The sequence below is a fragment of the Sorangium sp. So ce124 genome (assembly GCF_051525235.1).
Lineage (GTDB): Bacteria > Myxococcota_A > Polyangia > Polyangiales > Polyangiaceae > Sorangium > Sorangium atrum.
In genome coordinates this window covers 10,202,501-10,260,171 of the sequence record NZ_CP150312.1, presented here as the reverse complement: position 1 = coordinate 10,260,171, position 57,671 = coordinate 10,202,501, and the positions used below count along the sequence as shown (strand labels likewise).

At 71.7% G+C, this 57,671-nt stretch carries 40 protein-coding genes, 2 tRNA genes and 2 rRNA genes (2 of these 44 running past the window's edge); 19 read left to right on the top strand and 25 right to left on the bottom strand.

Annotated elements, in window-relative coordinates; all coding sequences use genetic code 11:
* A protein-coding gene (locus tag WMF19_RS38555; protein ID WP_437894931.1) for a protein kinase domain-containing protein crosses the window boundary here: on the bottom strand, nt 1-1,129 show its 5' portion. Its footprint begins 923 nt before the window's first position; the window shows 1,129 of its 2,052 coding nt (coding positions 1-1,129); the start codon lies at nt 1,127-1,129; the stop codon falls past the left edge of the window.
* Nucleotides 1,130-1,473: 344 nt separating this feature from the next.
* Between WMF19_RS38555 and WMF19_RS38550 the strand changes: the two genes are divergently transcribed.
* The 3 genes from WMF19_RS38550 to WMF19_RS38540 all read left to right on the top strand — a co-directional run bounded on the left by WMF19_RS38550 (nt 1,474) and on the right by WMF19_RS38540 (nt 4,755).
* Nucleotides 1,474-2,301, top strand: a complete 828-nt coding sequence (locus WMF19_RS38550) for a hypothetical protein (protein ID WP_437894930.1) — start codon at nt 1,474-1,476, stop codon at nt 2,299-2,301.
* 390 nt (nt 2,302-2,691) lie between these two features.
* Entirely contained in the window at nt 2,692-3,657 is a 966-nt protein-coding gene (locus WMF19_RS38545) for a glycosyltransferase family 2 protein (protein ID WP_437894929.1), read from the top strand.
* 114 nt (nt 3,658-3,771) lie between these two features.
* Nucleotides 3,772-4,755, top strand: coding sequence for a lysylphosphatidylglycerol synthase transmembrane domain-containing protein (locus WMF19_RS38540; RefSeq protein ID WP_437894928.1), 984 nt, complete (start codon nt 3,772-3,774; stop codon nt 4,753-4,755).
* Between the two features lie 97 nt (nt 4,756-4,852).
* Here WMF19_RS38540 and WMF19_RS38535 read toward each other — a convergent pair whose 3' ends face one another.
* Nucleotides 4,853-5,491 (bottom strand): hypothetical protein, encoded by a 639-nt coding sequence (locus WMF19_RS38535; RefSeq protein ID WP_437325193.1) that lies wholly within the window; start codon nt 5,489-5,491, stop codon nt 4,853-4,855.
* Nucleotides 5,492-5,628: 137 nt separating this feature from the next.
* On the opposite strand from WMF19_RS38535, the gene WMF19_RS38530 reads away from it, so the two are divergent.
* The 4 genes from WMF19_RS38530 (at nt 5,629) to WMF19_RS38515 (ending at nt 10,651) form a co-directional block, all read left to right on the top strand.
* Complete coding sequence (locus WMF19_RS38530) at nt 5,629-7,818, top strand: DUF2079 domain-containing protein (RefSeq protein WP_437894927.1); 2,190 nt, start codon at nt 5,629-5,631, stop codon at nt 7,816-7,818.
* A complete protein-coding gene (locus WMF19_RS38525; protein WP_437325195.1) occupies nt 7,793-8,239 on the top strand; it encodes a universal stress protein in 447 nt (148 codons plus the stop codon). Before WMF19_RS38530 ends, WMF19_RS38525 begins: the two co-directional genes overlap by 26 nt.
* A 141-nt stretch (nt 8,240-8,380) precedes the next feature.
* Nucleotides 8,381-9,595: an ammonium transporter gene (locus WMF19_RS38520; protein ID WP_272102715.1), complete on the top strand. Its 1,215-nt coding sequence runs from the start codon at nt 8,381-8,383 to the stop codon at nt 9,593-9,595.
* A gap of 306 nt (nt 9,596-9,901) precedes the next feature.
* A complete protein-coding gene (locus WMF19_RS38515) occupies nt 9,902-10,651 on the top strand; it encodes a YebC/PmpR family DNA-binding transcriptional regulator (RefSeq protein ID WP_044966745.1) in 750 nt (249 codons plus the stop codon).
* Nucleotides 10,652-10,672: 21 nt separating this feature from the next.
* Here the strand turns inward: WMF19_RS38515 and WMF19_RS38510 are convergent, their stop codons facing one another.
* Entirely contained in the window at nt 10,673-11,476 is an 804-nt protein-coding gene (locus WMF19_RS38510) for a CPBP family intramembrane glutamic endopeptidase (protein WP_437325197.1), read from the bottom strand.
* On the bottom strand, nt 11,473-12,840 hold the full coding sequence (coaBC, locus tag WMF19_RS38505) for a bifunctional phosphopantothenoylcysteine decarboxylase/phosphopantothenate--cysteine ligase CoaBC (RefSeq protein ID WP_437894926.1): 1,368 nt from the start codon (nt 12,838-12,840) through the stop codon (nt 11,473-11,475). The genes WMF19_RS38510 and coaBC overlap by 4 nt, the downstream gene beginning before the upstream one ends.
* Nucleotides 12,841-13,119: 279 nt before the next feature.
* Between coaBC and WMF19_RS38500 the strand changes: the two genes are divergently transcribed.
* Nucleotides 13,120-14,148, top strand: coding sequence for a tryptophan--tRNA ligase (locus tag WMF19_RS38500; RefSeq protein WP_437894925.1), 1,029 nt, complete (start codon nt 13,120-13,122; stop codon nt 14,146-14,148).
* 130 nt (nt 14,149-14,278) lie between these two features.
* Here the strand turns inward: WMF19_RS38500 and WMF19_RS38495 are convergent, their stop codons facing one another.
* The 4 genes from WMF19_RS38495 to WMF19_RS38480 form a co-directional block, all read right to left on the bottom strand.
* Nucleotides 14,279-16,048 carry a VanW family protein gene (locus tag WMF19_RS38495; RefSeq protein WP_437894924.1) on the bottom strand — a complete coding sequence of 590 codons (1,770 nt, stop codon included), beginning with the start codon at nt 16,046-16,048 and terminating at the stop codon, nt 14,279-14,281.
* Between the two features lie 77 nt (nt 16,049-16,125).
* Nucleotides 16,126-17,460, bottom strand: a complete 1,335-nt coding sequence (locus WMF19_RS38490) for a serine/threonine-protein kinase (RefSeq protein ID WP_437894923.1) — start codon at nt 17,458-17,460, stop codon at nt 16,126-16,128.
* Nucleotides 17,461-17,742: 282 nt separating this feature from the next.
* Complete coding sequence (uvrC, locus tag WMF19_RS38485; RefSeq protein WP_437894922.1) at nt 17,743-19,971, bottom strand: excinuclease ABC subunit UvrC; 2,229 nt, start codon at nt 19,969-19,971, stop codon at nt 17,743-17,745.
* A gap of 118 nt (nt 19,972-20,089) precedes the next feature.
* Nucleotides 20,090-20,281, bottom strand: coding sequence for a hypothetical protein (locus WMF19_RS38480; RefSeq protein ID WP_437325203.1), 192 nt, complete (start codon nt 20,279-20,281; stop codon nt 20,090-20,092).
* Between the two features lie 2,081 nt (nt 20,282-22,362).
* On the opposite strand from WMF19_RS38480, the gene WMF19_RS38475 reads away from it, so the two are divergent.
* Nucleotides 22,363-22,815, top strand: coding sequence for a DNA-binding protein (locus WMF19_RS38475; RefSeq protein WP_437325205.1), 453 nt, complete (start codon nt 22,363-22,365; stop codon nt 22,813-22,815).
* 1,235 nt (nt 22,816-24,050) lie between these two features.
* Here WMF19_RS38475 and WMF19_RS38470 read toward each other — a convergent pair.
* Nucleotides 24,051-25,307: a DUF2062 domain-containing protein gene (locus WMF19_RS38470; RefSeq protein ID WP_437894920.1), complete on the bottom strand. Its 1,257-nt coding sequence runs from the start codon at nt 25,305-25,307 to the stop codon at nt 24,051-24,053.
* A gap of 3 nt (nt 25,308-25,310) precedes the next feature.
* Nucleotides 25,311-26,183, bottom strand: a complete 873-nt coding sequence (locus WMF19_RS38465; RefSeq protein ID WP_437325207.1) for a tetratricopeptide repeat protein — start codon at nt 26,181-26,183, stop codon at nt 25,311-25,313.
* Between the two features lie 117 nt (nt 26,184-26,300).
* Here WMF19_RS38465 and WMF19_RS38460 point away from each other — a divergent pair, with 117 nt between their 5' ends.
* Nucleotides 26,301-28,424, top strand: coding sequence for a peptidoglycan DD-metalloendopeptidase family protein (locus tag WMF19_RS38460; protein ID WP_437894919.1), 2,124 nt, complete (start codon nt 26,301-26,303; stop codon nt 28,422-28,424).
* Nucleotides 28,425-28,649: 225 nt separating this feature from the next.
* Here WMF19_RS38460 and rpsI read toward each other — a convergent pair whose 3' ends face one another.
* The 11 genes from rpsI to WMF19_RS38405 form a co-directional block, all read right to left on the bottom strand.
* On the bottom strand, nt 28,650-29,042 hold the full coding sequence (gene rpsI, locus WMF19_RS38455; RefSeq protein ID WP_272102704.1) for a 30S ribosomal protein S9: 393 nt from the start codon (nt 29,040-29,042) through the stop codon (nt 28,650-28,652).
* Between the two features lie 8 nt (nt 29,043-29,050).
* A complete protein-coding gene (rplM, locus tag WMF19_RS38450; RefSeq protein WP_012240013.1) occupies nt 29,051-29,500 on the bottom strand; it encodes a 50S ribosomal protein L13 in 450 nt (149 codons plus the stop codon).
* A 557-nt stretch (nt 29,501-30,057) separates the two neighbouring features.
* Nucleotides 30,058-30,142: transfer RNA gene (locus WMF19_RS38445), tRNA-Ser, on the bottom strand.
* Between the two features lie 105 nt (nt 30,143-30,247).
* Nucleotides 30,248-30,334, bottom strand: a tRNA-Ser gene (locus WMF19_RS38440).
* A gap of 193 nt (nt 30,335-30,527) precedes the next feature.
* On the bottom strand, nt 30,528-32,288 hold the full coding sequence (locus tag WMF19_RS38435; protein WP_437894918.1) for an ATP-binding protein: 1,761 nt from the start codon (nt 32,286-32,288) through the stop codon (nt 30,528-30,530).
* A gap of 163 nt (nt 32,289-32,451) precedes the next feature.
* Entirely contained in the window at nt 32,452-34,287 is a 1,836-nt protein-coding gene (glmS, locus tag WMF19_RS38430) for a glutamine--fructose-6-phosphate transaminase (isomerizing) (RefSeq protein WP_437894917.1), read from the bottom strand.
* A 58-nt stretch (nt 34,288-34,345) separates the two neighbouring features.
* Nucleotides 34,346-35,656, bottom strand: coding sequence for an MFS transporter (locus tag WMF19_RS38425; protein ID WP_437894916.1), 1,311 nt, complete (start codon nt 35,654-35,656; stop codon nt 34,346-34,348).
* Nucleotides 35,657-36,025: 369 nt separating this feature from the next.
* Nucleotides 36,026-36,451 carry an RNA recognition motif domain-containing protein gene (locus WMF19_RS38420; RefSeq protein WP_437894915.1) on the bottom strand — a complete coding sequence of 142 codons (426 nt, stop codon included), beginning with the start codon at nt 36,449-36,451 and terminating at the stop codon, nt 36,026-36,028.
* Nucleotides 36,452-36,788: 337 nt separating this feature from the next.
* The gene (locus tag WMF19_RS38415; protein ID WP_437894914.1) at nt 36,789-38,150 is read right to left on the bottom strand and encodes a hypothetical protein; all 1,362 of its coding nucleotides are present in this window, start codon (nt 38,148-38,150) and stop codon (nt 36,789-36,791) included.
* Nucleotides 38,147-39,556 (bottom strand): hypothetical protein, encoded by a 1,410-nt coding sequence (locus tag WMF19_RS38410; RefSeq protein ID WP_437894913.1) that lies wholly within the window; start codon nt 39,554-39,556, stop codon nt 38,147-38,149. The genes WMF19_RS38415 and WMF19_RS38410 overlap by 4 nt, the downstream gene beginning before the upstream one ends.
* 1 nt (nt 39,557) lies before the next feature.
* Nucleotides 39,558-42,020: an MMPL family transporter gene (locus WMF19_RS38405; protein ID WP_437894912.1), complete on the bottom strand. Its 2,463-nt coding sequence runs from the start codon at nt 42,018-42,020 to the stop codon at nt 39,558-39,560.
* Between the two features lie 131 nt (nt 42,021-42,151).
* On the opposite strand from WMF19_RS38405, the gene WMF19_RS38400 reads away from it, so the two are divergent.
* Complete coding sequence (locus WMF19_RS38400; protein WP_437894911.1) at nt 42,152-42,763, top strand: peptide deformylase; 612 nt, start codon at nt 42,152-42,154, stop codon at nt 42,761-42,763.
* A gap of 51 nt (nt 42,764-42,814) precedes the next feature.
* Here the strand turns inward: WMF19_RS38400 and WMF19_RS38395 are convergent, their stop codons facing one another.
* Together WMF19_RS38395 and WMF19_RS38390 are read right to left on the bottom strand one after the other, a co-directional pair.
* Nucleotides 42,815-44,269 (bottom strand): UDP-N-acetylmuramoyl-tripeptide--D-alanyl-D-alanine ligase, encoded by a 1,455-nt coding sequence (locus tag WMF19_RS38395; RefSeq protein ID WP_437894910.1) that lies wholly within the window; start codon nt 44,267-44,269, stop codon nt 42,815-42,817.
* Between the two features lie 83 nt (nt 44,270-44,352).
* Entirely contained in the window at nt 44,353-44,874 is a 522-nt protein-coding gene (locus tag WMF19_RS38390; protein ID WP_437894909.1) for a hypothetical protein, read from the bottom strand.
* Nucleotides 44,875-44,947: 73 nt separating this feature from the next.
* Here WMF19_RS38390 and WMF19_RS38385 point away from each other — a divergent pair, with 73 nt between their 5' ends.
* From WMF19_RS38385 to WMF19_RS38350, 8 genes are all read left to right on the top strand, one after another.
* Nucleotides 44,948-45,469 (top strand): hypothetical protein, encoded by a 522-nt coding sequence (locus tag WMF19_RS38385; protein WP_437894908.1) that lies wholly within the window; start codon nt 44,948-44,950, stop codon nt 45,467-45,469.
* Nucleotides 45,470-46,241: 772 nt separating this feature from the next.
* Nucleotides 46,242-48,806, top strand: coding sequence for a leucine--tRNA ligase (leuS, locus tag WMF19_RS38380; RefSeq protein WP_437894907.1), 2,565 nt, complete (start codon nt 46,242-46,244; stop codon nt 48,804-48,806).
* A 312-nt stretch (nt 48,807-49,118) separates the two neighbouring features.
* Nucleotides 49,119-50,240: a trypsin-like serine protease gene (locus WMF19_RS38375; protein ID WP_437894906.1), complete on the top strand. Its 1,122-nt coding sequence runs from the start codon at nt 49,119-49,121 to the stop codon at nt 50,238-50,240.
* 61 nt (nt 50,241-50,301) lie between these two features.
* Nucleotides 50,302-50,916: a penicillin-binding protein activator LpoB gene (locus WMF19_RS38370; RefSeq protein WP_437894905.1), complete on the top strand. Its 615-nt coding sequence runs from the start codon at nt 50,302-50,304 to the stop codon at nt 50,914-50,916.
* Nucleotides 50,916-52,292 (top strand): hypothetical protein, encoded by a 1,377-nt coding sequence (locus tag WMF19_RS38365; RefSeq protein WP_437894903.1) that lies wholly within the window; start codon nt 50,916-50,918, stop codon nt 52,290-52,292. The genes WMF19_RS38370 and WMF19_RS38365 overlap by 1 nt, the downstream gene beginning before the upstream one ends.
* A 59-nt stretch (nt 52,293-52,351) precedes the next feature.
* Nucleotides 52,352-52,879 (top strand): peptidylprolyl isomerase, encoded by a 528-nt coding sequence (locus tag WMF19_RS38360; protein ID WP_437325223.1) that lies wholly within the window; start codon nt 52,352-52,354, stop codon nt 52,877-52,879.
* Nucleotides 52,880-52,958: 79 nt separating this feature from the next.
* The gene (locus tag WMF19_RS38355; protein WP_437894902.1) at nt 52,959-55,622 is read left to right on the top strand and encodes an MGH1-like glycoside hydrolase domain-containing protein; all 2,664 of its coding nucleotides are present in this window, start codon (nt 52,959-52,961) and stop codon (nt 55,620-55,622) included.
* Nucleotides 55,623-55,685: 63 nt separating this feature from the next.
* Nucleotides 55,686-56,513, top strand: a complete 828-nt coding sequence (locus tag WMF19_RS38350; protein ID WP_437894901.1) for a hypothetical protein — start codon at nt 55,686-55,688, stop codon at nt 56,511-56,513.
* Nucleotides 56,514-57,133: 620 nt separating this feature from the next.
* On the opposite strand, the gene rrf is transcribed toward WMF19_RS38350, so the two are convergent.
* Nucleotides 57,134-57,250, bottom strand: a 5S ribosomal RNA gene (gene rrf / locus WMF19_RS38345).
* 140 nt (nt 57,251-57,390) lie between these two features.
* A 23S ribosomal RNA gene (locus tag WMF19_RS38340) occupies nt 57,391-57,671 on the bottom strand (it continues 2,726 nt past the right edge of the window).

The window sequence follows — 57,671 nt, the reverse complement described above, 5'->3', positions numbered from 1 at the left end:
CCGTCACCGGCGCCCGGTAGACCGCGCGCCGCCCCGGCCGGCCCGGGATCGGCGGCTCGCCGGGCGGCGTCGCCAGCGAGATCCGGCCCTCCGCCTCGTCCTGCTCGAGGCGCCTGCGCAGCGCGATCATGCCCTGCGCCATCTCGGCCATCGACAGGTACCGCGCCGCCGGCTGCTTCGCCGTCGCGCGCCGGATCACCTCGTCCACGTACGCCGGCAGCCCCGCCACGTCCGACAGCGGCTCGGGATCCGCGAAGAACTGCCAGTTCACGAGCATCGTCCGGTCGTGGAAGGCGTCGCGGAACGGGTGGCGGCCGGCCATCATCTCCCAGAGCACGAGCCCCAGCGAGTACACGTCGAAGCGCGCGTCCGCCTCGTTCCCGGCGAGGTTCTCGGGCGCCATGTACGCGGCCGTCCCGAGGCGCACGTTGCGCTGGGTCGTCCGCATCTCGTAGGGGATGACCTTCGCTATCGAGAAATCGACGACCTTCACCATCCCGTCCGCGGTGAAGACGATGTTGTCCGGCTTCACGTCGCGGTGGATGATCTGGTTCTCGTGCGCCGCGTCGAGCCCCCACGCGGCCTCGAGCGCGACGTGCAGCGCGAACAGCGGCGACAGCCTCCCCTGGCGCTCCAGGATGGTGCTCAGCGTCGGCCCGTCGAGGAACTCCATGAGCATCCACGCCGTGCCGTCCGCCTCGCAGCCGATGTCGAAGACCTCGACCACGTTGGCGTGCTGGATCCCGAACGTCCCGTGGGCCTCGGCCAGGCTCCGCTCCGCCTTCCTGGCGTCCCTCCGGTCGCGCAGGTGCATCATCTTGAGGGCGCACCGCGCTCCGGTGATCCGGTGGCGGACCTCGTACACCTCGCCGGAGTACCCGGCGCCCACGAAGCGCACGATCTCCATCTGGTGGAAGACCTGCCCCGGCTGGAACACCTGCCGCTCGATCGGCTCCTGTGCGTCGCTCACGGCGCTCTCCCGCTCCTTCCCGGCGCCCACGCTATCCGCGGGCTGCTGCGGCGGGAACGCCTCGGTGACGGCCAGCGCGGCGGTGGGCAGGTCCGCCGTGACGGCGAGCGCCGCCGTGACGAAGGCCGGCCGTCTCGTGGGTTCCGTGAGAGGGAGCATCGCGTTGTCCATGGGCGGGTGCCTCTCGGGCGAGCGCCCCTCCTCTGGAGAGGCGCTGCCGTCGCCTACCCATGTCGGGACGGCGCCGCCGGAGTGCTCACCCGATCGACGTCTCCCCCTTCGAAAACGACGCGACCGCCGGCCACCAGGCGCCCACGGCCCGGCGGCCCTCACATGCCCACTGGCCACTGGCCTCTGGCCTCTGGCCTCTGGCCTCCGGCCACTGGCCTCTGGCCGCGCCGAGCACGGTTCCGACTCGGCCCCTCGTGAAAAGCGGTTGCGAGCGAGATCGCCCCTCTCGCTAGAATGCACGGTTTCCTGGGGGAGGATCGGAGAAGAGAACGATGGCAGCCTATGGATACAGCTTCGTCACGGACAAGGCGTTCAGCGCGTTCGCGCGGGATCTCGAGCAGGGAGCGTGGAAGGGCGTCTCGATAGACAAGTACGATGTCCCGAACCGCGTCCCGGCGGCGTCGCTCTTCGAGGCGCCGAGGCCGGTGGTCTGGAAGCTGCGCGCGCGCTGGAGCATCGCGGCGCTCGACGAGGCGCTCGGGGTCGCGTCGGCCGCGGCGCTCGCCGAGCTCGACACCGAGTGGGACACTGCCCAGCGGGCGCTGCACCTGTTCCTGGCGTCGGCGGCCGAGAGCAAGGATCCGGCGCAGCGCGACGCGGCGGTGCGGCTCCGCGGCGCCCTGCTCGCGGGGGCCGGCACCGAGCAGACCCAGTACGCGTACGACGCCGAGGTCGACTACGGCTGGCACCAGGTCGCCGTCGCGGGCAAGGCGCCGCTCGCCGCCGACGTGAAGAAGGTCGGCGCCGGCGCGTACCTGAAGCGCGCCGAGGAGGCGACGGAGGCGCTCGCCAGAGGCCTCGGCCGCACCTCCGGCCAGAAGCGCGCGGTCGCGCGCTCGAAGCGCATCCGCGAGGCGGTGGTCGGCTGCACGCAGGCGTTCAACGCCATCCACGGCGAGCTCGGCTGGCTCATCGAGCACACGCCGAGCGGCAAGCAGCGCGACCTGCTCCAGGCGCTCCACGCGCCGTTCCTCGCCCTGCTCGAGCGCAGCCCGCAGCGCGCGCCGGCCGCTGCCGCGCCGGAGGAGGACGCCGCCGAGAAAGACGTCGCCGAGGAAGACGCCGCGGTGCCCGAGACGCCGGAGAGCGCGCCCGAATGAGCACCTGCCGCTGGAGGAGCGCGGGGGACCGCCGGCTCTCCGCAGCCCTCCCCTGAACCTCTGCCGGGTCTCCGCAGCCCTTCCCTGAACCTCTGCCGGGTCTCCGCAGCCCTTCCCTGAACCTCTGCCGGTCCTCCGCTGCCCTTGCCCCTCCCCCGGTCGGCTCTCCGCTGCGCGTCCCCCTCCTCCTCCCGGTAACCGGCAGCACGTCCTGCCCTTGTCGCCGTCGCGCTCGCAGCGCCTTCCTCGGACGGAACCGCGCCTTCTCGTGACGTTCTGCTATCCTCCGCCGCCGTGATTGTGGACCAGCCCCCCACACCTGCCCCTCACGAGGCTCCGGAGGACCGCGCCACGTTCGGGCTCTCCGCCTTCGATCCTCGCCCGAGCCTCATGGCGCCTTCCATCGCGCCGGCCGCCTCGGCGGCGCCGCACGTCTCGGTGGTCGTGCCGGGGCTGAACGAGGCGGAGAGCCTGACGGAGCTCGCGCAGCGGGTGGATCAGGCGTTGAAAGGGCGCTTCTCCTACGAGATCATCTTCGTGGACGACGGCAGCACGGACGACAGCTGGGGCGTCATCTCCAGGATCCGCGCGGAGAACCCGCTCGTGAAGGGGATCCGGCTGCGGAAGAACTTCGGCAAGGCGACGGCGCTCACGGCCGGGTTCCGCAAGGCGAGGGGCACAGTGGTCGTCACGATGGATGCCGATCTCCAGGATGACCCGGCCGATCTGCCGAGCTTCATCGCCAAGGTCGAGGAGGGCCTCGACGTCGTGGTGGGCTGGAAGGTCAACCGGCTCGACCCCGCCAATCGCCTCGTCCTGTCCCGGATCTTCAACGGGACCGTCCGCGCGGTCACGGGCGTGAAGCTCCACGACATGAACTGTGGCTTCAAGGCCTACCGTCGCGAGGTGCTGCGCACCATCCCGATCTACGGAGATCTCTTCCGGTACATCCCGGCGCTCGCCGCCTGGCAAGGCTTCCGCGTCACGGAGATCCCGGTGCGCCACCACGCCCGCAAGTACGGCGCCTCGCGCTACGGACTGGAGCGCATCCTGCGCGGCTTCTTCGACCTGCTCAGCGTCATGTTCCTGACGCGTTACTCGAAGAAACCGATGCACCTCTTCGGCCTCATCGGCCTGGTCTTCGCGGCGACCGGGGTGACCATCAACGCGTATTTGACGTTCCTCTGGCTGCTCGGTCACAAGATCGGCGACCGGCCGCTGCTCCTCCTCGGCGTGCTGATGATCCTCCTCGGCATCCAGTTCTTCTCGATGGGTTTCATCGGCGAGTTCCTCACCTTCCAGATGCAGCAGCGCCACCTGGCAGACGATCCGCCCGTCCGCGAGGAGCTCGAGTGATCTCCGAGCCTGATCTCGATCGGCCCCTGGTCCCTGCTTCCGGGGGCATCTCCTCTCTCCAGGCCCTCTGCTCCGCGGCGCTGCGCTGAGCGCGCGGCCGGGGTCTTCGCCGTCATGCACCGCACCGCCCTGCGCGCCCTCATCCGCCTGATTGGCCCGCTCTTGCTCGTGCTCGTGGTCGTGCGCATGGACGACCGGGACGCGGTGCTCGGCGCGGTCGTGTCGGCCTCGGCTGGACCGCTCGCGCTCGCGGCGGCGCTGAACCTCGTCAACATCCACCTCAAGGTGGTCCGCTGGGAAGCGCTGCTGCGTGCCCGGGGCATCGTTTATCCGCTTCGGCGTGCGTGGAGCGCCTACGCGACGTCGCTCTACGTCGGCATGCTGACCCCTGGGCGGGTCGGCGATCTGCTCAGGATCCGCTACCTGCGTCACGACCTCGGCGTGCCGTACGCGGAGGGGCTGGCCACCATCGTGATGGACAGGCTGTGTGATCTGTACGTGCTCGCCGCGTTCGTCGCGGTCGGCGTCGCCCATTACAGCGCTGTGATCGTCGGCCGCCTGGCCTGGGTGACGTGGGGTGGAATCGCGCTCACGGTCCTGGCGCCCCTCGTGCTGCTCATCCCCGGGCTGGCCGAGCGCCTCCTCCTCGCCTTGTCGCGCAAGCTCCCGAAGGATCCCTCGGAGAACGCGGAGCCCGGTGCTGCGAGCCGCTTCCTCGTCGCGCTGCGCGCTCATGTCGGGCGCGGGCTCCTCTTCACGCTGCCGGTCACCGTGGCGACGTTCGTCGTCAACTTCGTGCAGGGCTACCTGATCGCGCGTGCGCTCGGCATTTCGCTCTCGCTCTTCGACGTCACCTGCTTGCTCTCCATCGCCAGCCTGCTCGGCCTCTTACCGATCTCGGTCGCTGGCGCAGGTGTCCGTGAGTTCTTCTTCTCCCTCATATTCCCTGCCCTCGGCTTCACCGCCGAGCATGGCGTCAGCTTCGGCCTCCTGGTCTTCGCCGCCATGTACCTCATCCTCATCGCCATCGGCTTCGTGAGCTGGCAGCTGGCCCCCCCACCCACCTCCCCAGCCTCCTCCACCCCCCGATTCGGCTAGTCCCCCGAGCTCGTTCCTCACCACCACAGGCCCGTGAGGAGGGAGGGAGGAGGGAGGAGGGAGGAGGGCGATCGAGCGACGAGCTCCTTCGAAGCGCTCAGAGCGAGATCGGAGTCGTGAGCTGAAGAGCGTCCCCCTCGAAGGCCGGCACCCGCGCGGCCGCGGCTCGGAACGCGTCGACGATGCACGCGCCGATCTCGGTGCCGGCGAAGGGCGCGCCGTCCAGCTCGACGTGGGCTCCGCCGCTCGGCGCGAAGGTCACGGTCACGCTCCCCTCCCCGCTCGGCCCGTCCGGCTGCCAGCAGCGCTTCGCCCGGACACGGCCGTGCTCGAGCGCCGCGCCCGCGGCCTTGCCGACCCGGACGCGCGCCCCGTCGACCGGGCTGGACCAGGTGTCGTACCCGTCGTGGGAGCGCGGCAACACCTCGGCAGAAGCAGGGTACGCCCCGCCGCGCTGCAGGCAGTGGGAGGGGCGCACCATCGCGTAGCCCGTCGCGGTGGCGAAGCTGCACACCGCGAGCGCCACCAGCAGGGCCCGCTGCCCGCCGCCCCGGCCGAGCGGCCCGTCGAGCGGCCCGTCATCGCTGGATCCGTCGCGCAACCGCTCCACCTCCGCGCGGATCTCCGCGATCTCCGCGTCCCGGGCGGCGAGCGCCGCGTCCCGCTCCTTCAGCTTGGCTTCGAGGGTTTCGATGCGCGCGCGAGCCGCATCGAGATGATCTCGGTAGTGCGACATGCGGCCATTCTACCGCGGGCCGCGCGCGGCGCCCTGCCCTTCCTGCGTCCTCGCGCCGTTCTGCGTCCTTCCGCGAGGTTCCCGCCGTTCCTTGACAGCGGGGGGTGGAGTCAAGTAGCCGAGGACCCGCCTCACCCATGCTAGACAACCACCGCACCAGGCTGAACAGCGCGCTCGCCAAGGTCGACGGCGCCCTCGAGCGGCTCGCGCATGCCGCCTTGACCCTGGCGCCGTGGCCGATCCTCTACGGCATGAGCATCGCCGTGACGGCCTGGGTCTTCACCCACCCGAGCCGGCTCGCGCAGCTCGACACGAACAAGCTGACCGAGGTCGAGCGCCGCTGGATGGCAGGCGGCGTCGCCGCCGCCATCGTGGGGGTCGGGCTCGCCTACTTCCTCGTGATGCTGGCGCGGCGGGCCCGCACCCGGTCGTGGGACTTCATGAGCACCGTGGGCCGCATCAACCGCGCCCTGGTCCCCCTGCTCGCGTTTCCGTTCATCGCCGCGCTCAAGCTCCCCAACATCGAGAAGGACAGCCCGAAGACCGCGATCTTCTTCGCCGTCCTCGCCGCCGTGGCCACGGGCGCGGGCGCCTACGCCTGGGGCCGCGGCGAGCGGCTCTCGCCCAGGTTCGATGACGCGTCCGAGCTCGACGGCGCGCGCTCGCGATGGCCGAGCGCTCGCGATGGCCGCGCGCTCGCGCAGGCCGCGCGGTGGCTCACGCCGGTCGCCCTGCTCGCGATGTGGGCGGGCTACGCCCTCTTCTTCTCCCGGCTCGCGATCACCAACCACCACGCGCTGCACACCCGGACGCCCGATCTCGGGTACTACGACAACATCTTCTACCAGTCGGTCCACGGACGGCCGCTCGGCTGCTCCTGGCTCAGGGCCGGCTACCACGGGTCCGCGCACTTCGACCCGCTCCTCGTCCTGCTCTCGCCGCTCTACCTCATCTATCCGAGGGCGGAGTTCCTCCTCATCTTCCAGTCCGTGTGGCTCGGCGCCGGCGTCGTTCCCGTCTACCTGCTCGCGCGCGACAAGCTCGCTCACCGCGGCAAGGCGCTCCTCCTCGCCGCGGTGTGGGCCATCTACCCGGCCCTGCACGGCGCGAACATGTACGAGTTCCACTCGCTCGCGCTGATCTCGCCGCTCGTCGTCTGGCTGCTCTACGCCTACGAGACCGGCAGGAACAGGCTGTACTGGTTCACGTTCGCCGTGCTGCTGCTCTGCCGGGAGGACGTCCCCCTGCTGATGTGCTTCGTCGGGCTCTACGCGATCCTCGACCGGCGCCCGGGCAAGACGCGCCTCGGCTGGGTGACCATCGCGATGAGCCTCGTCTACTTCGTCATCGTGAAGCTGTTCTTCATGACGTCGCCGGGCATCATCATGTCCGGCAAGGACGCTTATTCGTACGCTTACTACTACGAGGAGCTCATACCGAACCGGAGCGGGCTCAGCGGCCTGCTCGTCTCCCTCCTCACGAACCCCATCTTCGCGCTCAAGCTCCTGACGGAGGAGCCGAAGATCATCTTCCTGCTCCAGCTCTTCGTCCCCCTCTGCTTCCTGCCCTTCCTCGCGAAGCCCGGGCGCTGGATGCTCGCCTACGGGCTCATGTTCTGCCTGCTCGCCTCGCGCGACGCGGTGTTCTCGATCGCCTTCCAGTACTCGTCGATCCTCTTCCCCATCGCGTTCGCGCTGACGCCGATCGCCCTCAAGCGGGTGGAGGGCTCCGCGTCGGCGTACCCCGGGCTCGACGGGCGGCGCCTCTCGCGCGCGCTGCTCGCCGCCATGCTCGTGGCGAGCGCGCTGATGTCGTGGAAGTTCGGCGGGCTCGTCGAGAACGCGTCGTTCAAGGGCGGCTTCTCCCGCGTGGCGCGCAAGCTCACGCCCGACCAAGAGGCGACCTACGCCTGGGTCCGCCAGCAGGCGGACGCGATCCCCCGCGACGCCGTCGTCGGCGCGACGAGCAAGATGGGACCGCACGTGTCGAACCGGAAGGAGGCCTATTTCTATCCGGGCGACCGCGCCGCGGCCGTCCAGTACGTCCTGCTCGACGAGGGGGAGCTCAAGGGCAAGGACCTGGAGCGCCACAACGCGGCGGTGAAGCGCGGCGAGCTCGAGGAGCTCAGCCGGCTGAAGAAGATGGCGCTGTTCAAGCGGGTGAAGCCGCCGTCGAAGGCGCAGCCGCCGGCCCCGGCGGCCTCCGACGAGCCCCCTACCGGAGACCCGCCCCCGGAGCTACGAAAGCTGGACCGAAAGGACGGCGGCGCGCCGCCTGCGCCCTCCAGCACCGCGGAGCAAGATGAAGACCCTCCTCCTGGCCCATGACTTCAACGCGACCTCCGAGATCGCCCTCGACACGGCGATCGAGCTCGCCCGCAAGCTGTCCGCGAAGATCGTCGTGGCGCACGTGTACAGCGTGCCCGTCTACAGCTTCCCGGAAGGCTCGTCCCTGATCCCCTCGGCCGAGGACGCCGCGCGCATCGCCGATGCGGCGCAGCGGAGCCTCGATCAAGTGCTCGAGCGCCGGCGCGCCACGCCCGGCGTCGAGATCTCGGGCGTGCTGCGCGCCGGCGTCCCCGACGAAGAGATCTGCCGCCTCGCGGACGAGATCGGCGCCGACATGATCGTGATCGGGACACACGCGCGCGGCGCCGTCGCGCGGGCGCTGCTCGGCAGCGTTGCGCAGCGGGTGGTGAGATCGGCAAAGATCCCGGTCCTGTCGATACGTGGCGCCCAGCCGGCTTGATGTATGTGACATCACGAAACGATCGGATTCGGTGTCCGGCGCCGCCGGATCGGGCGTTAGAAATTTCCCGACTTCCTGTCAAATGCGTCCTGCCGCGACCACGAAACCTCGTTGAAACATCGGGCACGTTACGCCCGAGCCATGAAGATCGACACTGGGGATACGGCCTGGCTCCTCGCATCGACAGCCCTCGTCCTTTTCATGACGCCGGGCCTCGCCCTGTTCTACGGCGGCATGGTGCGCCGCAAGAACGTGCTCGCGACGCTCATGCACTCGTTCGCCGCGCTCGCCGTGATCTCGGTGCAGTGGGTGGCCATCGGGTACTCGCTCTCGTTCGGGACCTCGCACGGTGGGCTCATCGGCGGGTTCGACTATGTCGGTCTGCACGGGATCGCGATGGCGGAGCGCGGCACGGTGCCGCACCTCGCGTTCGCGGCGTTCCAGATGATGTTCGCGGTGATCACGCCCGCGCTCATCGCGGGGGCGTTCGCCGAGCGGATGCGGTTCTCGGCGTACCTGGTCTTCATCCTGCTCTGGTCCACGCTCGTCTATGACCCGGTGGCGCACTGGGTGTGGGCGGAGAAGGGCTGGCTCTTCGAGATGGGCGCGCTCGACTTCGCGGGCGGCACCGTGGTTCACCTCGCCGCGGGCATCTCGGCGCTGATCTGTGCGCTCGTGCTGGGCAGGCGCACGGGATATCCGCACGAGCGGCACGTGCCGCACAACCTGACGATGACCCTGACGGGCACGGGCATCCTGTGGTTCGGGTGGTTCGGCTTCAACGCCGGCAGCGCGCTGACGTCGGGCGGGCTCGCCGCGCTGGCGCTGCTCGACACGCACCTCGCGGCGGCGGCGGGCGGCGCGGCGTGGCTCCTCGTCGAGTGGGCGCAGCGAGGCAAGCCGACCGCGCTCGGCGTGGCGTCCGGCATCGTGGCCGGGCTCGTCGGGATCACGCCCGCGGCCGGGTTCGTGGCGCCGTGGGCCGCCGTCGTGATCGGCCTGCTCGCGGGCGTGGTGTGTTATGCGGCGGTCGTCTCGAAGGAGCGTCTGCGCTACGACGACTCGCTCGACGCGTTCGGCGTCCACGGCGTGGGCGGCCTCCTCGGCGCGGTCCTCACCGGCGTCTTCGCCGAGAAGGCCCTGAACGAGGCCGGCCGCGACGGCGTGATCGCCGGCAACCCGGGGCAGCTGGTCCCGCAGCTGGCCGGCATCGCGGCCGTCGGGCTGTACGCCGCGATCGTGACCTTCGTGCTCCTCAAGCTGGTCGACAAGCTGATCGGCCTGCGCGTGCCCGAGAGCGACGAGCGCGAGGGCCTCGACGCCACCGAGCACGGAGAAACTGGCTACGCGCTGTAGCGACACAGAGGGGGCAGCCACAGACCCAGGTCGACAAGGGCTCCCGGCCGCGCTCGGCCTCCCGGTGAGGAGGGATACGCGGCCGGGGGCGCCGTCGTTGTTGCCTCCCCCGGGGCGCACCGCTAGAGCGACAGACGGTTCGAACCGAAAGGCGCCGAGAGCGCCAAGAGAGCTCGACAATCTCTTGGCGCTCCCGGCGCCCTGACGGTTTCTACGCCCGAACCGATCGGTGCTCCATCTTGCGCCGAACCTTCCCCCTGGGCGCGCGCCGCGAGCGAGCGCCCCGTCATCACGGAGCAGACAGGCATGAGCGGCCATTCGAAGTGGGCCACCATCAAGCGCAAGAAGGGCGCGCTCGACGCGAAGCGCGGCAAGCTCTTCACGAAGCTGATCAAGGAGATCACCGTCGCCTCGCGCATGGGCGGCGGAGACCCGAACGGCAACCCGCGGCTCCGCAAGGCGATCAACGACGCCAAGGGCCAGGCGATGCCCGCCGACACGATCAAGCGCGCAATCCAGCGCGGCACCGGCGAGATCGAGGGCGCGAACTACGAGGAGATCCTTTACGAAGGCACAGGGCCCGGCGGGACGCTGTTCCTCTGCGAGGCGATGACCGACAACCGGAACCGCACCGTCGCCGAGATCCGGAAGATCTTCGAGAAGAACAACGGGCAGCTCGGCGCTGGCGGCTCCGCGCAGTGGGCCTTCGAGAGGAAGGGGATCATCCTCCTCGCGAAGGACGCGGCGACGGAGGATCAGCTCATGGACACCGCCGTGGGCGCCGGCGCCGACGACTACAGCGACCAGGGAGAGGAGTGGCAGGTGCTCTCCAGCGTCGACGTGATGGACACGGTCGTGAAGGCCCTTGAGGACGCGAAGATCGCGGTGAAGTCGAACTCCGCGGGCTACGTCCCCAAGAACAAGAAAGAGGTCGCGGGCCGCGACGCCGAGGTCTGCCTGAACCTCGTCGACTCGCTCGACGACCACGACGACGTGCAGAACGTCTACGCCGACTTCGACGTCCCCGAAGAGGAGCTCGCGAAGCTCGAGGGCTGATCCCGCCCGGGCGCGCGCCCGTCACGGGCGCCAGATGGGGAAGCTCACGATCGCCCACGAGAAGAACGCGTGGGCGAAGACCGCCGGAGCCAGGCGCCCGGTCCGGTGCACCATGCGACCCCACACGATCGAGCAGCCGAAGCCCGCCGCGACGAGCAGCGGGTTCGGCCCGGCCACCGGATCGCCGAGCAGGAAGAGCGTGGGGGCGTGCGCGGCGGCGAACAGCGCGCTCGACAGCAGCCACGCAGCGACCTGGTCGAGCGGCCCCTCCAGCGCGCGCAGGACGAGCCCGCGCCAGACGATCTCCTCCAGCGCGGCGATGACGAAGACCAGCGCGCCGGCGAACACGCGCGCGTCGGCCGAGGGGTCGCCGAGCTGGAGGTACAGGCGAAGGACCCACGCCTCGCGCGGCGAGCCCCGCGGGGCGAGCAGCAGCTGCACCGCCATGGCGAGCCCGTAGAGCCCCGCCGCGACAAGGGCGCCGCGCGCGAGATCGCCCGACAGGGGGCGGAGCGCGGCGCGGAGCTCGCCGCGCCGGCGGAGCCACATCACGGTGATCGCCGCGAGGACGGCGTAGAGCGCGCCGAGCGCCGTGAGCATGGTAGGCGTGCCCGCGCGATCGGGATCGAACGCGAACGAGACGGCGAGCGCGACGCCGACGGTGACGGACGCGGCGATGAGCGCGGCCTCGCGGCGCGACGAGCGCGGCGGCTCGCGCGGATCGATCGCCCGCCGATCGCGCGACGAGGCCGCGGCGGCCGAGCCAGAGGCAGCCGGAGGAGCCGCGGCGGAAGGAGCCGCGGCGCGGTCTTCGCCCGGGATCATCGCGCGCTCGCCTGATTCGTCCGACTCGTCCGACTCGGCCGACTCGGCCAACTCGGCCAACACAATTGCAAGACCCGATCGAGGATGCGGTCCGCGAGCACCGGCTTGGGCAATACGCCGAGCGCGTCGGCGGCGTCGCGGGTCACGAGCGTGGCGCGGTTGTCGTCCCGGCCGAACGAGTCCGCCGCGTGGTTGGCGACGATCATGTCGACGCGCTTGCTCGCGAGCTTGTGCCGGGCATAGGCGATCACCCCCTCGTCCGTGGCGGTCTCGACCGCGAACCCTACGAGCACCGGCGAGCGCGCTCCGTCGGCGCCGTCAGCGCCGGCCAGGCCCCCGCGCGCCGCGCCGATCTCCGCGAGCAAGTCAGGGTTCGGCACGAGCGACAGCGACGCGAGGTCGGGCGTCCGCTTCAGCTTGGTCGCGTGCTGCTCGGCCGGGCGGTAGTCGGACACGGCGGCCGTCATGATGAGCGCGTCGGCGCCGCCCAGGTCCTCGCCGAGCGCCTGCCAGAGCGCCCCGCGCATCGAGAGCGCGCCGCGCACGTCGACCCGGCGCGCGCCCGGCGGCGTCGAGAGCGACACGGGGCCGGCGATGAGCGTGACCTGCGCGCCCCGCGCCGCGGCCCGCTCCGCCACGGCGAAGCCCATCTTGCCGGTCGACCGGTTGCCGAGGAAGCGCACGGGATCGAGGTCCTCGAGCGTCGGGCCCGCCGTGACGACGACCCGGAGCCCCGCGAGGTCGCGCGGGGCGAGCCGCGAGAACGCCGCGGCCGCGATCGCCGCCGGCTCGGCCATGCGCCCGAGGCCGCGCTCGCCCGAGGCGACCTCGCCGAAGACCGGGCCGACGAGCTCCACGCGCCCGTCGGCCTCGAGCGTGGCGACGTTCCGCGCCGTCGCGGGGTGAGCCCACATGCGGGGGTGCATCGCCGGCGCGGCGAGCACCGGCCCCCGCGCGCACAGGGCGAGCGCCGTCACGAGGTCGTCGGCGCGCCCCGCGGCGAGGCGAGCGATCACGTCGGCGGTCGCGGGCGCGAGCAGCACCAGATCGGCCTCCGCGGCGAGCGCGACGTGCAGCTCGCCCGCGAAGCCGGGATCCCACATGGTGTCGCGCACCGGCTCGCCGCAAAGCCCGCTCAGCGTCATGGGCCCGAGGAACTGCTGCGCCGCGCGCGTCATGATCGGGAGCACGCGCGCGCCGCCCTGGATCAAGAGCCGGGCCACCTCGGCGGCCTTGTACGCCGCGATGCTGCCCGAGACGGCGAGCGCGACGGTCGGCCGCGCGTCAGCAGGGGCTCGGCCAGCGGGCGGTGGGGCGGAGGCCTCGGGGCGAGGTGCGGGAGATGACGGCGTTTGGCCAGACATGGCGCAGGTGCCAGCGTGGGTCGGGGGGTCGGTCCGGCGTCCACCGTGGCACGAAAATCGCCGATCGTACACGGTACACGACACGGCACACGCGGCGCCGCGGGCGGAGACGCTCCAGGGCCGCGCTGCGCTGCGGGCAAAGCGCTCGTGCCGGCGCGCACGCCGCTCGCCGACGCGCGCCGGCAGCCAGAAACCCGGCAGATTTTTTGGGGCGCGGCAGTGGCATCACCCGCGCGGAGCGCGTAATGGGATGAGCTCCCTCAGAGGAACACGACAACGATGGCAAGCACCGTCCTCACCGGCATCAAGCCCACCGGAACGCCGCACCTCGGCAACTTCGTAGGGGCGATCAAGCCGGCGCTCGCGCTCGCAGGGACCGCGTCGAACGCGCTCTACTTCGTCGCCGACTTTCACGCGCTCAACGTCATCCACGACGCGCAGAAGCTCCGGAGCCTGGTCCACGAGGTCGCCGCGACATGGCTCGCGCTCGGCCTCGATCCCGAGAAGGTCATCTTCTACAGGCAATCCGACGTTCCGGAGATCTTCGAGCTGAGCTGGATCCTCTCCTGCTTCACGGCGAAGGGGCTCATGAACCGGGCCCACGCCTACAAGGCCGCTGTCGCCAAGAACATGGAGTCGCGGGCCGGAGCGTCGGGCGCCGCGGGCGTCGAGGACAGCGACGACCTCGACGCCGGGATCAACATGGGCCTCTATGGCTATCCGGTGCTGATGGCGGCCGACATCCTCCTGTTCAAGACGAATGTCGTGCCGGTGGGCAAGGACCAGGTCCAGCACATCGAGATCGCCCGCGATGTCGCGCAGCGGTTCAACGCGATCTACGGCCCGACCCTGGTCCTGCCCGAGGCGCGCATCAGCGCCGAAACGGCGGTGATCCCGGGCCTCGACGGCCGCAAGATGAGCAAGAGCTACGACAACACCATCGCGCTCTTCCTGCCGCCGGAGAAGCTGCGCAAGACGATCTTCAAGTACAAGACGGACTCGTCGCCCCCGAGCGAGCCGAAGGATCCGAACACCTCGCCGCTCTTCCACCTCTACCGGGAGTTCGCCACGCCCGAAGAGGCGGAGGCGCTCCGCGGCCGCTACCAGAGCGGCATCGGCTGGGGCGAGGCGAAAGAGGCCGTGTTCGACGTGCTGAACCGCGCGCTCGAGGAGCCGCGGCGCCGCTACGCCGACCTTATGGCCAACCCGGCCCGCGTCGACGCCCTGCTCCTGGAAGGCGCCCAGCGCGCGCGGGCGCTCGCCAGCCCGACGCTCCACGAGGTGCGCCGGGCGGTCGGCGCTCGCTGAAGGCCGCGACGGCGGAGGACGAGCGGAGCCCGCCGAGGCCAGCGCGCGGCGAGCGCCGCCGACCAGGCGCCGTCGCTCTCGTTCGACGCCGCCCGCTCAGCCGCCGTCGCTCTCGTTCGACGCCACCCGCTCAGCCGCCGTCGCTCGTCGCCGTCTTCTTCTGGTTCTGGCGTCGCTTCTTGCCCTTGCCGCCCTTCGCCTCGTCCCCCGCGGGGTCCCGCTGGCCACGGCCTTCTGGCGCGGCCGCGCCCGGGGCCTGCACGACCGCGATCCCCTCGGCGGGCGGCGCGTCCTCGCCGCGCGCGCGGCCGCTTTCCCCTTCGGCGCGCTCCGCCCCCTTCGCGCGGAACGTGCCGAACCCAGCGCGCTCGGTCCAGCCGCGCTCGCCCGTGAGCCCGGGCTCGCGGCTCTCGACGGTGCCGCCGCCCGGCTCGGGGCCGGTCACGCCCGGCGTACGGACGTCCGGCCCCTGCGTGACGACGAGGTACTCGTCCGCCACGTACTCGGGGTGATTGTCGTCGGCCGTCTTGGCCTCCGGGTCGCGCGGGCCGCTCCCGACATGGATGATCTGCGCGGTCGGCGGGTAGCTGTCGCTCCACTTCTCCCGCACCGCGTAGGCGCCGTCGCGGACGACCCGCGAGCTCGTCGTCCTGAAGCCGGGGATGCCGCGCTGAGCGAGCGCCCGTATCCCTTCGGGCAGCTTCGGCGTCGGGCGCTCCAGCTCCTCGAACGGGATGACCTCGTCGATGCGACGGAAGTACGTGACCGTGAGCTTGCGCGAGGGCCCGAGGATCTCGGCGCGCACGACGCCGCCGGCCACCGTCTCGTGGAGCACGATCGGGAAGTCGAACGGGTTCCTGAAGCGATAGTTGATCGTCGGGTAGACGACGGTCGCGTCGAGGCCGAGCTTGATGTAGTAGCTCGGGCGGGAGTGCGGGTAGCGCTCGACGATCTCGAGCCCCGCGAAGAACGCGGCGCCGTGGAGCGTGCCCGAGATCTGGCAGGTCCCGCCGCCGAGCCCGTCGACGAGCTCTCCCTGGGCGATGACCGGAGCCACGCGGTAGCCGTGCGCCTCGTCGCGCGGGCCGACCGTCTCGTTGAAGTCGAAGATCTCGCCCGGCATGACGACCACGCCGTCGAGCTTGGACGCGGCGAGCCTGAGGTTGTACGTCCTCTCCTTGGATCTCCCTCCGGTCGCGTAGCGCGTCTCGAAGTAGCCGAGCACCTGATCGAACTTGACGTTGCCGAGCTGCTCGGCGACGAGCTTCGGCGCGATCGTCTCGACGCTGGCCAGCGCGGTGTCCTCGCCCGCCCGGAGGGCGGCGTCGATGCGCGCGAGCGTGCCGTAGACGTCCAGCCGGTACCCGATCTTCTCGGGCTTGAGCTGCTTCGCCTCGAGGTCGACATACGCGTCGACCGCGGGGGCGTCGAGCTCGACCTTCAGGTCGAGCAGCTTGCTGATCGCCCGCTCGGAGTCGAGGAGGAGCGGGATCGGGATGTCGAGCGGCGCGTCCTCGTCGCGCTTGTCGCCATCGCCGGCCCGCTCGTGCGCGCGGCGGAGCGCGCTCTCGGGGCGGAGCGCCTCGCGCACGAACTCGGCGAGGCGGACCCGGTTGATCTCGACGCCGAGATCGTTGCGGCGGAGCGCGCGCGCGGAGCCGTCGGGGAGCACGATCCGGATCTCCCCGGTGGCGTAGCGGCGCACGAGGTCGAGCGCGTTCGCCACCACGTCGCCGCCCGTCGGCACGGGCACCTGCGCCACGCGGAGGACCGGCGGGGGCTTCGGGCCGTCGTCCGGCGGGGGCGGCAGCACGAGGTAGGTGATGACCAGGCCGCTCGTGACGAAGATCGCCACCAGCGCGGCGAACCGCCAGAGCTCCGGCGAGCGGCGAAGATCCATGCGAGGGCGGCCATCTTGAAAAGCGTTGCCCGAACCGTCAAGCGAACGCGGGCGAGGAACGCGGACGAGGCGCGCCGCTACGGGGCGGCGCGCGTCGCGTCGGCGCCGCCGCGGCGCGCCTTCGATGCGGCGCGCGCGGCCCTGAGGAGCGGCTCCTTGATCGAGCCCGCCCTGGGCACGAGCAGAGAGCCCCGCTGGCGCGGCGGGCCGCCATGCGGCGAGGAGCGCAGCAGAAGCGCGCCCGCGAGCACCACGAGGAGCACGAGGCCGACGGTCGCGGGGACGAGCCAGCGCCGCGCGTGGCCCTCCTCGGACGTCGGCGGCGCCGGCGGAGCGCCCTGCGGCGCGGCCCCGCGCTCTGCGCTCGCGCGCCCGGGCTGGGCGGCGGCTTGCGGCGAGCTCTGCTGTGCCTGCGGATAGTCGGGGTCGATCGCGCGCTCGCGCGCGATCTGCATGGCCTCCTGGATCGCGGCGCGCCGCCGCTCGCCGCGCGGGCCGAGCATCTGCTGCATCAGCGCGGCGAGCTCATCCGAGGTGGCGATCGGCGTCGCGGGCGACAGCTGCTCGATGGAGCGGCGCAGCTCGGCCATCGAGGCGAAGCGCTCCTCCCTCGGCTTCGCGAGCATCCTCATGATGATGCGCCCGACGTCCTCCGGGAGCGACGGGACGAGGGTCTGCGGCGGCTCGGCTGCCGCCTTGTCGCAGATGCGGCGCACCGTCGCGGGATCGTTCTCGGCGTGGAAGGGGTGCCTGCCGGTCACGAGCTGATAGAAGACGATCCCGAGCGTGAACACGTCGGTGCGGCGATCGATGGGCTCGCTGCCGGCCTGCTCCGGCGACATGTACGCGTACTTGCCCTTCACCTGGCCGACCTGGGTTCGCTGCAGGTTCGAGGCGGCCTTGGCGACGCCGAAGTCGAGGATCTTCACCGACCCGTCGTATCCGACCAGGATGTTTTGCGGCGAGACGTCGCGGTGGACGAGGCCGACGGGCTTGCCGTCGCGGCCGCGCAGCTCGTGCGCGGCGTGCAGGCCGAGGGCCGCCTCGGCCACGATGCGGAGCGCGAAGGGGAGCGGCAGGCCGCCGCGCACCTTGCTCTCGCGGAGAACCAGGTTGAGCGGCTCGCCGTCGATGAGCTCCATCACCTGGTAGAGGACGCCGTCCTCCTCGCCCACATCGATGGTCTCCGCGACGTTCGGGTGATGGATCTGCGAGACCAGGGTGGCCTCGTCGAGGAACATCGCCTCGAAGTCGGGATCGTCGCTCAGCTCGGCGCGCAGCAGCTTGACGGCGACGATCCTGGGGAGCTGGCCGCCCGTTCGAGCGGCCCACACCGAGGCCATGCCCCCGAGCGCGATGGGGACGAGGAGCTCATAGCGACCGAGCGTGTGGCCAGCGCGTACTTCTCCCATGGTGCTCACGTGCCGCGTAACCCCGGAGCGAGGCAGTGCCCGCCGGGAATCGAGCCCGCCGAGCGCGGCCCGCCGCGGCCCGCCCACTACGTCGGGTCCGCAAGAAGCGCTCGGTGTGCCAGGTGGTGCTCTTGATCGAAAAATGACCGCGTGCGCCCGGAATGCGACCGGGCGCCTGGTGTTCGGATCGTCGCAGAGAACGCCTTGGCGCTCAACCCGGAACGCCGTTCGGGTCGCAGCGTGATCTTTCACCGATCCATCGCGGCGCGGCCCCGGTCGCGCTCAGCGCGTGAGCCCGCGAGCCTTGGAGAGATCGCCGGTGTCCTCGGCCGGCGCGTCGGGCTGTGAGGACTCGGGAGACGGGATGACCTTGCGCAGCGCGGACAGGTGTCGCTTGGTGACCCCTGTCACCGCCAGGATCTGAGCGTCCGTCGCGCGGCGCACTCCTTCCATGGAACCGAGCTCCCGGAGGAGCGCCGTCCTCACCGCGCTGCCGAGCCCTGGGATGTCCTCGATCGCGGACCGGAGGCGCCGCGCCTTGCCTAGCCGCTTGCGTGCGTGGTTTGCGAAGCGGTGCGCCTCATCGCGCGCGCGCGCCAGGAAGAAGAGGGCGGAGCTCGTCGATCGGAGCGGGATACCGTTCTTCTGGCCAGGCAGGTAGACGCGGTCGACGAGCTTCTCTCCGGTCTGCGTCTCCCGCTCCTTCGCCAGACCGACGATCGGGAGGCCGTGCAGGCCGAGATCGCGCGCCGCCGACAGCGCTACCTGAAGCTGGCCGCGCCCACCATCGACGACGAACAGATCTGGAAGATCCCACTCGCCTCCGCCGGCCTCGGCGCTCCTCGACACATCACCCCCCGAGCCGGCGCTCTCCCGCTCCGCGGCAGCGGACACCTGCGTCCCTTCCGTCTGCGGCGTAGCGTCGCTCGCTGTTGCGAAGCCGATGTCCTCCTCAGCGACGTCCCCCTCCATCGCATCGCTCTCGAGCGCGTCGCTCTCCGCCGGATCGCTCTCCATCATGTCGCTCTCGGCGACGCCCTCCATCACGTCGCTCTCGGGCGCGCCTTCGGCGCCGAGGGCGGCCTCGCTCTCTGCGGTGGACGCGGGGCTCGCCTGCCGGGCGGCCTTCCCGCGGCGGAAGCGCCGTGAGAGCACCTCGTACATCGCGGCGTAGTCGTCGCCGTCGGCCACGCTCTTCACGTTGAAGCTGCGGTAGCGCTTCTTGTCCGGCTGACCATCGAGGAGCGCCACGATCGATCCCACCGTGTCGCCGCCGCCGAGATGCGAGATGTCGCAGCACTCGATGCGACGCGGGAGCGTCGGGAGGCGAAGGCGCTCCCTGAGCTCCTCGAGCCGGGCCTCGAGATCGTCGGAGCTCCGTTGCTTCTCCCGGAACGCGTGAGCTGCGTTCTCGCTCGCCATCTTGAGCAGATCGACGCGGGGCCCGCGCTGAGGCACGAAGAGCGCCACCTTGCGGCCGCGCCGATCGCCGAGCCACTCCGCGACGCCCTCCGCGCCGTCTGGCAACACCGGCACGAGGACCTCATCGGGGATCGTGGTGGACGCGACGCCATAGTACTCGTTCAGGAAGCCGCCGAGCACCTCGTCGTCCGGCAGCTCCATGTTGCGGAGCGAGAAGGACAGCGTGTCTGCGACGCGCCCCCTCCGCACCAAGATCACCTCGACCTCCACGAGCGTCCCCTCGCGGTAGATGCCCACCACGTCTTGATCGACGTCCTTCACGTAGACGACGCGCTGGGCCTCGCGCACCGCCTCGACCGCCCGGAGCTGATCGCGGTAGATGGCGGCGCGCTCGAACTCGAGCTCCCGCGACGCGTCCCGCATTCGCGTGGTGAGCTCGCCCGTGAGCTCGTCGTGGCGCCCTTCGAGGAAGAGCGCGACCGAGCGGACCATCTCCGTATAGAGCTCCCGGTCGACATCCATCACGCAGGGCGCGAGGCAACGCTTGATCTGGTACTGCAGGCAGGGGCGCCGGCGCGACGCCATCTCGGTATCGGAGCAGGTGCGGAGCTGGAAGTGCTTGTTGACCAGGTGGAGCGTCCGCCGCGCGCTCGTCGCCGAGTGGTAGGGCCCGAAATAGCGCGCCTTGTCCGGGGCGGGACGGCGGACCGTCTCGAGCATCGGCCACGCCTTCTGCGTGTCGAGCTTGAGGCAAAGGAAGTCCTTGTCGTCACGCAGCTTGACGTTGAACCGCGGCTTGTGCTGCTTGACGAGCTCGTTCTCGAGTACGGCCGCTTCCTTCTCGGTGGCGGTGACCACCGTCTCCAGATCGGCCACGATCTTCCGGAGTATCGGGATGAAGTACCTGGCGTCGCTCCCGCTCTCCTGAAAGTAGCTGCGGACGCGCGAGCGCAGGCTCTTCGCCTTGCCGACGTAGACGACGGCGCCGGCCTTGTCGATGAACAGATAGCAGCCCGGCTTCGTCGGGAGCGACGCGAGCTTGGCGGCGAGGAGGGCTTCGGGATCCTGCTTGGCGCTCGGGTTGACCACGGCCGGAACGATCTAGAAGTCGCGCGCGCCGGCAGCAAGCGCCGCGATCACGGCTCCTCCCGTGGAGAGCGGCCGACGCGGCCCGCGCCGGTTCTCCTTTACATCTAGAAAAACGCCGTCATGTGACGCGGCGCCGCTCGCCTGGAGCGACGGGGCAGAACGCCCAGGTCGAGATGTCGAGCGGGTCGCCCGACCCGACCGCGACGTTCGCGAGGCCATGTTCGAGCCGGAGCGAAGGCGACACGAACACGCCGGCCAGACTGCGGGCGATCGCCGCCGCGCGGCGAGGCGGGAGTCCCGCGCGCACCACGTTGCCATCGGTCCACACGCGGGCCACACGCGGGCGCGCTGATCATGTGAGCCGCGCGTCATCACGCAGCGCACGCGGGCGGGCTGATCACGTGAGCCGCGCGGCGCGCGCGGGCGCCCTGATCACGTGAGCCGCGCGGCGCGCGCGAGCGCCCTGATCACGTGAGCCGCGCAGCGCGCGCGGCGCCCTGATCACGTGAGCCGCGCAGCGCGCGCGGCGCCCTGATCACGTGAGCCGCGCAGCGCGCACCGCGGCCTGATCACGAGAGCCGCGCGCGCCGCGTGGTGACGCGCGGCGCGCGCGAGGCCACCCGATCACGGTGTGCCGTCGCGCGTCGCACGACCGCCCGTGTAGGAGGCAGCGCGAGCGACTGCGGTGATGGCCCGCCGCGCCAGGGTCGACGCGAGACACGCCCTCGAGCAGCCAGTGGATCCGACGGCAGGATCTCCGCGGGAGGAGGTCTCGGGTGTCGAGCGCTCCTCCTTCGTGGCCTGGCGGACCGCGGCATCTTCGCCTCGGTCGCAATCCGGCGCGACTCCCGGTCGCTCCATCGCGCCCAGTCCGTCTGGAGCTTCCTGGTCTTGAGAGAGGTCGCCCGCTGGAGAGCGAGGTTGCCCGTACCGGCCATCGGTGCCCGCTTGTCCCCGCCGTAGCTGCGCTTCGGGCTCTCCCCGCAAGCCACTTTCAGCCCGCCGGGCGCCACGGTGGCGAGCGTCTGGGAAGCATCTGGGAGGAATCAGGGAGGGGCGATGGGAGGACCGATGCCCGGTCGGAGCTCCATCGTTGCCTCGCACCCTCTAATCAGGTTGCCTGAACCCGAAAGGACTTGTATGGTCGTAACACCACCAGCGACTGCCCGTTCGATACCCGGGTCCTGGGGCCAGAAGGCATCGGCGAACTGAGCCTGCGGCGCCACCGGCCCCGCGTCTGGTTCCCGTTCGCTGCCGTCCAGGTGCGCCGCTGCGCCTGGTGTCGGGCGGCCCCCGAGGTGGAGTGCGCGTCGAGCTGCCGAGGAGTGACGAACTGTCCACCAGCGTCCATCACCACCGCCCCGCTCGGGGGATCGATGTCGCCCTCGGCGGCGACGGTGAGCTTTGCCCCCTCGCACGGGAGCGAGCCGCGGGCGAGCGTCACCCTGGTGCGCAGCACGAGTGTCACCCCCTGAATCAGGATGAGCGGCTGAGCAGGAGCGGCAGCCTCGTGGCCTCCCGCAGGGCGACTTCCGGCTTGTCCGGGCGGCCGTCGGAGCTCGGGCACGGCGAGCGGTTTGGGAGACTCGGCCGGAGGCTGGGCAGCTCCAGCACAGCCGCAAAAAGACGCAGCCAGACCGGAGGCGACATGGCCTGGGGGCTGCAACGTGGGTGGGAGCAACCGCGTCGGGCCGCCGCGCCGATCAGCCAGGGGGATGTCCTGGCAGGTGGGTGGGGTAGCCCTCATGACGTCGACACCGCCGGAGGGCGTCTCGACGGCCGACACGTTGCGGTCGATCCCGGAGAGCGGCTCGGTCGGGAGACGAGAGCTCGGGCATACGGTTACGCCGCGGGAGCAGGGTGGAGTGCAGAAGTGAAAGGCTGCCGTTCCAGCTCACCGGCGATCGGCTGGAACGGCGACCTCGGCCATGACACCTTTCCTCATCGCGGGTGCTCCACCCGGGGGTCGGGCTCCTCCACGGTCCCTCGGTCAGGCGCCCGCTTCGGCCGCTGCGCGGTGGGGCGCGTGTGTCCGGAGCACAGGAAAGCAGATCTTCATGGGAATGTCGCTGGCTCCCCTCGGTTACGGGGCTGCCCACGGCACGCGCGCCGCGGCATCCAAATCCGCAGCGCGGTGCAGAGCGGAGCACGGCGCTGTCCATCGCACCCTCTTGGGTTGGGGCGGTGCCTGGCTTCGCGGCGCGACATCGCCAGGGAGACGAGGTGGCTGGAGTCCGGCTCGACCGGTCGCCCCCAGCACCCCATGACCCGACGGGGAGGTGGCGAGCGCGGGTTCTTGACGCACGTTGAGGGGACACCTCTCGAATTATTTTCAAGCAAGGTGCTGTTCAGCAGTTGACAACTCTAGCTATTCATGGGACGCGAGATCCAATGAACAACGTCGAAACCGAGATCAAAAGCCACGTTGATGCATTCGTCTCTCAGCTGAGCGGACTTGTCCGCAAAGCGGCTCTCGAGGCTGTCGCCAACGCCCTGCGAGGCGAGGGCCAGCCGGTCGCTGCGGCCGCCGCGCCGCGCAAGGCGGGTCGGGCCAAGGCCGCTCCTCAGCAGCCTGCGGAGGTCAAGAAGGCGGTCGGTCGCCCCGCTCGCGCTGCGAAGCCTACCCGCAAGAAGGGCGAGAAGCGCTCGAAGGAAGAGCTCGCCGCGATGACGCAGAAGGTCCTGGAGCACATCCGGAGCAACAGCGGCCAGGGCGTCGAGCAGATCGCCAAGGATCTGGGCACGACCACGAAGGAGCTGACCCTCCCGATTCGGAAGCTGCTCGTCGAGAAGAAGATCACGTCGAAAGGAGAGAAGCGGGCTACCAAGTACTTTTCCCGCTGAAGCCAGCATCGACGCTCTCCAGAAGGGTCCGGCCAAACCGACCGAGGTCGACCTCCCGCCTTCCCCCAAGCCCAGCAGGGGAAATCGCGGCGAGCCAGGAGCCGTTCCGGCAGGCGCGGAGACGTCGCACATCGGGGCGGAGCAAGCTCCGCAGCCATACACGCTGCTGGATGCCCCTCAGGAAGTCCCTCCAAGTCATGTCGTCTCCTCGTAGGACGACGGAGAAATCCGCGCGCAAGGCACGTCAGCTGCCGCCCGACCGCTGCTGAGCGGATCCGCCTGGTGACTCGACGCAGGCTGCACCTCTCCCCGATCGCGTCTGTGAGCACATGTCCGCTCTGGTGCCCAGGACGCTGGGTTACCGAGCCGCCACGCCCGTGCTCTTGTCGACGTCGGATCGGGAGAGACCATCATTTCATCCCCCTGAGACCCCAACATATCGTGGGGCATCATCGATGGACCACCACATCTAGTTTCGCACGTCAGCGATCCCGTCGGGCCTCCTGTCACGCAGCGTTGACGCGGCCTCGAAACGGACGCTGGGGCGTGAAGCGTGGCGGAGCTCCAAGGAAGCGAAAGCGAGGGTCACCGGCGCGACGCGACGACGCGGCGCGGGAGTCCGGTCATCCCGGTCCGGACCCCGCCGGGCGGAGCTCGTTCCGTGGGGTCGTGAGGGTGGCAGGGACTTCCGACGTGGAAGAGCACGATCGGCGCTGCGCGCAGGCGTTGTTGCTGTGAACGCCTGACCCGCTCCGCCCATCCGGCGCCTTCTCGACGATCGCGCGGCGCCCTCGGAGCCACACTGGGCCCGGCCGGCCCGGAGCTCAACGCACCTCCACGGACACCTGGACAGGACGCCCCAGGCGGATATTGCCGGCTTGCAATGTGGGCGAGCCCGACGCCTGGCAAGCAGGTGCCCTGGAGGCCTATCGGCCTCTGGCGATCAGGAAGAAACATGGACAGCGGGGCTCCGCCGCCACGCCCGTGGGATAAGCATGGCGTGTGCCACGAGGGGGTCGCTCCACCGGATGGCTCGGCTCGTGTACCGAAAGGAGCCTCGAGACCAACGCGTCAACATACTGGACAGGTTCTGACCATCCGCGGAGATCGAGCAATTGGGCGATGCGCTCAGAAGAGGCCGCGCGCCGGATGGGACACCCGGCAACGGCTGCTGACGCTGAGGGCGCGGCGCGGGCGGTGGGAGGGTGAGAGCTCGCGAGGAGGGCGACTCGGGCTCAGCGCTGGGCTCGGCTCCCGACGATGAGGACATTCGAGAAGGGCGTTTTCCCCCAGGCGGGCATCGTCTCGCAGGAGAAGCCGAGCTGCTCGAGGAGCGCCGCGATCTCTCGGGCAGGACGGAAGCGCACACGCTCGCCCCGGTTGAATCGAAGCGCGGTGAAGACGCGCTCCTCAAGGAGCGTGATCGAGCTCCTCAAGCCGCGCTCGGTGTCCGCCTCGCGGACGAGCAGGCGCCCGCCCGGACGAACCGCGGCCGCCGCCCGCCGCAGGATCGCGTCCTGCTCTTCCACGCGGAAGTAGTGGAGCAGGTCGATGAGCAGCACGGTGTCTGCAGTTCCGAGCTCGGCCTCGCGCGCGTCTGCGCACCAGAACTCGGCGTCCAGCGGAGGGGCGGCGTGGGCCGCGCGCTGCGCGCCGGGCGGGCCGGGCGACTCCGACGAGCGCGGTAGAGGTGCGCCGGAGCCCCCGCCGGCCGCGCGCCGGGCGTCCTCTATCTTGGCTCGGTCCCAGTCGAACCCACGCGCGCGCTCGGCCCTCCCCAGCTCGAGCAGGAGAATCGGCAGCTGGCCAGCCCCGGTCCCGATATCGAGGACCTCCCCGAGCGCGCCGGGGCGGTCGCCAGCGATGTCGGCAATCAACCGGGCGACGGGGTCGCCGAGCAGCTTGAAGCGGACATAGTGAAAGCGGGTACGCTGCGCCGGCGTGGCGCCCTCAGGCGGGCTGTACCTCCCGGCGACGCGCTCGACCGCGTGAACCCACGGCGGTGCATCCCCGGGGAGCCGATACGGCTCCATCCTGCTGCTCTGCTGCAGGGGAGCGCGACGCCGCTTCAGCGTGACGAGGACGAAGATCAGGCCGCCGCCGAGCGCCGCGAGCGCGAGCCCGACGACCGGGGCGCCGAGGAACATGTACTCGGGGAAGTCCGAAAGCGCTTGCGCCCAGCTCATCTTTTCGTAGAGGCGCAGCCAGCGACCCGTGCGGAGGTACGCTCCGACCTGGACCTCGGTCGTGAGCAGCGCTGGCGCGAACAAGGGGTTGGAGATGTTCGCAGCGACCCAGGCAATCGCTGCATCCAGGCGGAACCACAGACAGAGGAGGAGCACGAGCGGCGTGTGGCAGCCGAAGATCGGCTGCGATCCGATGAACAGGCCGATCGCCACCGCCACGGCGGTCCGGCCGGCGGAGAGCTCGCTGCCACGGAGCTCACGCCACGCGCGGCGCGCCTCCTCTCGGAGGAGAGAGTATTTCGCCAACGTTCAGGGTTTGCCTTCCCGTGCAGCACGATCCGTCTCACCCGCTGCATCGGCCGTCGTCTTGGAGAGGATGTCGCTCACGGTCGTGGGTGTCGCCTCGTCGAGCGCGTCCCACGTGCCACCCGCCGCGGCGGCCGGCGCCGGATCGCCTGACTCCGCGGCCGCAGTGCGCCCGCTCCGCTGCGCCTCCAGCGTGCGAAGGTACATCTTCGCCGTCCTGTTGTCGGGATCGATCGCGAGCGCCTCGCGCCACTCGGCGCTCGCCTGATCGGGCGCGCCGAGGGAGAGCAGCGCGACCCCGAGCAGCACGCGCGCTGGTGCGTACTTCGGGTTCGCGTCGCGCGCGGCGGCGTAATGCTCGCGAGCGAGCGCCAGATTCCCGGCGTCGCGGTACATCGTCCCGAGGCGCAGCTGAAGATCCACGAACGTCGGGCACAGCGCCACGGCCCGCGTGAGCTCGGCGATCGCTTCCTGCGCGCAACCGGCGTCGGCATAGGCCTGCGCGAGATTGGCGTGCATGTTGGCGATCTTGCCGCGCGCGAACGGGTCGAGGACGCCGCCTCCCCCCTCGCCGCGGCGGATGCGAGAGTAGACCTGCCGCGCGGCTTCGTATTTGCCGAGGTCGTTGTAGGTGACGGCGAGGTTCAGCAGCGCTTCCGTGTAGTGCTCGTTGAGCTGCACCGCGCGCTCGAAGTGGGCCTCGGCCGCGAGGAAATCACCGCGTTCGTGGAGGATGACGCCGAGCATGTTGTAGACGTCCGCGAAGCGGTCGGTCTTCTCGATGATCTGTCGCAGGGCGTGCTCGGCGAGATCGTACTCGCGCCGCTCGTAGTGCTCCCTGCCGAGAACCAGAAGCTGCTTCAGCCGGTCGTCCATCAGGCCCGTCAGCTTACGCGACCGGCGTACAATGGGATCCGCCTTCCGCGCAACCCTTGCGTCGGCGAGGGAGCCCCGCGGTTGCAACCCCGTCGATGCCTTGGTACGCACGTCGGCGTGCCGAGTGCAGTACCCCAGAACCCGCTCGAGGCCTCCGGAGCGCCGGACGCCGAGGACCGCGCCAGGGAGCGGAGCGGAGAGGCCGGCAGCGCGGCGGAGCCCGCCGCCGCTGTCCCGCAGGGCGCGCCGCGCGCGGAGCCCGGCGCCGCCGTCCCGCAGGACGCGCCGCGCGCGGAGCCCGGCGCCGCCGTCCCGCAGGACGCGCCGCGCGCGGAGATCGTGCGCATCGGCGCGGCCGAGGACGTCGCGGACGACGCGCTCGACCTCCCCGGCAGACCAGCCACGCCGCCGCTGACCGCTCCGCTGCAGGGCAGCCGGCGGGGCGAGGGCGCTCCGGCCGCTCCCTGGTCGCGCAGCAACGATCCGCGCGCGCGCGCGGCGTCGACGTGGCCGCAGCTCCCTCCTCCTTCTTCTCGCGGGCGCGCATCGGCGCCCTGGTCGCGCGGCAGCGATCCGCGCGTGCAGCCCCTGCGGACGCCGTCGCTCATGGACGGCGGACCCCACGCTGGCCCCGGTTCGACGGACGGCCCGCGGCTCCCACCCGGCCTCGGCCGGCCCCCTCCAGGACCGCACCTGTCGCCGCGCATGACCGCGGTCTTCGGCGGTATTTTCGGCCTCGCGACGCTCACCTCGCTCATCGCGCTGCTGATCCAGGGCGTCCCGGTGCGCGACGAGCGCGCGCTGGTCGCGGCGAGCCCGGCGACCTCGGCAGCAGGTACGGATGAGGCCGCCAAGCCTTCCTCCATGCCCGAGGTGAAAACCAAGCAGCGCACGCCGCTGCCCGGCCCGTGGCGGATCTCCGAGCTCGGGAAGGATCCTTCCGTGCTCCTGGTGAGCGACGTGATGGACCGCAGGTCGTTCATCGCGGCCCTCGACGAGAAGGGCGTACCGAAGGCGCAGATCTACCGGATCATGAAGGCCTTCGACGGGCTGCGGAAGTTCGACAAGTGCGGCCGCAAGGACCGGTTCACGGTCGCGATGGATCGCTCCACGCGCCGCGTCCGCGCCTTCGAGTACGAGGTCTCGGCGAGCGAGATCTACCAGGCGAGGGACGACGCGGCCGGGCGGCTCGCGGGCGCCGCGCTCGACATGAAGATCGCCGAGGAGGAGGTCGTCGCCTCCTTCTACGTGGGGAAGGATCTCGCCAACGCGATCCGGGCAGGGGGCCTGGAGCCCGGCGTGCTCGACGTGATCGACGACGCGCTGAACGGGCGCCTCTCGACGGAGAGCTTCGAGGAGGGGGGCACGGTCCGGCTGATCGCCATCGAGGAGACGGCGCTCGGGATGTTCTCCAGGTACAAGAAGGTCATCGCGCTCGAGTACCGGCCCCCGGATCCCGCGGAGAAGCCGGTGCGCATCTACGATTTCAAGGGGCAGGAGGCTCGCGGCACGTTCGATGAGCGCGGCCGGCAGCCGCACGCCGGCGGCTGGCGCGCGCCGGTCCCGGGCGCCCCCGTGACGTCGAAGTTCAACCCGCAGCGAATGCACCCGGTGCTGAAGAAGAGGATGCCCCACAACGGGACGGACTTCGGCGCGCCGATGGGAACGCCGGTGTACTCGGCGTATCGCGGCGTGGTCGACTGGGTCGGTCCGGCGGGTCCGAGCGGCAACCTCGTCACCGTGACGCACGCGAACGGGGTCACCACCGGCTATGCGCACCTGTCGAGGTATGCCCCCGGCATCAAGGCCGGCATGAAGGTGGGTACCCACCAGCTCGTCGGCTACGTCGGGTCGACGGGCCGCTCGACGGGCCCTCACCTTCACTTCAGCGCGAAGAGGGACGGCAAGTACTTCGATGCCGAGACGCTCCAGCTCGACGGAGAGCGCGTGATGCCCGGCGTCGATCGCGCGGCGTTCGCCGCGACGAAGGAAGCGCTCGACAAGCGGCTCGACGCCATTCCGCTGCCCGAGCCGCCGCCCGAACCGGTGAAGCCCGAAGCGGCAGAGCCTCCCTCGCCGCCGCCCGCGGCCACCAGCAGCGAGCCGGCGGCCGCCGCGGCACCGGACGTCGGGCCGAGCGGACCGACCGAGCAGGAAGCGCGGCCGCCGGAAGGCGCCGGGGACGACGAGGGCGAGCTCATCGAAGGCGCCGATCTCAAGAGCCCGCCGGAAGCGATGTGACGTGACGCCGAGCGGGCCGAGAGGTCCGCTCGATGAGACCAGAGAACACCGAGCGGGCCGAGAGGTCCGCTCGATGAGAGAGAGGCCGAGGGACCAGCCGTCCCATCGTCGGCGCCTTCGCGGCATCCGACAGACAAAACGCACCGAGGACGCAGAGGGGTGAACCCTCGCGTCCTCGATGTCCTTGCCATGGCATCCGCCTCGATGGGCGGCGGCCCAGGCCTGTTAACGCTTCGAGTACTGGAAGCGCTTGCGTGCGCCGGGCTGGCCGTACTTCTTGCGCTCCTTCTTGCGCGCGTCGCGCGTGAGGAAGCCCGCGCGCTTGAGCGACGACCTGCGCTCCGGATCGAGCTCGCAGAGGGCGCGCGCGATGCCGTGCCGCATCGCCTCGGCCTGCGCGCTGTGGCCGCCGCCGACCACGGTCGCGTTCACGTCGAACTGATCGAGCAGCTCGAGCAGCTCCAGCGATTGACGCATCACCATGCGCGAGGTCTCGCGGACGAAGTAATCGTCAGCGGGCCTCTGGTTCACCTTGATGTTGCCGGTGCCCGGCGAGAGGAAGACCCGCGCAACGGCGGTCTTACGCTTACCAGTGGCGTACGTTCTCGTTTCCGTCATGGCTTTGCTCAGCTGTAGCTAAGGGGCTGCGGCTTCTGCGCCGCGTGGGGGTGATCGGGACCGGCGTAGACCTTGAGCTTGGTGAGGAGCTCGCGCCCGAGCACGTTCTTCGGGAGCATGCCCTTCACGGCCTTCTGGATGGGGAGCTCCGGCTTGCGCTCGAGCAGGTGACCGTACGACTCGGAGCGGAAGCCGCCCGGCTCGCCGCTGTGCCGCACGTAGTTCTTCTGCTGGAGCTTGCGGCCCGTCAGAAGGACCTTCTTGGCGTTCACGACGATCACGAAGTCGCCGGTGTCGACGTGCGGCGTGAACGTGGGCTTGTTCTTGCCGCGGAGCACCGTGGCGATGCGGCTGGCAAGGCGGCCGAGGGGCTTGCCTTCCGCGTCGATCACCCACCACGTACGCTCGTTGCGGGCCTCCGCAGGCTTGGCGGAAAAGGACTTGGGCTGAGGATTCATTGGGCGAAAAACTCCGGAAGGGCGCCTGCCAAAAAGGGGCGCCACTTCTACAAGGCGGCCCTTCGCCTGTCAAGCGTCAGGCTTCTGGGGCAGCATCGTCATCGTCCAGCGGGGGTTGGTCAAGCGGGTCCGTCAAGAAGTCGTCGTCGTCCCGTCGTCAGTCGTCCCCGTCGTCTCTTCCGTCCCGCCTAGCATCGCTGGTTGTCTCGGGCTCCCAGATTTCCCTCATTTTGCCCGCTCATCCAGATCACCAGGACATTGAACAGACAGAGCCCCCTCGCATCGATGCATCTCCATGCTCGGTGCAGCTCAGTCGCCCCGGACAGAGCCTCGCCTCAGCGGCATCGACGGCGACCGACCCCGGAGCCCCCTCGGGCGCCGCGTCAGGCCACACTTTACAGAAAACCCGACTTCAGCTCGACGAGCGGGCACGGCGGTCGAGCGACCGACCGCTCGGTTTCATCGCTCATCGTTCACGTCACATCGCTCGCCGACGTCCTGCTGGCTCGCTTGAAGGAGCTCATCACGCCAGGGAGCCGATCGACGGTTCAGCTCAGCGGAGAGGGCGGGATTCGAACCCGCGGTACGTTGCCGTACACACGATTTCCAGTCGTGCACCTTCGACCACTCGGTCACCTCTCCCGATACAACTTCAACGCGCCCCGCTTCTGCCCGACCGGCGCCGCTCGCGAGAGAGCGGGCGGTCAGAGCCCACCTGTTTCAACGGGGGCAAGCAGCCAAGCGTAGCGGAGAGAGCGGGATTCGAACCCGCGGTACCCTTGCGGGTACACCTGATTTCGAATCAGGCACCTTCGGCCTCTCGGTCACCTCTCCGCCGGCGAACATGGCAAAGCGGGGCCGGCTGGTCAAGCATCTCCTGACAACCGACCGGTCCGGAGGTGCGCTTTCAGCTCCGAGGCCCCTCGCCAGCAGCCCGGCGCGCGCTCCCGGGGCAGGAGCTCGTCGTCCAGCGTGCGGCTCTCAGGCGCTGCAGGATCCGCCGTGCCGCGCACCGGCGGGCGCGGCCCTACCCCGCCCCGCGCGGCGCCTGCCCGCCGCGAGCGGCTGGCCGCGCCGGCGCGGCGCCCTCGGACGCAGGCTCGCGATCGCCTTCGGAGAAGGCCGCGGCCCCGAGCGCGGCGCGCGCCGCCGGCGTGCCTGCGCGCGGGAGCCGGATGACGAAACGCGCACCTCCGAGCGGGGACTCGAGCACGTCGATGGTGCCGCCGTGATCGACCACGATCTTCTTCACGATGCTCAGGCCGAGCCCCGTGCCGTCGTACCGCGTCGTGACGTACGGATCGAACACCGAGTCCCGCACGGCGGGATCGATGCCCGGGCCGTCGTCGTCGATCGCGATGAGGTGGCTCTGCCCCTCGCTCCGCGCCGAGACGCGAACCCTGCCCCACGCAGCGGCGCCCGGGCGCTCTCGGGCTGCTCCGCCGGGCGCCGCCCGCTGCGCGTCGCGCAGCGCCTGCGCCGCGTTGCGCACGATGTTGCCGAGGGCGCGCCGGAGCATCTCGCGATCGAGCGCGGCCGGCATCGGGACATCCGGCACGTCGAACTCGAGATCGACGCGCCCGAGCAGCACCTCGTCCGAGGCGTGCTCGCGCCCCGCCTCCTCGACCGCGGCGAAGCGCTCGCCCTGCTCGCGCAGGAACTCCGCGAGATCCAAGGGCTCGAGCTCTGCCCGCGGGAGCCGAGCGAAATTGGAGAACTCGCCGACGAGGCGGCGCAGGGTGCCGACCTCCTCCTCGACGACCTCCAGCGTCGTCTGGAGCAAGCGCTGGTACGCCGGGTCGCTGCCCGCATAGCGGCGGTGGCACTCCTCGACGGCGAGCTGGATCGGGGTCAGCGGGTTCTTGATCTCGTGCGCGAGGTGCCGGGCCATCTTCTGCCACTCGCCCATGCGCTTGAGGAACTCGATCCGCGCGCGGCTGCCCTCGAGCTCCTCGAGCATACGATCGAAGGCGCGGCCGAGATCGGCGACCTCGTCGTCGCCCTGCAGCCCCACGCGCACCGAGAGGTCGCCCTCCGCGACGGGCCGGGTCGCCGCGGCGAGCCGCGCGATGCGGTCGACCACGGGGCGCGCCACGAGCACGCCCGCGAGGATCGCGAGGAGGATCGTCGCGCCGAGCAGGGCGGCGAAGGCGTCGCCGTAGCTCTCGTCGAGGTACTCCTTCCGGTGCTCCCGCTCGAGGGCGTGGTACGCCTGCGCGAACGCCTGCGCCGCGTCGAGCTCGTCGAAGCGCGCGCTCGGCGCGGCGAACGTCGCGACGAGGGTCCGCTCGTCGCCGTCGCAGCCGCCGTCGTCGGGCGCGGGAGCGCCGGGCTCCGCGGCGTGGCCGGGCGCGCGCGCGATCGCCTTCCGGACCGTGAGCGTCTTCTCGTGCGCCGGATCCACCGGGCGGCCGCGCTCGCGCGCTCCGACGAGATCGCCGCCGCAGCGCTCGACGCGGAGCGAGACCAGCGCGGGGTGGGCCGCAATGATGCGCGTGAGCTCGCCATCGAGGCGCTGCGCGTCGCCCGTGAAGGCGCTCTCGCGCAGCGGGTCCGCCGCGACGATCGCGTCGGCCTCGGAGCGCATGCCCTGCTTGATGGCGGCGGCCAGCTCGGCGTACACGCCGAGCGCCCTGTCCAGGTGGACGCCGAACTCCGGCTGGAACGCCGTCGCCGACACCCGCGCGATCACCGTCCTGGCGACCACGATGCTGGCGACGAGCGGGATCAGGGCGGTCACGAGGATGGCCGCGACGACTCGCCGCTCCGTCCTGCCGGGGATGCGCATGCGCGCAGCATAACCGCGGCCCCGCGCAGGCGCGGCGCGGGAGCGCCGGCGCTGAAGCCCGCGCTGAAGAATGAGGGGCGCGCCCTGCAGAGGAGCGCTGCGCGTCGCACAGGAGGCCGCTCGCCGCGGCGGGGATGCCCCGCCGCGAGAGCGGCGTTGCTCGTTACTCGACGGTGACCGTCTTCGCGAGGTTGCGCGGCTGATCGACGTCGTTGCCCTTCAGGTTGGCGACGTAATAGGCGATGAGCTGGAGCGGGAGCACGGTAAGGAGCGGCCCGACCTCGTCCGGCACCTTGGGGATCCAGACGTGGTGCTGAGCGATCTCGAGGATCGACTCGTCGCCCTTCGTGGCGATCGCGACGACCTGCCCCTCGCGCGCCCGGACCTCCTGCAGGTTGGAGAACGTCTTGTCGTAGTGCGCGTCGCGCGGGCAGACGACGATCACGGGGAGCGCCTCGTCGATGAGGGCGATCGGCCCGTGCTTCATCTCGCCGGCCGCGTAGCCCTCGGCGTGCGCGTACGAGATCTCCTTGAGCTTGAGCGCGCCCTCGAGCGCGATGGGGAAGCCGAGGCCGCGCCCGAGGAACAGGACGTCCTTCGCGTGGACGAGGCGCTTCGCGATCGCGTGCACGTAGTCGGCGTCGCCGAGCACCTCGCGCATGTGGCTCGGGATCTCCCAGAGGGCCTGGAGGATCTCGCGCCCGCGCTCCGCCGACAGCGAGTCGCGGCGGCGGCCGAGATAGACGGCGAGCAGGAGCAGCGCGGCGAGCTGCGTGGTGAACGCCTTGGTCGAGGCGACGCCGATCTCGGGGCCCGCGTGCGTGTAGAGCGCGCCGTCGGAGAGGCGCGGGATCGCGCTGTCGAGCACGTTGCAGAGCGCCAGCACCTTGGCGCCCTGCGCCTTCGCCGCCTTGAGCGCCGCGATCGTGTCGGCGGTCTCGCCCGACTGGCTGATGGCGATCACGAGATCGTCGGGGAAGAAGATCGGCTCGCGGTAGCGGACCTCGCTCGCGAGCTCGACGACCGTGGGGACCCTGGCGAGCTGCTCGATCCAGTAGCGCCCGGCGATGCCGGCGTGGTGGCTCGTGCCGCACGCGACGATGTAGACGCGGCGCAGCTCCTTCGCGAACTCGGGCGTGACCCCCATCTCGGTCGCGTGCACGTCGCCCGCGGCGAGATCGATCCTGCCGCGCAGCGTGGCCTCGACGACGTCGGGCTGCTCGTGGATCTCCTTCAGCATGAAGTGCTTGTAGCCGCCGCGCTCCGCCTGGACGGGGCTCCAGTCGATGCGCTTCACGCGCCGCTCGACCTTCTCGCCCCCGGCCACGGTCTCGATGCGGACGCCGCTCGCGCGCAGCTCGACGATGTCGCCGTCCTCGAGGAAGATCATGTCGCGGGTGTGCGCGAGCAGCGCGGGGATGTCGCTGCCGCACAGCATCTCGTCCTCGCCAGCGCCGACGACGAGCGGCGAGCCGTACCGGGCGGCGACGATGACGTCAGGCTCATCGCGCGAGAGGACCGCGATCGCGTAGGCGCCGTGGACCTGCCGGAGCGCGCCGCGCACGGCCTCGAAGAGCGACTTCGCGCCCTTCTGGAGCTCGCGGTGGACGAGGTGAGCGACGATCTCGGTGTCCGTGTCGGAGAGGAACTTGACCCCCTGGCTCTCCAGCTGCTGCCGGACGGCCACGTGGTTCTCGATGATGCCGTTGTGCACGACGGCGACCGGGCCCGCGGAGTGCGGGTGCGCGTTCACCTCGCTCGGGCGGCCGTGCGTCGCCCACCGCGTGTGGCCGATGCCTGTCGTACCGTCGAGGGTCCGCTTCTCGAGCGCCTCGCTGAGCTTGATCAGCTTGCCGAGCGTCCGGACGATCTCGATGCCCTTGCCGTCATGAATGGCGATGCCGGCCGAGTCGTAGCCTCGATACTCCAGCTTCCGCAGCCCTTCGACGATGATCGGCGCCGCCTTTTTTGACCCAACGTATCCGACGATCCCGCACATGCTCGCCTCGTTCAGGTAGTGCCCGCGCGCGCCTACGCGTGCGGCGGAAAATGGAACGTTACTCCTGGCACCGGGAGCTGACAGAGAAAATCGAGCCCCCTGACGGTGAACGCCGCGTCGGTCGCGTTGGGCGCGTTGATCGCGCGAAGGTCACAGCCAGGACGAACGCTATCAACGCCGTGATCGAGGCGACCCCGAAAGTGAGGGTGCCGCCCCCGTGCTTGTAGAGCTCACCCCAGACGAGCATCCCGACGACGGATCCAGCGCCAGCGCTGGCAGTAAAGAGCCCTTGCGCCGTGGCGAGGATCTGAGGCGGGGAGCGATCCTTCGTGTAGGCGAGCGAGGCGACCCACATCATGCCGAACGAGACCGCGTGGAGCGGCTGGATGGCCAGCAGGGCAGGCCAGAAGCGCACATACGAGAGCAGCGCCCAGCGGAGCGAGGCGCCTGCGAAGGCGAACGCGAGCACCGTGGGCGGAGCGAACCGCTTGAGCAGGGGGCCGGAGAACGCCATGAGCGCGATCTCGCCGGCGACGCCGACGGCCCACGCGACCCCCACGAGCGACTCGGGGAAACCGATGTCGCGCAGGTGCAGCGTGTAGCAGAGGTCGTACGAAGAGGTGGCGCTCTGAGCCAGGAACGACGCCGCGAGGAACAGGCGGAAATCGTGGCTCTGGAGGAGAGCACGGGCGCGCTGCCGCACGGAGCCTTCAGCGGCCGGAGCGCGCGCAGCGCCGGCGGCGTCGGCCGCTCCGTCGCGCAGCGCGGACCGACGGAAGGGCGCCTCGCTGCGCGCCGGAAGGGCCCACGAGATGGCGAACGCGATCAGCAGGGAGGCAGCGATCGTGCTGGGAAACGCGGCCGGCTGCGCTGGATCGACGAGGGCTCCGCTGGCGATCGCCATCAGCGCGAAGCTGATCGAGCCCCAGAGCCTGAGCCTGCCGTAAGCGATGCCGGAGCTCGCCGACGCCTCCACCGCGACGACGTCGGCCATCATGAACATCGGCGATCGAAAGAACGCGAACGCGAGCGCCGCGACGAAGAGGCCGCCGAAGCCGAGCGACACGCCGAGCGCCGACGACAGCGCGAGCAGCGCGAACACGACGAAGGCGCCGGCGCAGGCTGCCCGGAGCAGCCACACCCGCACGCCGAGCGCGTCGGCGATCAAGCCGAACACCGGCGGCGCGACGAGGCCCATCGCCGGGAGCGTCGCCGCGATCGCCCCCATCGCGAGGCCGCGGATCCCGCGCGCCTCCAGCCAGCTCGGGAACAGCGGCAGGTACACGCCGAGGACGGCGAAGATACCGAAGTAGTAAAGCGAGATCGCCCGCGGCGACGGCCTGTGCTCTGAAGGGATGGGAGGTGGCATCGGCTGTGAGCGGCCCGCTCCGAGCGCGAGGGGCGGGCAGCGTGCCGCTCTCTGACGCCCGCCAGGCAAAGGAGCAAGCTCCGCGCTCCGGAAGCGCGGAGCAGCCTTCATTGCCGCTTCTCGATCGCCGTGGCGCGCCCGACCGTACGCGCGGGATGGGCAGGCTGATGACGATCTTCTTCGTCGTCGGCGCTGCAGGACTTCCAGGAGCGCGCGACCGGCGAGCGCGCGACCGGCGGGCATGACGCACGCGAGCTCACCGGGCCACTCGCGCAGCTCGCGCAGGTCGCCGCAAAGAGCAGCGCACAAACGAGAACGGCGGCGCCTCTGGGGAGAGGCGCCGCCGCTGAAATGTCGGCCTATCTCGGCTTAGTACCGATCGCCGCCGCCGCGGCCGCCGCGGCCACCGCGGCCGCCACCACCGCCGCCGCCGTAACCGCCGCCGCCACCGCCACGGCCGCCGCGGCCACCACCGCCGCCGCCGCCGCCGTAGCCGCCGCCGCCACCGCCGCCATAACCGCCGCCGCCACCGCCACCGCCACGCTGGACCCGCTCCTCCGCCTCGTTCACGCGAAGCGGACGGCCGTCCATCATGGCGCCGTTCATGTTCTCGATCGCCTGCTGGGCCTGCTCAGGCGTGCCCATCGTGACGAACCCGAAGCCGCGTGACTGGCCACTCTCGCGGTCGGTCACGATGTGCACATCCGTCACCTCGCCGCTCTGAGCGAACGCGGCCTGCACGGAGGCCTTGGTGGCGGAGAAGGGGAGATTACCAACGTAGAGGCGAGTACCCATGACACTGATTCACTTCACGGCTCTGCGAGATGCGTCAGCTTCGGTGCCGAACAGTGCCCTGCCGCCCCGATGGAGCCGTGGGGGATCGAGGGGGGGCGGCGCTGGGGAGGAGCCCCCGATGCGCCACACGTTGCGTCGTCCAGTCCGCGATCAATCCGCGATCCCCGAGAAGAGAAGCGTCGTGTCGAGTGCCAGTGACGTTCGTGACCAGCCGATAGTAACCAAATGTCCCCACCGCGCAAGCGCTCCAAGCGGCCCCCGTCGTCGCGAGGCTCCCCCCGGACGTCCCGAACAGCTGCCGCGCGGTCGCGCTCGCTTCCACGCGGGTAGGCACACATCAGCGCCTCGCAGGGCGGCGGAAGGTGGCGCCGAGATCCCAGCCCTCTCCGCCGGCGGCGCGCGCGAGCGCGATGTCCGGCAGCACGCCGCCCGCGATCCGGACCTCGGCGATTACGCCGAGGCGCAGCGTCGCGGTGAGCGAGCGCGGGGCGGCGCCGGGCGCGAGGCGGGGCGGGTGACGGGCAAGATCGAGGGCGCGGCTGCGATCGTCGGCGGTCGCGAGGGCGAGCAGCGCGCCGAGGGGCCCCGGGCCGAGCGGGCGCACCAGCTCGATCGCGAGCGTCGCCTTCCCGCGGGCGCGGCGGCGCCCGAGCTCCGCCCGCGCCACCGGCTCCGCGGTGACCTCGTGCCCGGGCCGCGAGAGGATCGGCGCGACCGCCTCGGCGACCTCGACGAGGTGGGCGGCAGACTCGTCCACGAGCAGCGGCGCCGGGGGCCCTCCCCACCCGGGATCGCCGTGCGCCCTCGGGAGGCCGACGAGGCCGAGGTGCGCCAGGCGCTCGGGCGGCAGCGCGTCGACCAGCCGCTGCGCGACGCCAGGCTGACCGAAGAGCCCGGCGTCGGGGCCCGTCGTGAGCACGATCCACCCGGCGACGCCCAGATCGAAGCGGACGGCGCCGCGGCGGTTCGTGTGGAGGCCGGCGCCGAGCCAGCCGAGGTCGTCGCGCTCGGTCTCGAACGCGCGCAGCGAGGTCGTCAGGTCCTCGGAGCGGATCACCTCGATCGCATCGAGGAAGGCAGCGCCGCGCGCGGCGACGTCGTTGCGCGTCAGCGTGATCTGCCCCGGGCCGACGTCGGCCCGGAACGCGCCGGTGCCATCCGGCGCCGCGGGGTCGAAGGCGCGCGGCAGGAGCGCGACCATCGGCGACGCGAGCGCGCGGGCGACGCGGGCGGGATCCGCGCGCGGGAACACCGCGGCGAGCGGATCCCTCGGATGCCGCTCGGGCCTCGGGATGTCGGCGAGCGCCGCGGCGGCGCCGCGAGCGCGGGCGCGCTCGACGGAGCTCACGACGTCGCGGCCGTCGAGCTTGAGCAGGCGCGCGGTGCGCAGCCCCTCGCGCAGGCGCACGACCGCGCCGTCCCCTTCGCGCGACGGCAGCGCGGACGCGAGCGTCGGGTATGGGTTCCCGGACGCGTCGAGCCCGTAGAGGCTGTCGGCGATCGCCGGCGCGAACAGCGCCGCGGCGGGATCGCTCAGATCGTGCGGGTCGAGCGAGCTCGTCGGCCACGGGAGGTGCATCGAGAGGCGGCCGCCGAGCGGGGTGCGCCCCATCGCACGCGCACCCTCCGGGAGGGCGGCCGCGCCGAGCAGCGCGCCGGCGCCGCCGAGGAAGGCGCGGCGCGGGAGCGATCGGCTCACCGCACCACCCAGATCTCGTCCGCGGTCGCGACGGCGAACGGGGCGCGCCCGGCCCCGTCGGGCGGACAGACCGCGAGGGCGCGCACCCCCGCCGGCGCCGGCAAGCGCAGAATCTCCTCGGGCGCCGCGCGGGCCGGGCCGCCTTCCCGGCGCCGCCACGACCAGACAACGACGGCGTCCTCGAGCGGATCGAGGACGTCGAGGCTGGCGAGCAGCTCGGGCTCTCCATCCTGATCGAGATCGCCGATCGCGAGCTGCGCCCCGGCGCTGCCCACGACCTTGCGACGGCCCGCGCTGTCCCGGAGCTCGACTGCGCCGCGCTCGCGCGTCGCCCAGACCGCGAAGGGCTCGCCCTGCGCGGACAGGAGCTGCGCCGACGCGAGCGCGTCGTACCGGCCGGAGAGCGCCGCGGTCGCTGGCGGGGGATCGGCCGGGGCGCACGGCCCGAGCGGGCCCGTGAGGAGCGGCCCCCACGTCGTCGTGCAGGCCGAGCCGCCCGCGTCCGGGATCGCCAGCCCCGGGAGCTCGGCGAGCGCCTTCAGCTCGCCGTCGAAGCGGACGCTGCGCGCGCGGTCGGTGAGCCCGATGTCGGCGAACGGAGGCAGGAGCTCGCCGTCCCTCGCGCGCTCGACGAGCGTGGCGAACGCGAGCGGCTCGCGGAGCGGCGCCGGGTGCACGGCGACCACGTCGGGCCACGAGCGCGACGCGAGCGGCACGACCCGGCCGCCGCGGAGGCGGAGCGTCGTCACGCGCCGGCGGCTCACGCTCAGGAGCTCGAGCGCCCCGTCGGCGTCGAGATCGCCGCACGCGAGCGCGACCACGTCGCCCTCGAAGTTCTTCGCGCGGTCGACCCTGGCGGCGACGAGCGGGATCGGCGCGAGGAAGCTGCGGATCTCCGCGTCGAGGGGCGCCTCGGCGTAGGCGTGGGCGATCGGCCCCGGCTCCGGATCGCGGATGCGCGCCCAGACGGTGCGCGGCACCGGGTACACGTCCGCGGTGACGCGCAGCTTTCCCGCCGCGATCTCGACGACGAGGTGGACGAGCGCCGCGTCGTCGCGCGCCGCCTCGCGCGCGAGCGGCAGCGGGATCGGATCCTTCTGCGCGCGCACGCCGGCGCCGAGCTTGCCGGCGACCTGGGCGGCGAGCGTGGCCACGAGCTGGGCGCCGCGCGGCGCCGGCGCGTCGGAGACCAGCGGCGCGGCGGCCACGAGCGCGCGGCCGTCCACGGCGTCGAGCGAGCGCACGAGCGCGTCGACGGCGCGCGCCACGGCCGAGCGCGGCGGCCTCGGCGCCGGCGCGGCAGGAGGCGGCGGCGCAGCGGGCGGAGCAGACGGCTGCGCGGCAGCCGGACGCGCGAGCGCGAGGAGAGCGACAAGGAGGAGGCCCCGGGGCGACAACGGCGACATGTTACGCGCGTCCGTGGGCCCGGGGCCAGAGCCGCAGCCCCGCCGGCACCACGAGGAGCGCGACCACGAGGCCGACCGCGCTGCCCAGCGCGCCGACCCGGCCCAGGTCGCGGAGGCCGTCGAAGCCGCAGAACGCGAGCGCGGAGAAGCCCGCGGCCGTGGTCAGCGCCGTGGCGGCGATCGCCGGCCCCTCGCGGCGCAGCATCTCGCGGATCACGCCGTCGCCGCCGCCCGCCGCCTCGATCTCGCGGGCGCGGTGGAGAAGGAACATCCCCTCGTCCACCGTGATCCCGAGCAGCACCGGGATGACGAGCGCGTCGTACGCGTGCAGGGGGATGCCGAGCACCCGGATCAGCAGGAGGACGAGGGAGATCTCCGAGGCGACGACGAGCGCGGCCAGCGCGATGTCGCGCGCGCTGCGGAGGGAAGCCGAGAGCGCCAGCAGCACGAGCGCGCCCGCGACGAGCGCGATCCGCGGCATGTCGTGCGCGAGCGTCTCGCGCAGCGACGCCTCGAGCCGGCTGTAGCCGGTGAGCATGGCGCGCGGGTCCTCCTCGCGGAGCGCGCGCTCGATCCGCTCGACCGAGCCGGTCTCGCGGGGCCTCACGTACAGCGCGACGAGCGCCTCGCCCCCGTCCGCCCCGAGGTAGCGCGAGAGCAAGATGGACGCGGGGCCGCGCTCGAGATCGGAGAGCGCGACCTCCTGCCGGGGCGGCGCGCGCATCCCGTCGAGCACCGACGAGAAGCGCTCGGGCGCGAAGCCCGTGTCGCGGAGCGCGCGCTCGAGCTCGTCGGCCTTGGCGGGCAGATCGAGCGCGTCGCGCGCGGCGAAGCGCTCGGCCTGCGTCGGGGCGGCGGGGGCGAGCGCGGTGAGCGCGTCGACGGCCTCCACGTCGTCCTTCATCGAGGCGAGGCGCTCCGCGATCCGGTCGCCCCGCGCGCGGGCGCGCTCCTGGTCGCCGTCCGCGACGAGCACCACCCACTGCCCCCGCCGTCCGCCGAACGCCTCGAAGATTTCCTGCTGTACCTTGAGCGGCTCGAGCTCGGCCGGCCGGATCGCGACGATGGCCTCCGCGAGCGGCGGGGAGGCGCCGAGGGCGACGGCCGCGATGGGGAGCGCCGCGAGCCCCGCGAGCGCGAGCGCGCGGCCCCGGGTACGGGTGAGCCGGTAGAGGACGTCGGGCCAGCGCGCCGGCGCCTCGATCGGCGGGGTCCCCCGCTCGAGCCACGCGCCCACGGCCGGCGTCACGAGCACGATGGCGATCGCCGTCAGGACCTCGCCCGCGGCGCACAGGAGCCCGAGCTGCCGGAGCGCGTTGATGTCCGACAGCGCGAGGGCCCCGAACGCCGCCCCCGCCGTGACGGCGGCGATGAGCACGGCGCGGGCGGTCCGCGCCCTCGCTGCGCGCCCGGCCGCCTCCGGATCGAGGCCCTCGCGCCGCGCCTCGAGCAGCGCGGCGTAGACGTGGACGCCGGTGTCGACACCGACGCCGACGACCACCGACATGAAGGCGACGGCGATCGCGCTGAGTCCGCCCGGGAGCGCCGTGGCGAGCCCCGCGGTCCAGAGGGTCCCGAGCACGAGCGGCGGCATCACCGCGGCCAGGGCGCGCAGGCGGCGGAAGAGCAGCGCGAAGACGACGGAGGCGAGCAGCATCGAGAGCGACCCCGAGATCGCGAGATCGCGCGTGAGCATCGCCTCGGTCGCCGCGGCGATGGCGTGCCCGCCGGTGAGCCCGAGCGTGAGCCCCGGGTGCGCCGCGCGCATAGGACCGAGGACGGCGTTCGCGTCCGCGACGAACGCCCGCGCGTCGGCGCCGCGGAGCGCCTGCCCCGCCGGCTGCACAAGGACGAGGTGCACCTTGCCGTCGTCCGAAGCGAAGGCGCCGTCCGCCTGCGTGCGCACCCCGGATCCGATGTCCGCGGACTCGAAGACGAGCTGCGAGAGGCGCAGCGGGTCGGCCGCGATCGTCTCGGCCGCGGCGCCGCCGCCCGGCGCGAGCAGCATGGCGCGCGTCTCGGCGAGGCGCTCCCGCATCCCTTCGGGCGAGAGCGCGGCGGCGAGGCGCTCTCGCACGCGCGCGTCCGCGTGCCGGAACGCGACCCACGGATCGAGCGAGCGCGAGACGTCGATCCGATCGGCGGCGCGCTGCACGGTCGGGCGCGCCGCGAGGGCCCGCGCGATCTCCGCGGCCACGGCCGCGTTCTCGTCGGGGTCGTCGCCCTTGACCATCACGACGCCGAGGTCGCCACCCCCGAACCCGCGCACGTACCGGCGCAGCGCCGCGGCGTCCCCGCGCTCCGGCAGGAGCGAGGCGACGTTCGGCTCGAGCTGTAGCCGCAGCGTCACGGCGGCGAAGGCGGCGAGCGTCAGCGCCGCGAGGACGACGACGACGACGACGAGGCGGAGCGGCCGGCGGAGGGCGTCCGCGCGAGCCGAAGGAGGCGAAGGGGGTGCTGCCATGGAAACCCGGAGCCGAGCCCGGCGCCGCTCCTCTACCCTCACGCTCGCCTCGCCGCGAGGCCCCACACACGGACCATGCTCTCGAGCTCACAACGCTTGCGCTCGCGAGGGCGCCGTTTCATCCCGGCAGCATGGAGCTCCCCCCGATCGTCCTCGCAGGCAGAGCCGTCCTGCGGAAGCCCGCCGCGCCCGTCCCGCCCGAAGAGATCGGGACGAAGCGGCTCAAGCACCTCGTGTCGACGATGGTCTCCGCCATGCGCAAGGCGCCCGGCGTGGGGCTGGCGGCGCCGCAGATCGGCGTCGGCCAGCAGGTGATCGTGCTCGAAGACAGCGAGGAGCTCATGTCCCGCCTCACGCCGGGCCAGCGCGCCGAGCGCGGCCGCGTGCCCTTCCCGCTCAGGGTCGTCATCAACCCGACGCTGAGGGTCCTCGCGCCGTCGCTCCCGGACGCGGCAGGCGCGGGGCGGGCGACGTTCTTCGAGGGCTGCCTGAGCGTCCCGGGTTACATGGCGCTGGTCGAGCGAGATCTGTCGGTCGAGGTGAGCGGCGTGGACGAGGACGGCAAGGAGGTCCGGTGGGAAGCGACGGGCTGGCCCGCGCGGATCCTCCAGCACGAGGTCGATCACCTCCGCGGCACGCTTTACGTCGATCGCATGGTCACGCGCTCCTTCTGCAGCAACGAGGAGGCGAAGCTCTTGCTCAGCCTGTCCGTCGCCGAGGCGCGGGCCGCGCTCGACGCGTGACCGCGGTCCGGCGCGCCGGGAGGCGAACGCGCCCGACCGGCGGACGCGCGCTCACGGCGAGGGTGATGAGCTGGCGACGAGGGCTTCCACGATCCGCTCCATCCTGATCCCGCGCGAGCCCTTCACGAGCACCAGATCGCCGCGCTCGACGATCTCCTGCGCTCGGGCCGCGGCGGCGTCCGCGTCTCCCGCGAACCACGCCCGCACGCCGGAAGCCTCGGCGGCGCGCGCGATCCGCGCCGCCTCGCCGCCGACGGCGATCAGCGCGGCGGGGCGCACGGCGCCGACCTGCTCGCCGAGCGCGTCGTGCTCCGCCGCCGCGAGCGCGCCCAGCTCGCGCATCTCGCCGAGCAGCAGGACCAGCCGCTTCCCGAGCGCCTCGGCCACCTCGACGGCCGTCCTGAGGGACGATCGCATCGACAGCGGGTTGGCGTTGTAGCTGTCATCGATGACCACGGTGCCGTCCGGCAGCTCGCGGACGGACAGCCGCCCGTCCCCTGGCGGCGCGAGCCCTGCGGCGGCGCGGGCCGCCCGCTCGGTCGAGAGCGGCTCGCCGACCGCCTCTTCCACGACGGCGACGGCCGCAGCCGCCGCCAGCGCCCCCGCCTCGCCGAGCAGCGGGACGACGAGCTCCAGCGCCTCGCCTCCCCGCTCGATCCGCACCGAGGTGCCGCGCACCCCGACCGGCCGCCTCCCCGCGATCCGGATCCGCGCGCGCTCCCCGAAGCCGTAGGTGATCCGCCGCGCGGCGCCGGCGCGCTCGAGCTGCTCGACCACCTTCGCGTCGTCGCCGTTGCCGAGGGCCACGCCCTCGGCCGGCAACGCGGCCAGCAGATCACCCTCCTCGGCGGCGACGTCTTCCAGCGTGCCGAGCCCCTCGGTGTGCTCGACGCCGATGGACGTCAGCACGGCGAGATCCGGCCCCGCGATCCGCGCGAGGGCCGCGACCTCGCCGCGCTGGTTCGTGCCGATCTCGACGACCGCGAAGCGATGGCGGTCCTCGAGCCCGAGCAGCGTCATCGGCATCCCGATGGCGTTGTTCAGGTTGCCCGCTGTCGCGTGCACCTCGCCGCGGCCCACCCCCGCGAGCAGCGCCGCGATGGTCCGCGTCGTCGTCGTCTTGCCGGCCGAGCCGCCGATCGCGACGATCGCCCGCGGCCCGTCGGCGTGGGCGCCCCTCCGCCATCGCTCGCGGTGCGCTCTGGCCAGCGCCCCGAGCGCCGCGAGGCCGTCGTCCACGAGCACCGCGCCTACTCCGGGCGGCAGGGCCACCTCGCGGGAGACGATGAACGCGGCCGCCCCGCGCTGCGCGGCGGCGTCGAGGAACCTGTGGCCATCGAAGCTCTCGCCGGTGAGCGCGACGAACGCCGCTCCGGGCGCGATCGTCCGGCTATCGGTCGAGATGCCCCGCGCGTCCGGCCCGCTCCTCAGCACGCGCCCGCCGGTCGCGCGCGCCAGCTCGTCGAGGGAGAAGGGGGCAAGGTTGTGCGGGATCGGCGTCGCCATCGCGGGCGATCACCAGCACGGAACAGGGCGCGGGGCCAACGAATCGCCTGCGGCGCGCCCCGTCTGCGCGGCGTCGCGCCGCCTCAGCGCCGGGTCTTTTCCTTGTCGACCTCGTCGTAGATGTCGTCGCCCTTCGGCCGCGGGCGCGCGGCCGGGCGGGGCGCGGCGGGCGCGCTGGGGGCCGCTGTCACGCTCACGGTGGGCCCTGGCGACGCCTCGGTGGCCGTGGGCGGCGGCTCCTTGTAGTCGATCGCGATCGGTCCTCCGCCGCGCATGCTCTGCCACAGCGTGATCCCGACGAGCGCCAGCAAGGCCACCGCCAGGATCACGCTGAGCACGATGATGAGCGTCCTGCCCCCCTCCCGCCGCCGCGACGTGACGGCGGCGGGTGGCTTCTGCGGTTCCGGGCGCTCCTGCACGAAGGTCGACGGGAGCGCCGGCATCTCGAGGCGCGCCGACGTGGTGGCCCACGGGCTCTCGGCCGGCGGCATGGCCGCGCCGTCCCACCCGCCTGCCGCCGGCGGCGCGCCGTGCGCCGCCGCGCCGTCCCACCCGCCGGCCCCCTGGGGCGCGCCGTGCGCCGCCGCGCCGGGAGCTGCGCTCATCGCCGACGCTGGCGCAGCGGCCGATGGCGGCCCGCCCTGAGCCGACATCCCCGCGTGCAGCGAGGGCAGCGGCGTGCGCGCGGCCTCTGGCGTGGCGGGCGCGGCGGCACCGAAGCCAGGGCCCGCGAACCCGGGCGGCGCTGCAGGCGCAGGCGGCTGGCCGGCGTGCGGCGAGGGCATCGGCGCGCGCGCGGCCTCTGGCGCGGCGGGCGCGGCGGCGCCGAAGCCAGGGCCCGCGAACCCGGGCGGCGCTGCCGGCGCAGGCGGCTGCGCCGCGCTCGCGCCCATCCGGTCCGTGATCGGAGCCGGCTGGAAGGCCGGCTGGCTCGGAGGTACCGGATCCGACTGCGGCGGCGCCGTGATGAACGGGAGCGCGTTCGGAGAAAAGACGCCGCTGGCCGAGAGCACGTCCTGCTGCGAGACGAGCCCGGGCGGAAGGGTCCCTCCGCGCGCCGAGACGCTCGCCGTGGGCGGCTGGGTGTACCCGGCGGGAGCTGACCCCGAGAACGCGGGCGCCGACAATGCCGGCCTCGAATACGCGGGCACCGACGGCATCGGCATCGAGAACGCGGGCGGGCTCTGCTGCTGTAGATGAGGGCTCAGCGCGTACTGTGCGGCGAGCGGGCGCAGGGCACCGGGTGCCATCAGCGGCGGCACGGGCAGCGGCCGGAAAGGGCTCCCCGAGCCGTGCGCCGACGGGAGCGGCCGGCCTGGCTGCGCCGCCCTCTCACTCTCGGGGGCTCCCCATGGAACGTGTTTGTCGGTCATCCGCGCGCCTCGGAGGGACCGCCCACGCGACCCCTCCGCCTCACACTGAAGCGGAACAGCGCCCTCAATCTACCCCCAAGTCTCGGCGTGCGGCCATTCTTCTGACGCGTCGCCCCGCCCCCGCGAGGCGCTGCCGCTCGTCAGCGCTGGCGCCACACGCGCCTCACGGGACGACACCGCCCGTCGCGGACGCAGGACAGCGACGCCAGGGGTGCGCGCCTCCGGTCGGCTCGGTGAAGAGCGAGCTCGTCCCGCCACCGAGGCGCTCACGAGGCGCGCGCTCCTCCGCCAGCGCCAGCGGCGCGCAGGGGGCACGCACGCCGCTCCGGCGCGCGCGGGTGGCTCCGGCGCGCGGCGGAGCGCGCGGGTGGCTCCGGCGCGCGGCGGAGCGCGCGGGTGGCTCCGGCGCGCGGCGGAGCGCGCGGTCGACCCTCTCGGGCGCGGGCGTCTCCGACGGCAGAGCTCGGACCGAGGCGCTGTCCACGCTTCTCGGGAACTCTCGACATGGCCGCGGCGCGCCGCGGACGGGCATGCCGCTCCCGCCGGGGCGCAGGCTTCTGCCGCCGCGGGGCGGCTGTCGACCGCGGCAGCGCAGTGCTATGGCACGTCGCGATATGGCCGCCGAGACGATGGACCCCCGCGCCTCCACCGAACCTTCTCCCAACGAGCCGCGTGAGCCCGCGCGCTACGATCATGCCGCCGTCGAGCCGCGCTGGCAGCGCGCGTGGGAGGAAGGCGAGACGTTCCGCGCCGTCCGCAGCGCGGACCCCGCCCGCGCGAAGCGCTACGTGCTCGACATGTTCCCCTATCCGTCGGGGGCGGGGCTGCACGTCGGCCACCCCGAGGGGTACACGGCGACCGACATCATGTCCCGCTACTTCCGCATGCGCGGGATCGACGTGCTGCACGTCATGGGCTGGGACGCCTTCGGGCTGCCGGCGGAGCAGCACGCGCTCGAGACCGGCACGCACCCGGCCGACACGACGGCGCGGAACATCGCGACCTTCAAGCGCCAGCTCAAGATGCTGGGCTTCAGCTACGACTGGTCGCGAGAGCTCTCCACGACCGATCCGCGCTACGTGCGCTGGACGCAGTGGATCTTCCTCCAGCTCTTCAAGAACGGGCTCGCGTACCAGGACGAGGTGAGCGTCAACTGGTGCCCGGCGCTCGGGACCGTCCTTGCGAACGAGGAGGTGATCGACGGCAAGAGCGAGCGCGGCTCGCACCCGGTCTACCGGACGCCGCTCAGGCAATGGATGCTCCGCATCACCACCTACGCCGACCGCCTGGCGGAGGATCTCCGCCTCCTCGACTGGCCTGAAGGGACGGTGGCGATGCAGCGCTCCTGGATCGGCCGCTCGGAGGGGGCGCTCATCACGTTCGAGGTCAACGGATGGGGCAAGGGCTCGCTGAGCGTGTTCACGACCCGCCCCGACACGCTGATGGGCGTCACCTACGTCGTGCTCGCGCCCGAGCACCCGCTCACGACATGGCTCACGAGCGCCGAGAGCGGCGCGTCCGAGCAGCGCCGCGAGGCGGTGCGCGCGTACGTCGCGGCCGCGGTGGGCAAGAGCGATCGCGAGCGGCTCGCCGCGGCGGCGAGGGAGAAGACCGGCGTCGACACCGGGCTCGTCGCCGTCCACCCCATCACGGGCGTGGAGGTGCCGATCTGGGTCGCCGACTACGTGCTCGGCGGCTACGGCACCGGCGCCGTGATGGCGGTGCCAGGGCACGACGAGCGCGATTTCTCCTTCGCCCGCACCTACGGCCTGCCCATCGTCGAGGTCGTGAGCCCCGACGGCACCCTGCACGACCAGCTCGAGGCCGCCTACGTCGACCCGGGCGTCGCGGTCCGGAGCGGCGAGTTCGACGGGCTCGCGACGGAGGAGTGCAAGCGCGCGGTCATCGCGCGCCTCGAGGCGCTCGGGCGAGGCAAGCGCGAGGTGAACTACAAGCTGCGCGACTGGGTCTTCTCGCGCCAGCGCTACTGGGGCGAGCCGATCCCGATCTACTTCCCCGTCGAGCTCGCCGATCCGCAGGGCGATCCCAGGAAGGGCGCCGCGCACACGATCCGCTACGATCAGCCGATCGCGGTCGACGAAGCCAGCCTCCCGATCGAGCTGCCGCCGCTCGCCGACTTCCGCCCTGGCAACGACCCTGCGGGCCCGCTGGCGCGCGCCGTCGACTGGCGCTTCTTTCAGCAGGACGGCAAGTGGTACGCGCGCGAGACGAACACGATGCCGCAATGGGCTGGCTCGTGCTGGTACTACCTTCGCTTCCTCGATCCGCAGAACGACGCGGAGCCGTTCTCGCAGGCCGCGTATGACGCGTGGATGCCCGTCGACCTCTACGTCGGCGGCGCGGAGCACGGCGTGCTGCACCTCCTCTACGCGCGCTTCTGGCACAAGGTGCTCTACGACCTCGGGCATGTGAAGCACCCCGAGCCCTTCGCGAAGCTCGTCCACCAGGGGATGATCCTCGGCGAGGACAACGAGAAGATGTCGAAGTCGCGGGGCAACGTGATCAACCCCGACGACATCGTGCGGGCCCACGGCGCCGACGTGCTGCGGCTGTACGAGATGTTCATGGGCCCGCTCGAGGCGGTGAAGCCGTGGCAATCGGCGCAGATCCAGGGGGTGGTCCGGTTCCGGGACCGCGTGTTCGCGACCTGCACGCGGCAGCTCTCGGACGAGATGGACGACGCGACGAGCCGGCAGCTCCACAGGACGATCAAGAAGGTGACCGGCGACATCGAGGCGATGGCGTTCAACACCGCCATCTCCGCGATGATGGTCTTCGTGAATCACCTGAGCTCGCTGCCTTCGCCGCCGCGTGAGGCGGTCCTCCGGCTGATCCTCCTCGTCTCCCCCTTCGCGCCGCACCTCGCGGAGGAGCTGTGGCGGCTCACCGGCCACGAGCGCTCGCTCAGCTACGAGCCATGGCCCACGTACGACGAGGCCTTCTGCGTCGACGACGTCCTGGAGATCCCGGTGCAGGTGAACGGCAAGGTCCGCGGTCGCGTGATGCTGGCGAAGGCGGCATCGGAGGAAGAGGCACGAGCCGCCGCGCTCGGCCTGGAGAGCGTTGCCGCCCTCTCCGCGGGCAAGCAGCTGAAGAAGTTCATCTACGTCGCGGGGAAGATCGTGAACATCGTGGTCGGCTGACGCTCGGGCGCCGCCGGGAGAGAACGAGCGCTCGCAGCGCGGCGACGTCGCGAACGGACGCGCGCGACACAAGCGCGAGGGAGGTGTTCCCGGAGCGCGAGGCCGCGCGCCCGCGCCGCCTCCTCACCGAAGCCTTGCGCTCGGTTGACGACAGGGTCGGGCGCTCGGCTGTACATGAGCCCGACCGGCGCGCTGACCGCATCCCGCACCACAGCGCAGCGGCGTGGCTCCGCCGGCGGTCGTGCCTCCTCGGAAGCAGCCCTCTCCTCCCTCGGGGAGCGCGGCGGTGCACAGCCCAGGCTGGCAGGTGCCGTGCAATGGCGGCTGGCCGTGTGCCGGAACAGCACCGCATGGCGTACCCGAGCTGGATGCCTCCTCGCCGCCGCGCTGGCGGGCTGCGCTGGAGACGCGGACGAAGCTGACCTGCACGAGGAGGACGCGGCCGAGGCCGCGCTGGAGATCAAGGGAGGTTATCCAGACGCTGGAGATCGCGCGATCGCCGGGCTCCTCATCACCGATCGCCGAGGGCGCGTCGCGCGGACCTGCTCGAGCACCGTGATCGCGCCCAACCTGGTGCTCACCGCGCAGCACTGCATCGCGGAGGCTCCCAAGCTCATTGCCTGCAAGACGGCGACGTTCGGTGAGCCGGTCGATGCCTCGCAGGTCTACGCCACGCTCGGCGGGGCCCTGTGGGCCGCCGACACGCCGTGGATCGGCGCGCGCGCGCTGCTCAGCCCGCCCGACGGCAACGCCGTCTGCGGGCGCGACATCGCGCTCGTCGTGCTGTCTTCCCCGCTCGGCGGCAGCGAGGTCACCCCGCTCGCGCCTCGACTCGATCGGCCGCCCGAGGAGAGCGAGGTCTACTCGGCGGTGGGCTTCGGCGACACGGAGGGCAGATCGCGCGGCGGCGGCGTCCGCAGGCGCCGCGATGGGCTCCACGTCGAGTGTGTGGGGTACGGGTGTGGAACGCAGGAGCGCGTCACAGGAGGCGAGTGGCGCGGCGAGAACGGCATCTGCAGCGGCGACTCGGGCGGACCGGCGCTCGACGTCGCGGGGCGGATCATCGGCGTGACGTCGCGCGGGCCAGCCGGCTGCGCCGACCCCATCTATGGTGGGCTGATCGCCCATCGCGACTGGATCGTCACCGAGGCGAGGCGCGCCGCTGACGTCGGCGACTACGACCCGCCCTGGTGGGCGACGGCGTCGGACTCCGCGGAGCGCTTGCCCTCGCGCCGACCGCTCGACGAGCGCTGGCTCTCGTGCGCGTACGGCCCCGTCATCGGCGACGACAGCGGGGCCCCAGCGGCGCGCGCGCTGCGCGCGCTGCTCGCGCTGCTCGCGCTGAAGCGAGCCAGGACGTCCGCGCTGCTGACAGGCCGCGCGCGGCGTGCACGCGGCGCGCGCGCGGCGTGGCAGAGCACGATTTCCGCCTGATCGAAGCTCCAGCGCACACCTCGCCTGCTAGGATGCGGGCGTCCTGCCCTGCGGAGTGTCCATGCCCATTTCGCCCATCATCCGTCCGGCCGCGCTGCTCGCGGCGCTCACGCTCGCCGCGCTTCCCATCGGCTGCGGCCCCACCTACGTGCGCGGCAATCAGGTCGAGGGGCTCGACGACGCGGCGATGAGCACGGGGATCGACAGGCGCGACATCGAGCAGCTCCTCCACGAGAACCTGACGTCGCTGATGGCCTCTCCGGTGGCCAAGGCGTGGGCGCACGACGGCTCGCGGCCCACGCTCGCCATCTATCCGCTGTCGAACCAGACGAGCGAGCACATCGACAGCCAGCTTCAGGCGCTCCTGTCCGATGTCGAGACGTACCTGGCCAAGGCGAGCCTCGTCACCGTGGTGAGCGTCGAGCGCCAGCAGCAAATGGTCGCGGAGGTCGAGAAGCAGCACGGCGGCGGGTTCGATCCGAGCCACATCGCCGAGTACAGCCGCCAGCTCGGCGCGAAGTACTACCTCACCGGCAAGGTCTTCACCGCCGACGAGCGCACCGAGGACGAGCGCCGCGTCCAGTACTTCATGTTCATGCAGCTCATCGAGGTCGCCACGAGCGCGGTGGCCTGGCAGAACAGGGCGGCCTTCACCAAGGCGCTCATCCAGGAGTGATGCGCCGGCGGCACGCGGGCCTCGCGGGGCGCAAGCGTGCGGCCCTGGCCCCTCTCGCGCTGCTCCTCGGCCTCTGGCAGGCCGCTTGCGGCGGACATGAAGATCGCGTGCGCACCGCGCTCCAGGCGCTCGATCGCGGCGCTCCCGCCGAGGCGGTGGCCGCGCTGAACGAGCAGCTCGAGGTCGAGACCGCGGCCCAGCTCCCGGCGCTCCGGGGCGACAACGCGCTCCTCCTGCTCGACCGCGGCAACATCCTCCTCAGCATGGACAGCTACCGGCTGTCCGCGCGCGATCTGGGGGCCGCGGACAAGTCGATCGACGTGCTCGACATGTCCCGCGGGGCCGCCCACGATCTCGGCAAATACCTCTTCTCGGACGACGTGGGCCCGTACAAGGCGCCCGCCTACGAGAAGCTGCTCATCAACACCATCAACATGATGAACTACCTGGCCCAGCGCGACCTCAGCGGGGCCAGGGTCGAGGCTCGCCGCCTCGCGGTCATGCAGAGATACCTGCGCGATCACGAGGGCGAGACGGCGCTCCTCGGCCTCGGCAGCTACCTCGCCGGCCTCGCCTTCGAGAAGAGCAGCCAGGCTGACGAGGCGCTCCTCCACTACGACGACGCCCTCCGCCACGGATCGTATCCGTCGCTCCGCCGCCCGCTCCGCGCGCTCACGCGCGGCGAGCCGAGATCGCCCCGCATCGCCGCGTTGATCGAGGGTGAGGCCCCGCCGCCGCCCCTCGACGAGACCGGCGAGGCCGAGCTCATCGTCGTCGTCGGGTTCGGGCGCGTCCCGCAGAAGGTCCCGCAGCGCCTCCCGATCGGCCTCGCGCTCACGCTCGTTGCCAACGACCTCAGCCCGACGGATCGCGCGCGTGCGAGCGAGCTCGCGGCGAAGGGGCTCGTGACCTGGGTCAACTACCCGACGCTCGCGCGGGGCAAGGGCGGCTATTCGATTCCGACGCTGAAGCTGGATGGGCGCTCGCAGCCGATGGAGCAGGCGCTCGACGTCGAGGCGCAGGTGCGCGCGGCCTGGAAGAAGAACGAGGGGACCGTCATCCTGTCGGCCATCACGAGGACCCTCGCCCGCATCGCGGCCGGCGAGGCCGCGCAGGGCGCCACCGAGGCTGCTGCGGAGGACTCCGGGCCGCTGGGCCTGCTCGTCGGCCTGCTGACGAGCGCGACGCTGACCGCGCTCGACACGCCGGACACGCGCGGATGGTCGACGCTCCCGGCGCGCATCGCGATCGCGCGGACCCGCGTCCGCGCGGGCACGCACGACGTGGTCGTCGGCGTCCGCGGCGAGTCGCGGCGCGCCCGGGTGAGCGTGGCCGCCGGCGGGTGGGCCTTCGTCCCGGTGATGGTGCTCCGCTGAGCGACGCGCGCGGACGGGAGGGTTGCGGGCGCACCCCTCCCGCGGCAGTCTCCGCGCCGATGCGTAGCCCTCCTCTCCGCGCCGTGCTGGTCCACGCGCTCTCGGCGTGCTCTCCCCTCGCGCTCCTCTGCGCGACCGCCTGCGGGACGCTCGCCACCTCGCCCTCCTGGGTCGGCGGCGGCCTCGCGGTCTCCGCGCCGATCCGGGCAGCCGAGGAGGACGCAGCGATCGAGCGGGAGCGCGCGGTGATCGCGAGTCAGCCCAAGCAGATCGGCGCGCGGCATCTCCTCGTCATGCACGAGGGCTCGAAGAGCAAGCCCGAGGGCCTCCGCCGTACGCGCGCCGAGGCGCGCGCGCGCGCGCAGGAGGCGCTCCTCAAGATCCGCGGCGGGGCGAGCTTCGAGGAGGTGGTCGCGGAGTACAGCGACGAGCCGGGCGCCGCCGAGCGCGGCGGGGATCTCGGGGTGTTCGAGCGCGGCATGATGGTGAAGGGCTTCTCCGACGCCGCCTTCGCGTTGAAGATCGGCGAGGTGAGCGAGATCGTCGAGACGCCGTTCGGCTTCCACATCATCAAGCGCACCGAGTAGCGCCCGCTCCAGCGCTCCAACTCACCGCGCGCCGGCCGCGGGCTCGACGCCTCGGCCTTCGTCGCCTAGCGTGGCGCGCATGACGAGGACCGCCCGCGCTGCGCCGACCGCTGAGCACCGCCGCCTCGAGGAAGAGCGCGAGCGCCTCCTGCGCTGGAAGCACTGGGGCCCCTACCTCTCCGAGCGGGCCTGGGGGACGGTGCGCGAGGACTACAGCGCGAACGGGGACGCGTGGGCGCACTTCCCTCACGACCATGCCCGGAGCCGCGCCTATCGCTGGAACGAGGACGGGCTCGGCGGCATCTGCGACCGACACCAGATCTTGTGTCTCGCCGTCGCCGTCTGGAACGAGCGGGATCCGATCCTGAAGGAGCGGGCCTTCGGCCTGACCGGGCCGGAGGGCAACCACGGCGAGGACGTCAAGGAGATCTACTACTACGAGGACGCGACGCCGACCTCCAGCTACCTGCGTTACCTCTACCGGTACCCGCAGCGGCCGTTCCCCTACGAGGCGCTCGTCGCCGCCGCGCGCGACCGCGGCCTCTCGGAGGGGGAGGTCGATCTCCCCGATCTCGGCGCCTTCGACGGGGATCGTTACTTCGACGTCTTCGTCGAGTACGCGAAGCGGAGCCCGAGCGACATCCTGATGGTCATCACCGTGGTGAACCGCGGCCCGGAGGCCGCGCCGATCCACGTGCTCCCGCACCTCTGGTTCCGCAACACGTGGTCCTGGAGCGAGCCTCCGGGTCCGGTCCCGGAGATCCGGGCCATGGAGACCGACCCCGGTCATGTGATGCTGCGCGCGGCGCACCCCGAGCACGGCGCGCATCACCTGTACATCGAGGGCAGCCCGGAGCTGCTCTTCACCAACAACGAGACGAACCGCGAGCGGCTCTATGGCGTCCCTTCGCGGACACCATACGTCAAGGACGCGTTCCATCACCGGGTCGTCCACGGCGACGAGGCGCGGGTGAACGCCGAGCGTCGCGGCACGAAGGCGGCGAGCTGGCATCGCCTCGAGGTGCCGGCCGGCGAGAGCCGGCGGATCCTGCTCCGGCTCGCGCCCGAGCCGGTGGAGTGCCCCTTCGACGGCGCGGACGAGCTCCTGGAAGCGCGGCGCAGGGAAGCGGACGAGTACTATCTCGCCGTCCAGGGCCCTGCCCTGTCCGACGATCGCCGCGCCATCCAGCGTCAGGCGGCGGCGGGGCTGTTCTGGACGATGCAGTTCTACCACTACGACGTCGACACCTGGCTCCGCGGCGACGCGTACGCGCCGCCGCCCGAGCGGCTGAGCGGCCGAAACGCCCACTGGCGGCACGTCTCCGTCGCCGATGTCCTCTCCATGCCCGACGCGTGGGAGTACCCCTGGTTCGCGGCCTGGGATCTCGCCTTCCACGCGGTCGCGCTGGCCTCGCTCGACATCGATCTCGCGAAGGCCCAGCTCAAGATGATGGTCAAGGAGTGGTACCAGCACCCGAACGGGCAGCTGCCTGCCTACGAGTGGGAGTTCTCGGATCTGAACCCCCCCGTGCATGCCTGGGCGACCTACCAGATCTACAAGATCGAGCGGAAGCAGCGGGGCGAGGGCGATCGGGTGTTCCTTGAGCGGGTGTTCCACAAGCTCCTCATCAACTTCGCCTGGTGGGTCAACAAGCGCGACGCCGAGGGGCACAACGTCTTCGAGGGCGGGTTTCTCGGCCTCGACAACATCTCGCTCTTCGATCGCAGCGAGCGGCTCGCGCCCGGGATGCGCCTGGAGCAGGCGGACGCCACGGCGTGGATGGCGATGTACTGCCTCGACCTCATGCGCATCGCGCTGGAGCTCGCGCTCGACAACTCCGCGTACGAGGATCTCGCCAGCAAGTTCTTCGAGCACTTCCTGCGGATCGCGCACGCGCTCCACCACAGGGCGGACGGCCGGCTGCCGCTCTGGTCCGAGGAGGACGGCTTCTACTTCGACATCCTCTTTGCCGGAGGGAAGCCGCGGCACGTGAAGATCCGATCGGCCGTCGGCCTCATCCCGCTCTGCGCGGTGCACGTGATCACCCCGGAGATCTACGGCAAGCTCGCGAACTTCCGGCGCAGGACAGAGTGGTTCCTCCGCAGGAACCCCGCGCTGGCCGAGGCGATCACCGTACGTCCGGACGGCCGCCAGGTGCTCTCCGCCGTGCCGCCGGGGCGCCTCGAGCGGGTGCTCGCGCACCTGTTCGACGAGGACAAGTTCCTCTCGCCGTTCGGCCCGCGCTCGCTCTCCAAGGAGCACGCGGCCGCGCCCGTCTCGCTCGGGCTCGAGCCCTGCGATGCCCAGTACACGGTCGGCTACGAGCCGGGCGAGTCGATCACGCGCATGAAGGGCGGCAACTCCAACTGGCGTGGCCCGATCTGGTTCCCGCTCGGCTACTTGCTCTACCGCTCGCTCCTCCGGCTCGATCACGGCTTCGGCGACGTGCTCACGATCCCGTCGCTCGGCAGCCACGGCCCTCGCACGCTCCGCGACGGAGCGCACGAGATCGCGCGCCGGCTGATCGCGATCTTCGAGCGTGACCGCGAGGGGCGCCGCCCTGTCTACGGCGAGCACCCCCTCTTCCAGCGCGATCCTCGATTCCGAGATCGCCTGTTCTTCTTCGAGTACTTCCACGGCGACACCGGCGCTGGGCTCGGCGCCTCGCACCAGACCGGCTGGACTGCCCTCGTGGGCGACCTGATCCTACGCACGGAACGGCACAACCCCCCGCGTTCGTAGCGCACCCCACAGAGCGTTCGGCTCATCACCGGTTCGAGCCGGATCCGTGCTAGGAGGGCGCCTGTGTCGCTGGCGTTCGGCGTCTCGCTCCTCGCGTTGGCGGTCGTGCTGGGCGGCATTGCGGCGGTGTTCCGTCACCGGAGTGAGGGCGCGATGTCTGCGTTGCGGACCTTCGCCCTCGTCGGTGCGGCATCGATCGCGCTGCTTCACCTGCTCCCGGAGGCGATCGGCGAGATCGGCTGGCTCGCGTTGTTCGCCGCGGTGGCTGGCTTCCTGGCGCCGGCGGTGCTGGAGCGCCTCGTGCTCGGGGACGCTGGGGGTCACCAGACGCCGACGACGGCGCTCGCGATGGGGTATGCCGCGGTGCTCGCGCACCAGTTCGGCGAGGGCGCGGCGGTGGCGTCGCTCTCACGCGTTGGACAGCTCTCGCTCCCAGTCGTGCTCGTGATCGCTGCGCACACGGTGCCGCTCGCCATGGTGGTGGCCATTCAGGTCCTCGAGGTGAGAGCCGATGCCGACGGCAAGCGCGCCATGAGCGCTGCGCTCGCGGGCATTGCGCTCGCCACGGTGGTTGGCGCCTTCGCGACGCGGCTTGTCGACGTGGAGCACTTCGAGGCGATCGAGCCCTGGTTGCTCTCCGCGGTGGCGGGCCTCCTCTTGCACGCGCTCTCCCACGAGGCGGTCGCCAGCGGCCCAGCGACATCCGTGAGCCGCGCCGGCGAAGCCATGGGCGGCCTGCTCGGCCTCTTCCTGGCCACGATCGGGATCAACGAGGAAGAATGGGTGCAAAAGATCCCGTTCGCTCTACAGATCGCCGCCCTCTCCGTCCTCGCGGGCCTCATCCTTCTGCGCAGCTACGGCCCGAGGCGAGCCACCGAGCGCCCGCACTGACGGCCCTCGCGGCACATACATCGCGACGCCGCCCCAACGAAGCCGTCCAGACGAGCCGTAGGCCCCCGAGGGGGCTCGTCAGGCAGCGTGGCGAGGGCTGATGTCTCAGCCTGCTCCCAACGAAGCCATCCTGACGAACCGTAGGCTCCCGGCGAGGATGCTCGTCGGGCGGCGTGGCGAGGGGCTGATCTCAGCCTGCTCCCAACGAAGCCGCCCTGACGAACCGTAGGCCCCCGGCGAGGGTGCTCGTCGGACGGCGTGGCGAGGGCTGATCTCAGCCTGCTCCCAACGAAGCCGCCCTGACGAACCGTAGGCCCCCGGCGAGGGTGCTCGTCGGACGGCGTGGCGAGGGCTGATGTCTGAGCCCGATCGACGTTCTGTCTCCGGCGTGCGCAGCGCGCCGGAGACAGAACGTCCCAGGCGAGTTCAGCCCTCGCTGCGCCGCCCGACGAGCACCCTCGCCGGGGGCCGATTAGCCCGAAACGCGCCTCACGCAGCCGCCGATGTCCCCGACGGGCCTCAACGCCGCCAAGACGCCGCAACGCGCGTCCGGAGCCCGAAGCACAATGGACAAAAAAAAACCTGCGCACGGCTCTCACCGTGCGCAGGTTCGAAGAAAATCCCGGCGGCGTCCTACTCTCCCACCAGGTTGCCCTGGCAGTACCATCGGCTCCAAGAAGCTTAACTTCCGAGTTCGGTATGGGATCGGGTGTGACCTTCTCGATATCACCACCGGAAACTTGTGGGTGCGTCCAATCGGAACCCGGCGGAGCCCGCTTCTCGCGGTGCTCTGTTCCATGTTTACGCCAGGCCAGCTGTGTCACGCTGCTCGTCACCCGAACTCCGGGCGCGACGCTTCGATGTTTGCCTTAGAAGTATGGTCAAGCCGCACGACCTATTAGTACCGGTTAGCTCCGCCGATTGCTCGGCTTCCACACCCGGCCTATCAACCTCGTGGTCTACAAGGGGTCTTTAGGGGCCTTGCGGCCCGGGACACCTAGTCTTGAGGCCGGCTTCCCGCTTAGATGCTTTCAGCGGTTATCCGTTCCGTACATGGCTACCCGGCTATGCCCTTGGCAGGACAACCGGAGCACCAGAGGTACGTCCACCCAGGTCCTCTCGTACTATGGGCAGCTCCTCTCAAGTGTCCTACGCCCA

Excerpts from the sequence above, each read along its gene's own strand:
- WMF19_RS38530 (WP_437894927.1), top strand. The coding sequence starts at position 5,629 with ATGCTAGACAACCACCGCACCAGGCTGAACAGCGCGCTCGCCAAGGTC.
- coaBC (WP_437894926.1), bottom strand. The coding sequence starts at position 12,840 with ATGTCTGGCCAAACGCCGTCATCTCCCGCACCTCGCCCCGAGGCCTCC.
- WMF19_RS38545 (WP_437894929.1), top strand. The coding sequence starts at position 2,692 with ATGGCGCCTTCCATCGCGCCGGCCGCCTCGGCGGCGCCGCACGTCTCG.
- WMF19_RS38475 (WP_437325205.1), top strand. The coding sequence starts at position 22,363 with ATGAACAACGTCGAAACCGAGATCAAAAGCCACGTTGATGCATTCGTC.
- WMF19_RS38425 (WP_437894916.1), bottom strand. The coding sequence starts at position 35,656 with ATGCCACCTCCCATCCCTTCAGAGCACAGGCCGTCGCCGCGGGCGATC.
- WMF19_RS38400 (WP_437894911.1), top strand. The coding sequence starts at position 42,152 with ATGGAGCTCCCCCCGATCGTCCTCGCAGGCAGAGCCGTCCTGCGGAAG.
- WMF19_RS38435 (WP_437894918.1), bottom strand. The coding sequence starts at position 32,288 with ATGCGCATCCCCGGCAGGACGGAGCGGCGAGTCGTCGCGGCCATCCTC.
- WMF19_RS38405 (WP_437894912.1), bottom strand. The coding sequence starts at position 42,020 with ATGGCAGCACCCCCTTCGCCTCCTTCGGCTCGCGCGGACGCCCTCCGC.
- WMF19_RS38465 (WP_437325207.1), bottom strand. The coding sequence starts at position 26,183 with ATGGACGACCGGCTGAAGCAGCTTCTGGTTCTCGGCAGGGAGCACTAC.
- WMF19_RS38420 (WP_437894915.1), bottom strand. The coding sequence starts at position 36,451 with ATGGGTACTCGCCTCTACGTTGGTAATCTCCCCTTCTCCGCCACCAAG.
- WMF19_RS38540 (WP_437894928.1), top strand. The coding sequence starts at position 3,772 with ATGCACCGCACCGCCCTGCGCGCCCTCATCCGCCTGATTGGCCCGCTC.
- WMF19_RS38550 (WP_437894930.1), top strand. The coding sequence starts at position 1,474 with ATGGCAGCCTATGGATACAGCTTCGTCACGGACAAGGCGTTCAGCGCG.
- WMF19_RS38410 (WP_437894913.1), bottom strand. The coding sequence starts at position 39,556 with ATGTCGCCGTTGTCGCCCCGGGGCCTCCTCCTTGTCGCTCTCCTCGCG.
- WMF19_RS38395 (WP_437894910.1), bottom strand. The coding sequence starts at position 44,269 with ATGGCGACGCCGATCCCGCACAACCTTGCCCCCTTCTCCCTCGACGAG.
- leuS (WP_437894907.1), top strand. The coding sequence starts at position 46,242 with ATGGCACGTCGCGATATGGCCGCCGAGACGATGGACCCCCGCGCCTCC.
- WMF19_RS38370 (WP_437894905.1), top strand. The coding sequence starts at position 50,302 with ATGCCCATTTCGCCCATCATCCGTCCGGCCGCGCTGCTCGCGGCGCTC.
- WMF19_RS38500 (WP_437894925.1), top strand. The coding sequence starts at position 13,120 with ATGGCAAGCACCGTCCTCACCGGCATCAAGCCCACCGGAACGCCGCAC.
- rplM (WP_012240013.1), bottom strand. The coding sequence starts at position 29,500 with ATGAATCCTCAGCCCAAGTCCTTTTCCGCCAAGCCTGCGGAGGCCCGC.
- WMF19_RS38510 (WP_437325197.1), bottom strand. The coding sequence starts at position 11,476 with ATGATCCCGGGCGAAGACCGCGCCGCGGCTCCTTCCGCCGCGGCTCCT.
- WMF19_RS38360 (WP_437325223.1), top strand. The coding sequence starts at position 52,352 with ATGCGTAGCCCTCCTCTCCGCGCCGTGCTGGTCCACGCGCTCTCGGCG.
- WMF19_RS38495 (WP_437894924.1), bottom strand. The coding sequence starts at position 16,048 with ATGGATCTTCGCCGCTCGCCGGAGCTCTGGCGGTTCGCCGCGCTGGTG.
- glmS (WP_437894917.1), bottom strand. The coding sequence starts at position 34,287 with ATGTGCGGGATCGTCGGATACGTTGGGTCAAAAAAGGCGGCGCCGATC.
- WMF19_RS38355 (WP_437894902.1), top strand. The coding sequence starts at position 52,959 with ATGACGAGGACCGCCCGCGCTGCGCCGACCGCTGAGCACCGCCGCCTC.
- WMF19_RS38535 (WP_437325193.1), bottom strand. The coding sequence starts at position 5,491 with ATGTCGCACTACCGAGATCATCTCGATGCGGCTCGCGCGCGCATCGAA.
- WMF19_RS38365 (WP_437894903.1), top strand. The coding sequence starts at position 50,916 with ATGCGCCGGCGGCACGCGGGCCTCGCGGGGCGCAAGCGTGCGGCCCTG.
- rpsI (WP_272102704.1), bottom strand. The coding sequence starts at position 29,042 with ATGACGGAAACGAGAACGTACGCCACTGGTAAGCGTAAGACCGCCGTT.
- WMF19_RS38520 (WP_272102715.1), top strand. The coding sequence starts at position 8,381 with ATGAAGATCGACACTGGGGATACGGCCTGGCTCCTCGCATCGACAGCC.
- WMF19_RS38525 (WP_437325195.1), top strand. The coding sequence starts at position 7,793 with ATGAAGACCCTCCTCCTGGCCCATGACTTCAACGCGACCTCCGAGATC.
- WMF19_RS38515 (WP_044966745.1), top strand. The coding sequence starts at position 9,902 with ATGAGCGGCCATTCGAAGTGGGCCACCATCAAGCGCAAGAAGGGCGCG.
- WMF19_RS38390 (WP_437894909.1), bottom strand. The coding sequence starts at position 44,874 with ATGAGCGCAGCTCCCGGCGCGGCGGCGCACGGCGCGCCCCAGGGGGCC.
- WMF19_RS38490 (WP_437894923.1), bottom strand. The coding sequence starts at position 17,460 with ATGGGAGAAGTACGCGCTGGCCACACGCTCGGTCGCTATGAGCTCCTC.